Origin of the sequence: Pseudomonas sp. NFACC41-3 (genome assembly GCF_900109505.1) — a bacterium.
GTDB classification, from domain to species: domain Bacteria; phylum Pseudomonadota; class Gammaproteobacteria; order Pseudomonadales; family Pseudomonadaceae; genus Aquipseudomonas; species Aquipseudomonas chlororaphis.
On sequence record NZ_FOAE01000001.1, the window covers coordinates 739,646 to 785,643 of the forward strand.

A 45,998-nucleotide genomic window follows, 5' to 3' on the forward strand; every position below is an offset into this window, starting at 1 on the left:
CACGGTACAACTATCGAGCCTGCCACCCCCCTCACAGCGTAATCTTGCGCTCCTCGAAATAGCGTTCCAGCACCTTCGGGTCCGCCGACTTTTCCGCCAGCGCCACGTAAGTGTCCGGCCGCAGCAGGTAGAAGCCGTTGCGCGCCAGGCCAGCGGCCTGGTGCGCCGGTTCCCAGTCGAACACCGTCAGCGGTATCTGCCGCTCGGCGCACCAGGCGCGCAAGGCGTCGCTGGTGACGCCGTACACATGCACCTGCCACCCCAGGTAGTCGAGGCTGGCGAAGTTGTCGGTGACCGCGCCGTGGGCCCAGGGCAGGCGATCGCCGCCGTGGACATGGCCGGCGCTGCCGCAGCTCAGGGGCATGTCGCGGTAGTTGAGGGTGATCTGCGACACCGTGCGAAACAGGAACTCGCGCGCCGCTTCCACCGCAGTCACCTTGGGGATCAGCAGTGGCGCCAGGCGGGTGCGCAGCAGGTTGGCGATCGGCCCGTCGGCGGTGACGAAACTGAACACCCGGTCGGTGGTGGCCACCAGGCGCCGGGCGAATTCGATGCGTTCGAACTCGTAGGTTGCCAGCAGGTGTTCCTCGGCCTTGCCGTTGAGCACCGTGGCGAGTTTCCAGGCCAGGTTGATGGCGTCGCCGATCCCGGTGTTCATGCCCTGGCCGCCGGCCGGGCTGTGCACGTGGGCGGCATCGCCGAGGAGGAAGGCCCGGCCCCTGAAGAAACGCTCGGCCACCCGGTGATGCACGCGGTAGGTGGAGAACCAGTTGACCTTGTCGACCTGGACCTTGAGGTTGTCCATGGCGCGCCGGCTGACGTCCTCGAACCTGAGGGTTTGCGCCTGTTCGGCACGTTCGTCGCGCACTGTGCCGATCAGCCGTGCCCGGCCTTCGCCGGCCAGCGGAAAGACCGCGAGGAAGTCCGCCTCGTCGAGGTCCGCGTGCAACTCGCCATTGAGCGCCGGCCCGCGGGCGTCGACATCGGCCACATAAAACACCTGCTGATAGGTGCCGCCGGGAAAGTCGATGCCCAGGGTCTTGCGCACTGTCGAATGGGCGCCGTCGCAGCCGGCCAGGTAGAAGGCCTGGCAGGTTTCCTCCTGGCCGTCGGGGCCGCGCAGCTGGGCGCTGACCAGGTGGCCGTGGTCGATGAAGCCCAGCAGTTCGGTCTGGCGCTCGACCGTCACGCCGAAACGCTGCAGACGCTCGATCAGCAGTTGTTCGTGCTGGTCCTGCGGGTAGATTTCCAGGAAGGGGTAGGGCGTCAGGTCGGCGCCGATGCTGCTCAGGGGCAGATGGGCGGCCTGTTCGCCCTTGACCCAGAGGTTGGCGGCCGGCACCCGGTGGCCCTGGTCGAGGATGGCCTGGGTCAGGTCCAACTGGCGGTACAGCTCAAGGGTCCGCGCCTGCACCGCCAGGGCCCGGGAAGTGGTGCCCGGGCCGGCGGTCTGGTCGAGGATGCGCACCTTGACCCCTTGCCGGCTCAGCCACAGCGCCAGAACCAGGCCGGTGGGGCCGGCGCCAATGATCAGTACGTCGCTGCGGTTCATGTCCTTGCCCTCGTCGAGAGATCAATGTCATGCCGGTTTCGTGTACCAGGTTTCAGCGCTGGGCGAACGCCAGGTTCAGGCCCAGGGCGGCGAAGCTGGCGGCAAAGCTGCGGCGCAGCCAGTTCTGCACCTGGGGCGACTCGATCACCGCCTTGCGGAACAGGTTGGCCAGCAGGCCGTAGACCACGAATACAGCGAAGGTCATCACCATGAACACGCCGCTCAGGCCGAGCATCTGCATGGCCGGCGACGGGCCGTCGTGGCTGATGAACTGCGGCAGGAAGGCCAGGAAGAAAATCGTCAGCTTGGGGTTGAGGATGTTCAGCAGGCACGCCTTGAGCACCAGACCGCCGGCGCTGGTGGCGGGTAAGCGGGTGTCCACGGCGAAGGCCGAGCGGTCGCGCCAGGTGGCGTAGGCCAGGTACAGCAGGTAGGCGACCCCGGCGAACTTCAAACCCTGGAAGGCCAGCGCGCTGGTGTGCAGGATGGCCGACAGGCCCAGCACCGAGGCCAGCAGGTGCGGGACTATCCCGGCGGTACAGCCGATGGCGGTGAACAGGCTGGCGCGCTTGCCGGCCACCAGCGCCGTGGAAATGGTCAGGATCACGCCGCTGCCGGGGATCAGCACGACGATCAGCGAGGTAATGAGAAAATCCAGTGAGAGCATGGCGCAGGGGACTCCAGGGCAGGTAAAGGACGCTCAGGTCTGGCTGAACACTTCCAGCAGGTGGCCGTCGGGGTCATCAAAATACACCCGGCGTCCGCCTTCGTGGCGGTTGATTTCATTGGCTCGCTGCTTGCCCGGGTCGGCCCAGAACGCCAGGCCGCGCTGGCGAATGCGCTGCAGTATTGGTTCGAAGTCGTCGGCGGCGACCAGAAAGGCGTAGTGCTGGGAAGCGATGGGCGGGTCGTTGTCGTAGTAATCCAGGGACACGCCGTTATCCAGCTGCACCACCAGCATCGGGCCGAAGGGCACAGGTGGCGGCAGGCCGAGCAGTTGCACGAGAAAATCCGCCGACCGTTGCTTGTCGTGGCACCAGACGATGGTGTGGTTGAGTTGCACGCTCATGATGGGCCCCGCCTGTTGTTTTTCTGTGGGCGATGAGCTTTCAGATTAGGTGAAATTCGCCGTCGGTCACGGGGAATGCTCAAATGGCCTGACGCTGGCACGGAACAGCGCGGCGCCTTGAGGGTCGATATCCGCGGCGACGCATGCACCTCAAGCGCGGGCCACCTTCGGAATTACTGGGAAGCCATGTCTATAAAACCTCTGCATTCACTTCGCTGGGCCGCTGTCGCAGCCTCACTGGCCCTGGCCGGCTGTGCCGGCCAGTTCGGTTCAAAGGCGCCGGCGCCCAGCCCGGCGCAGGTCCAGGCCCAGGTGGCGCGTCTGTTGCCGGCCAAGGTCGCCGATCGTCAGGGCTGGGCCCGGGATATCCAGGTGGCCTTTACCGCCCAGGGCATCGAGCCGAGCAAGAGCAACCTCTGCGCGGTATTGGCGGTGGCCGAGCAGGAGTCCACCTATCAGGTCGACCCGCCGGTGCCGGGGCTGGGCAAGATCGCCCGCGGCGAAATCGACCGCCGCGCGGCCAAGGTGCATGTGCCGTCGATGCTGGTCAGCGCGGCCTTACAGGTGCGTTCGCCGAACGGCAAGTCCTACAGCGAGCGCCTGGCCGGGGCGCGCACGGAGAAGGAACTGAGCACGATCTTCGACGACTTCATCGGCAGCGTGCCCATGGGCAAGACCCTGTTCGGTGGCTTCAACCCGGTGCACACCGGCGGGCCGATGCAGGTCAGCATCGACTTCGCCGAGCAGCAGGCGCGCAATTACCCCTACAGCGTGGACGGCTCGATCCGCCGCGAGGTGTTCAGCCGGCGTGGCGGCATGTATTTCGGCATCGCCCACTTGCTCGGTTACCCGGTGAATTACCCGCAGCCGCTGTACCGCTTCGCCGATTTCAACGCCGGCTGGTACGCCAGCCGCAATGCCGCGTTCCAGAACGCCCTGAGCGTGGCTTCGGGGATTTCCCTGGCGCTGGACGGCGACCTGATCCGCTACGACTCGATCATGCCCGGCAGCACCGAGCTGGCGGCGCGCGCCCTGGGCAAATCCCTGGACATGCGCAACCCGACCATTCGCAACCAGCTGGAGAAGGGCAACAGCCTCGAGTTCGAGGACACCACGCTGTACAAGCGGGTATTCGCCTTGGCCGATCAGGCCCAGGGCAAGCCTTTGCCGCGGCAGATCCTGCCGGGCATCCAGCTGAAGAGCCCGAAGATCACCCGCAAACTGACCACCGCCTGGTTCGCCAAGCGGGTGGATGAGCGGTATCAGCGCTGCATGGCGAGGTTGTAGCCGCTGCCGCAGGCTGCGATCGGCTGCGCAGCAGACGCCTGTGGGGGTAGGAGTATGACGTTGCATTGTTGCGGCCGCTGCGTCGGAATGCCGCCCAGACCGATCGCAGGCTTCGCCAGCGGCTACAGGGGAATGGTGATCGATAGAGACTGACAGTGCCCTGAAATGAAAAAAGCCCGGCTGATAAGGCCGGGCTTTTTTTCGAGTACTGCGGACCACGCAATCATACGGCGCGACGTTCGATCAGACGATCGGAGCCACCTTCGGCAACACGTCGTTCGATCAGACGATCGGAGCCACCTTCGGCAACACGACGTTCGATCAGACGATCGGAACCACCTTCGGCTACACGGCGTTCGATCAGACGATCGGAGCCACCTTCAGCAACGCGGCGTTCGATCAGACGATCAGCGCCACCTTCAGCAACACGACGTTCGATCAGACGATCGGAACCACCTTCGGCTACACGGCGTTCGATCAGACGATCGGAGCCACCTTCAGCAACGCGACGTTCGATCAGACGATCGGAGCCACCTTCGGCAACACGACGTTCGATCAGACGATCGGAACCACCTTCGGCAACGCGACGCTCGATCAGACGATCAGCACCACCTTCAGCGACGCGACGTTCGATCAGACGGTCGGAGCCACCTTCGGCAACACGACGTTCGATCAGACGGTCGGAACCACCTTCGGCAACGCGACGTTCGATCAAGCGATCGGCGCCACCTTCGGCGACACGTTTTTCAATCAGGCGATCCGAGCCGCCTTCGGCGACCACCGGGTAGGCCGAGGACGCGGCAAAAGCGTTTGCTGCAAGAACCGAGAAAGCGATGCTGAGAAGAATTTGGCGTTTCATGGTGGTGTGCTCCGGGGTGTTGTTTGGTTGGTATGGAGCAGATGTTACGTGGCGGATTTTTTTTGAGAATTTCATTGGGTCGATGGTGACCATCGACGCCAATGATAGCTGCGCCAACCCCCGGAACAGAGCCTCAGGCCGGTTCTTCGCAGGCCTGCGGCGGGCTCCATTGCAGCCCCGAAGCCTGCAACAGCTCTCGGGTATAGGGGTGTTGCGGCGCGCTGAAGATCGCCCGCGACGGCCCTTGTTCCACCACCTTGCCGTCCTTGATCACGATCAGGTCGTGGGCCAGGGCGTGGACCACCGCCAGGTCGTGGCTGATAAACAGGTAGGTCAGGCCGTGGCGTACCTGCAACTCCCGCAGCAGCTGGACCACCTGTTTCTGTACGGTGCGGTCGAGGGCCGAGGTGGGTTCGTCCAGCAGGATCAGCGCCGGCTCCAGCACCAGGGCGCGGGCGATGGCGATGCGCTGGCGCTGGCCGCCGGAAAATTCGTGGGGGTAGCGGTGGCGGCTCCGCGGGTCGAGGCCGACTTCCTCGAGCACGCGGATCACCGCCGCCTCGCGTTCCTCGGCGGTGCCGATACCGTGGGTCAGCAGGCCTTCGGCGATGATCTGTTGCACCGACATGCGCGGGCTGAGGCTGCCGAACGGATCCTGGAACACCACCTGCAACTGCCGGCGCAAGGGGCGCATCAGGCGCTGGTTGAGGATGCTCAGTTCCTTGTTGCCGAAGCGGATGCCACCTTCGGACTCCACCAGCCGCAGGATCGCCTGGCCGAGGGTGGATTTGCCCGAGCCGGACTCGCCGACGATGCCCAGGGTCTTGCCCCGGTGCAGGCTCAGGCTGACGCCGTCCACCGCCTTGATGTAGTCGCGCTGGCGGCTGAACAGGCCCTTGGGCAGGGGAAACCAGACCTTGAGCTCGTCCACCTCCAGCAGATTGTGCGAATAGGCGCTGGGCACCGGGGCGCCGCTGGGCTCGGCTTCGATCAGCAAGCGGCTGTAGGGATGCCGCGGGGCGCGAAACAGTGCTTCGCACTCGGCCTGCTCGACGATCTCGCCCTGGCGCATCACGCACACCCGCTGGGCGATGCGCCGCACCAGGTTGAGGTCGTGGCTGATCAGCAGCAGCGACATGCCCAGGCGTTGCTGCAACGCGATCAGCAGTTCGAGGATCTTGCGCTGCACCGTCACATCCAGCGCCGTGGTCGGCTCGTCGGCGATCAACAGCTCCGGCTCGTTGGCCAGGGCCATGGCGATCATCACCCGCTGGCGCTGGCCGCCGGACAACTGGTGCGGGTAGGCCTTGAGGCGTTTGTGCGGCTCGCGGATGCCCACCAGCTCCAGCAGTTCCAGGGTCCGCGCCCGGGCCGCGCGACCGCGCAGGCCCTTGTGCACGTCCAGCACTTCGCTGATCTGTTTCTCCACCGTGTGCAGTGGGTTCAGCGAGGTCATGGGTTCCTGGAAGATCATCGCGATGCGGTTGCCGCGCAGGGTGCGCAACTGGGCGTCGCTGGCCTGCACCAGGTCCAGGCCGGCGTAGCGGATGCTGCCCTGGGTCTGCACCTTCTGCGCCGGCAGCAGGCGCAGGATCGAGTGGGCGGTCACCGACTTGCCCGAGCCGGACTCGCCCACCAGGGCCAGGCATTCGCCACGGCGGATATCCAGGTCCAGGCCATGGACCACTTCGGTGCCGGCGAAGGCCACCTTGAGGTTGCGGATTTCAATCAGGTTGTCGTGCATGTCAGCTCCGGGGATCGAAGGCGTCGCGGCAGGCTTCGCCGATAAACACCAGCAACGAGAGAATCAGCGCCAGGGCGAAAAACGCCGTCAGCCCCAGCCAGGGCGCTTGCAGATTGCGCTTGGCCTGGCCGATCAGTTCGCCCAGCGAGGCGGTGCCGGCGGGCATGCCGAAGCCGAGAAAATCCAGGGCGGTGAGGGTGGCGATGGCGCCGGTGAGAATGAACGGCAGGTAGGTCAGGGTGGAGGTCATGGCGTTGGGCAGGATGTGCCGGCGCATCAGCTCGCCGTCGCTCAGGCCCAGGGCCCGCGCGGCCTTGACGTACTCCAGGTTGCGCCCGCGCAGGAACTCGGCGCGCACCACGTCCACCAGGGCCAGCCAGGAGAACAGCGCCATGATCCCCAGCAGCCACCAGAAGCTCGGCGAGACGAACCCCGAGAGAATGATCAGCAGGTACAGCACCGGCAGCCCCGACCAGATTTCCAGCAGGCGCTGCCCGAACAGGTCGACCCAGCCGCCGTAATAACCCTGCAACGCACCGGCGGTGATGCCGATCAGCGCACTGATGACGGTCAGCGCCAGGGCGAACAGGATCGACACCCGCGTGCCGAAGATCACCCGCGCCAGCACGTCCCGGGCCTGGTCGTCGGTGCCCAGCCAGTTCTGCGCCGAGGGCGGGCTGGGGGCCGGCAGGCTGAGGTCGTAGTTGACCGTGTCGTAGCTGAAGGGGATCGGCGGGAACAGCATCCAGCCGCCCTGGCCCTCGATCAGTTCGTGCACGTAGCTGCTGGAATAGTCGGGCTGGAACGGCAGTTCGCCGCCGAACTCGGTTTCGTCGTAGTCGCTGAGGATCGGGAAATACCAGGCGCCGTGATAGCGGATGACCAAGGGCTTGTCGTTGGCGATCAGCTCGCCACCCAGGCAGACCAGGCACAGGCCGATAAACAGCCACAGCGACCAGCGACCCCGGCGGTTGGCCTTGAAGTGTTCGATACGGCGACGGCCCAGGGGAGAGAGTGTGAACATCAGGCAGTCCTCGCCGAGAAGTCGATGCGCGGATCGACCAGGCTGTAGCACAGGTCGCCGATCAGCTTGATCAGCAGGCCGAACAGAGTGAACAGGAACAGCGCGCCGAACACCACCGGGTAGTCCCGCGACACCGCGGCCTCGTAGCTCATGCGCCCGAGGCCGTCGAGGTTGAAGAGGGTCTCGATCAGCAGCGAGCCGGCGAAGAACACCTCGATCAGCGCCGTGGGAATGCCGGCGATCACCAGCAGCATGGCGTTGCGAAACACATGGCCGTAGAGCACCCGACGCTCGCTCAGGCCCTTGGCCCGGGCGGTGACCACGTACTGGCGGCTGATCTCGTTGAGGAAGCTGTTCTTGGTCAGCAGGGTCAGGGTGGCGAAGCCGCCGATCACCAGCGCCGACACCGGCAGCACCAGGTGCCACAGGTAGTCGCCGACCTTGGCCAGGGGGCCGAGGCTGGCGAAGTTGTCCGAGACCAGGCCCTGCACCGGGAACCAGTCCAGGTAGCTGCCGCCGGCGAACACCACGATCAGCAGGATGGCGAACAGGAACGCCGGCATGGCGTAGCCGAGGACGATGGCGCTGCTGGTCCAGGCATCGAAGGCGCTGCCATTGCGGATCGCCTTGCGCACTCCCAGGGGAATCGACACCAGGTAGGTGATCAGGGTCGCCCACAGGCCGAGGGACAGCGAGGTCGGCAGTTTCTGCAGGATCAGGTCGGTGACCTTGGCCCCGCGGAAGAAGCTGTTGCCGAAGTCCAGTTGCGCGTAGTTCTTCAGCATCAGCCACAGGCGCTGGTGCATCGGCTTGTCGAAGCCGTAGTGGTGCTTGATCTCCTCGATCAGCGCCGGGTCCAGGCCACGGCTGCTGCGTCCGCCGCCACCCACCGCGGCGACCTCGGCGCCACCGCCCATGGCATGCCCGCCGAAGCCTTGCAGGCGGGCGATGGCCTGTTCCACCGGGCCGCCGGGCGCGGCCTGGACGATCAGGAAGTTGACCACCAGGATGCACAGCAGGGTGGGGATGATCAGCAGCAGGCGACGACTCAGGTAACGGCCCATGTCAGTGCGCCTCCACGGTGCCGCGCAGGGCGCTCATCTGGCGGGTGGTCAGGGCCTTGGGGCTGACCTCCCACCAGGTGTTCAGGCCCTCGTCGTAGATCGGCGCGATGGCCGGCCGACCGAAGCGGTTCTGGAACACCGTGGGCGTGCCCTTGGAGTAGTAGTTGGGAATCATGTATTGGCCCCATTGCAGCACCCGGTCCAGGGCCCGGGCGTAATGCACCATCTCGTCGCGGCTATTGGCCTGGACCAGGCCATCGATCAGGCGGTCCACGGCCGGGTTGGCCAGCACCATGGAGTTGGAGCTACCGACCTGGGTCGCGCTTTGCGAGCCGTACAGGCTGTACAGCTCGCGACCCGGGGAGACGATGGGGTCGCCGCTGCGGGGGAAACTGGTGACGATCATGTCGTAGTCCCGGGCGTTGAGCAGGTTGATGTACTGCGCTGAATCGATGCGCCGCAGGTTGAGGGTGATGCCGATCTGCGCCAGGGTGCGTTTGTACGGCAGCAGCATGCGGTCGAAGCCGCCCTGGCCATCGAGGAAGGTGAACTCCAGCGGCTCGCCGGCGGCGTTCACCAGTCGGTTGTTCCGGGGTGTCCAGCCGGCCTCGGCCAGCAGGCGCAGGGCCTGCAGCTGCTTGTCGCGGATGCGGCCGCTGCCGTCGGTCTGCGGGGCCCGGTAGACCTGGGTGAAGACTTCGTCGGGGATCTGTCCGCGCAGGGGTTCGAGGATCTCCCGTTCGCGGGCGTCCGGCAGGGCGGTGGCGGCCATTTCGCTTTTCGGCCAGTAGCTCTGCTGGCGTACGTAGAAGCCGCGCATCATCTGCTTGTTGGTCCACTCGAAATCCCACAGCAGGGTCAGCGCCTGGCGCACCCGGCGGTCGTGGAAGACCGGCTGCTGCAGGTTGAACACAAAGCCCTGGGCGGCGGTGGGCTTGTCGGGGGCGAGGATCGCCTGTTGCAGGCGGCCGTCGCGCAGGGCCGGACTGTCGTAGCCGACCACGTAACCGGACGAGGAAAACTCGCGGTTGTAGTCGAAGGCGCCGGCCTGCAGCAACTGGCGGGCGACGTCGGTGTCGCCGTAGAAATTCACCGTCAGGCGGTCGAAGTTGTACAGGCCGCGGCTGACCGGCAGGTCCCTGGCCCACCAGTTCGGGTCGCGCTCGAAGCTGATGCTGCGCCCGGCGTCGACCTTGCCGACCTTGTATGGCCCGCTGCCCAGGGGCGGCTCGAAACCGCCGCCGTTGGCGAAGTCGCGGGTCCTCCACCAGTGTTCGGGCAGCACGCGCAGGGTCGCCAGGTCCAGGGCCAGGGTGCGGTTGAGGTTGTTCTTGAAGTCAAAGCGCACCTGCCCGGGGCCTTCGATCACCACGTCCCGCACGTCGCCGTACAGCTGGCGATAGCTCAGGCTGCCCTTGCTCAGCAGCAGGTCGAAGGTGTAGCGCACGTCTTGCGCGGTGATCGGCGTGCCATCGGCGAAGCGTGCCCTGGGGTCGAGGTAGAAGCGCACCCACAGGCCGTCGGGGTCGCGCTCCATGCGTTCGGCCACCAGCCCGTAGACGGTGTAGGGCTCGTCCAGGGAACGAAAGGCCAGGGGCGAATACACCCAGTCGTTGACCTGGGCCACCGCGATGCCCTGGTCGGCATAGGGGGTGATGTAGTTGAACTGGCCGATCTCCATCGAGGCGCGGCTCAGGGAGCCGCCCTTGGGCGCATCGGGGTTGACGTAGTCGAAGTGCTGGAAGCCCGGCGGGTACTTCGGCGGTTCGCCATAGACCGTCATGGCATAGCTGCCATGGGCGGCGGCCAGGGCCCCGCCGGCGGCGCCAAGCAGCGCGGCAGCCAGCGTCAGCCCAGCCAGGGTGCGGGTCAGTGCAGACATGATCGAAAGGTTCCTCGTGATGCCGGAAAGCCTGGGTCGGCAGGGCGAAAAGACCCACGGCGGCGGGCCGCCATGGGGCGCGAATTCGCAATGCGGCCGGGGCCGGCCGGAGTCTTGCGCGGCCCCGGCGGTGCCTCAGAAGTGGTACGTCATGCGCGCGAACAGGGTGCGGCCCAGCGGGTCGGTGTAACGAGGGTCGTAGCCGCTCTGGAAGTTGTAGGCCTGGTTGGAGAACGGTGGGTCGCGGTCGAAGACGTTCTTCACCCCGGCGTCGACGTCCAGCACCTTGTCGAAGGTGTAGCCGGCCGACAGGTCCCACACCGAGTACGAGGCCACCCGGGCATTGGTGGTGCGGTCGTAGTCGTTGTAGCCGGTGGTGAAGCGGTTGCTCAGCGAGGCCCGCGCGGCGCCCAGGGTCCAGGTGCCGGTGAGGTTGTGTTTCCAGCGGGCGATCACGCCATCGCCCTCGAAGTCGCCGACCTTGTCGGTGAACGGCCCCTTGATGGTGCTCTGGAAGTCGTAGCTCTTGACGTAGGTGCCTTGCAGCCCGAGGCCGAACTGGCCGTAGGGGGTATTGGGGAAACGATAGTCCAGGGACACGTCGACACCGTTGGTTTCGACTATGCCCAGGTTGGCGTTGCCGGTGACGATGTAGTTCAACGAACCGTCGGCGTTGCGCACGAAGCGGTCGGCATAGGCGCCGGACTGGTCGAATACCGTGGATTCGGGGAACGGCTGGATCTGGTTGGAGATGTGAATCCACCAGAAGTCCAGGCCCACCGACAGGTCACGGATTGGCTGATAGACGAAGCCCAGGGTCACGTTGCGGGCCTTTTCCGGGGCCAGGTCGGTGTTGCCGCCGATCTGGTTGAGGAACTGCTGGCCGCAGTCACGCCCGCCGTTGCCGCCGGGCTGCACCACGCCGCCGGTACAGAGCACCGGGTCGTTGTAGTAGCCCTGGGTGTAGGTGATGCTGCGCGGCGCATACAGCTCGTACAGCGACGGCGCGCGGAAACCTTCACTGTAGGCGCCGCGCACCACCAGCTCCTTGAGCGGCTGGTAGCGGAACGAGTATTTCGGGTTGGTGGTGCTGCCGAAGTCGCTGTATTTGTCGTGGCGGATGGCGACGGACAGTTCCAGGCTGTCGAGCACCGGCACGTTCAGTTCGGCGTAGGCCGCCCTGACACTGCGATTGCCCTCGACGCTACCGGACGGGTCGATGCCCAGGCTCTGGATGTCACCGGCGAACTCTTCGTAGTCCTGGTGGAATTTCTCCTTGCGGTACTCGCCGCCCAGGGCCAGGCCGGAGGGACCGGCACCAAACCAGTCGCCGATCTCGCGGCTGACGCGCCCATCGAAACCGACGACCCGGCCGACAGCCGTGGAGTAGGCGCCGTGGTAGGCCGCCTGCTCGATGTAGTCCTGGCCGGCCTGGGTCTGCGGGCCGAACGGGTTGAGCAGGCCGCTGGCCAGGCCGGCGATCATCGCGCGGTCGCTGACGTAGCCGTTGGTGACGCTGGAGACCACCTTGTTCTGGTTGTAGGAGGCACCGAGGTTGTAGTCCCAGCCGGCCACCAGGCCGTCGAAACTCAGGACGAAGCGCTGGCTGGTGTTCTGGTCCTTGGATTCCCGCGCACCGGCGGCGGTTTCACGCCAGTTCACGCCGATCGGCTGGCTCGGGTCGAGGCTGAAGTCGGTCGGCGCCGGAGTGATGCCGTTGCCCGGGTAGTAGGGCGAGGAAGAGTCCAGGCTCAGGCCGGTGAGGGGCGCCGGGCCGACCGCCGTGGCGTTGTTGTTGCGCGACCAGAAGTACTCCAGGTTGACGTTGTGGTCGTCGGCCAGCTTGGCGGTGCTCTTGCCGAAGAACGAGGTCTTTTCGGTCTCCGGCACCAGATCGATGTACTCGCGGGTACTGAAGCGGCACAGGCCCTGGCGGGCAATCAGGTTCGGCCCGTTGCAGTTGCTGCCGGCCAGCGGGTTGGTGGCGTTGTCGCCCTGGGTGTAGTTGCCCGGAAAGGCCGTGCCCGAGGTCTGGTCGAGGCCGCGGCCGGGGCGGTAGTCGGTGGCGAAGGAGCGGTCGTTGGCATCGAGGTTCTGCTGCTTGTTGTAGTTGAACACCCCGAGCACGTTGAAGCGGTCTTCTTCCAGGTCGCCGAAGCCCCAGCTGGCGCTCATGTCCTTGCTCGCACCGCCGCCGCTGTGGGTCGGGGTTTCGCCGCCCAGGGTCAGTTGGCCGTCGGTCAGGGATTTCTTGGTGATGAAGTTGATCACGCCGCCGATGGCGTCGGTGCCGTAAAGGGCCGAAGCGCCGTCGCGCAGCACTTCGACCCGGTCGATGGCGGCGAACGGGATCATGTTCAGGTCCACCGCGCCGCCGGCCGAGTTGGTGCCCGACAACGCGTTGTTGGCCAGGCGCCGGCCGTTGAGCAGCACCAGGGTCTTGTTGGCGCCGATGCCGCGCATGTCGGCGAAAGAGGCGCCGCCGGTGGCGGCTCCCACCGAGCCGGCGCTGTTGTTGATCGACTGGCTGCCGGTGATGCGCTGCACCAGTTCGGCGGTGGTGCTCACCCCCTGTTTGCGCAGCTCTTCGGCGCGCAGGATGGTGATCGGCACGGCGGTTTCGGCATCGACCCGGCGGATCGCCGAACCTGTCACTTCGACCCGTTGCAGCTGGGTGGTGGGCGCCACGGCCGCGGCACTGGCGGCCGGGACGGCGGCGCTGCTGTCGGCGTCCTCTTCCGCGGCTTGCGTGGTGCCGGCGCCCAGGCCCATGGCCATCAGGTACAGCGGGACAAAACGGTGCCGTTGCAGCGTGGTCACCAGTGGCTTGAGCGTGAAACGTGGAATGTTCATCAGCATGATTACTTCCGACTTTTAGACGTTTATCGAAATGGCCTTGTGAGCCCTCATTGCTCCGGCTGGGTTGTACCGACCCCGGAAAACCACTTTCTTCAAGCAAGCCGATCCCCTCCGCAGGCGCGTGGCGCCTTGCGGTCGGCCGATTGCGACGGGATTTTTCGAGGCAGTGCCTGGCGCGTCCCTCAGGGGGCGCCAGGCACTGCCTTCATCGGGTGGTCATCACGGATATCCTGGTGATTCCCGAACGTTCGATGGAGGCCATGGCCTTGGCCACCTGGCCGTAGTTGACGGCGGCGTCGGCCTGCAATTGCACGCGCACCTCGCTGTCCTTGGCCTTGACCTCCTTGAGGCTGCTTTCCAGCAGCTCGGGGGCCACTTCGGACTTGGCCAGGTAGAACTTGCCGTCCTGGTCGACGCTGACCACCACCGGGTCTTTTTTCTCGGCGGGGGCCACGGCGTCGGTCTTCGGCAGGTTGACCTTGATCGCGTTGGTCATCAGCGGGGCGGTGACGATGAACACCACCAGCAGCACCAGCATCACGTCCACCAGTGGCGTGACGTTCATTTCACTGAGCACTTCGTCGCTGTCTTGAGTAGAGAAGGACATCAGCTGGCCTCCCGTACGGCGTGGGCGGTCTTGCTGGCGATGGCCTGGCGGCTGATGGCGAAGGCGCTGCGCTGGGCCAGGGCGTCGAAGTCATGGGCGAAGTCGTCCATGCTGGCCGAGGCCAGCTTCAGGCGGCGCAGGAAGAAGTTGTAGATCAGCACCGCCGGCACGGCGACGGCGATGCCCACGCCGGTGGCGATCAACGCATGGCCGATCGGCCCGGCCACGGTTTCCAGGCTGGCCGAACCGCTGGCGCCGATGCTCTGCAGGGCCTCCATGATCCCCCAGACTGTACCGAACAGGCCGATGAAGGGCGCGGTGCTGCCGATACTGGCGAGCACCGCCTGGCCGCTTTCCAGGGCCCGGCGCTCCTTCTGGATCTGCTGGCGCAGGTTGCGCTCCAGGCGGTCGGCGCGGTTGATGGTGTGGGCCAGCTGCTGGGTGGTGCGCGGCGACTCTTCAACCAGCAGAGCTTCGAAACCGCTGCTGGCGATGCGCGCCAGGGAGCCGGGGTACTGGCTGGCGTGCTCGGCGGCGGTGAGCAGGTCCGGGGCGCTCCAGAAGGCCTTGCTGAACTGCCGGTTCTGGGTCTTCTGCCGCAGGTACTGCGCCGACTTGACCAGCAGCAGTGCCCAGCTGACCACGGAAAACAGCACCAGGGCCCAGAGCACGCCGGGGACAATCAGGGATGTCAGGGAATCGTTCATGGCTACACCTCGCATGCGTAAACAGGTTGTGAGTTCAGGTCAGGCCGCGGTCATTGCGGCAATTTGAAATCGATGGTCTGGGTGGCGAAGCCTTCGATCGGCGTGTCGCCGCGCTTGGCCGGGATGAATTTCCAGTTCTTCACCGCGGCCACGGCGGCCTCGTCCAGTTGCGGCTTGCCGCTGGAACGGGTGACTTCCACGCTGCCGGCGCGGCCGTTGGGCAGCACCTTGATGCGCAGCACCACGGTGCCTTCCCAGTTGCGGCGCAGGGCCAGGGACGGGTATTCCGGCGGTGGGTTGCCGAGGCTGGCCAGGCCGGAAACCGCCGCCGATTCCTTGACCGGCCCGGGGGCCGCGGCAGGCGCCGCAGCGGCGGCCGGCTGGCTGGGCGCCGCGGGCGCGGCCGGTGGCGCGGGGGCGGGTGGAGCCGGCGTTTTCGGCGGCTCGGGCTTTTTCACCGGCTTGGGCTTTTCGACCGGCTTGGGTTTTTCGATGGGCTTGGGCTTCTCCACCGGCTTGGGCGGCGGCTTGAGCGCGTCTTCGTCTTCCACCGGTTGCTCGGGTTCGGGCGGCGGTGGAGGCGGCGGAGGTTCAGGGGTAGGCGGCGCGGGCGGGGTCGGGCTGCTCAGCTCGACGGTCATTTCCGGGATTTCCGGGGGCGTTTCCAGTGGCGCGGCGCGGGTCTGCTGGAAGAACCACCAGGCGCCACCATGGAGCAGGGCCGAGACCGTCACCAGCAACAGCACCTGGCGCTTGCTCAGGCCTCCGGGTTTCGATGCATTGCCCTTATAAGGACGGCCCCGCGCAACCTGGACGGCGGCTTCATCGTCCAAGGGCCTCGGCAGGGTTCTGTTCTTTACCGCATCGTTCATTAAAGCTCCCTCGGTCGGATGAAGGGCAATAAGGCACCGTTCGAACATTGGCTGGAATGTTCGAAAGTCGGGTTTAACTTTTTCAAGGGTGAGCAAAAGCCGATAGTTGAACTATCCGGTTGAACGGCCCTGTGCAAACGAGTGGCTTAACGCCTTCGGCTTAGATTGTTCATTACCACTCCCTGGAACATTGTTGTGGGATGAGTTGGTGTTTGTAATGCACCTGTCTCGTACTCGTTACATATAGCAACCGCTATGCCAGATTGTGTCGGTCTTTATGCAATTGGCGACGGCTCGTAGCGCATGTCGCATTTATATAAATTTGCGAGAAAAACTGGCGCAGCAATATATATTCAGCGCCTCGAAAAGTTGACCTTAAATGCTTTTTGCGGGCGAGCCTGCCTGCCCTGGGTTATCCGCTTTTCAGCCGGAAACAGGGGCGATCAGTACCATGGCCAATGCACTAAAAAGTGTCTGGCGAATTGATTTGGTGCAAATAAACAGTGACTAGCCGGTCATTGCCTGGAGGTCCTTGATCTTGTTGTTTTCAGGGCTCTGCGTAGGGCTTCTGTAGTCTTTTACGGCCCGTTCGGGGAGCATTCTTGAGTATCCATGGCGCGCTCGCCTGCCCGCCATTGAGCAGGGCGATGACGGAGCTCTTATTAACCTGCTGGGGGTGCGGATAATTAACCGATGCGTACATTGAATGTATGTAAACAGTGATCTGCTTATGACCCAGTGGTCGATGCATTGATATTGAATTGCCTTATTGTCGGACAACGCTCTGATCATCCACTTTTAACGCGCTTTGGCACGTTTGTTTGTTGTCGAATACGCAACGATAGAAATACGGCTTTCGCTCGGTGAAATGTCACCGAGTGCAAAATGAAGTTGGCTGCTTAGTGGTTCAAAAACAGTCGACGATCGGTCTTGTCGAGGCTTCTTCCGTCGACGCTACTTGGACAGTGGCGAGACCGGCCTGGGGGCGAATGTTTGTGTCGGGATACGCTAGGCAGTACCTGGGAAGACTGGCTTGGATATCGGTACCGGGAGAGGGTGGGCCTTATAACAGCCGCTACCGCCAGCCTGAAAGTTACCCCAGCGACTGGAGCAGGGGGCATCGCCAGAGGCTGGCACAGGCAGCGCCGCGTAGCGTGCGCAAGGTCGATCGTTGATGACGCACAGGGCGCGAGGGCCGGTCCGGGCAGGGCTGCCGGACGAGGCGGAACCAGGGGCGAAACGGTGGAGCCAATAGCGGAAAACGCCGGTGAACATGACTGCACATCGCACATGAGACTTCCTTATCGCCAGTCTCAGCTCAACGAGCTTTTGGCTCGCCGTCTGCACTTTATGGGGACGCGGATAGCGTCCGATGATTGCTATTGGTGCGGGTAGGCACCGTCGATGCGGCTCTTGCGGTGGGTCGATTCGCAAGCTGCAGGTGCATGGGAAAAACGTGCCAGTTCCAGGTACGTTCGTGCAGTTTTCTTCGCCTATGCCCGCCAGGCCTTGTTTGGCGGGACCTGGCGGTGGGCAGCCGATGTTGGCGGGGCAGGGGGCGGCCCGGCTCGCGATAAAAATCCTCGGGACGACACGCTCGCCCGTGCCCATAAAAAAGCCCGGCGCATCAGGCCGGGCTTCTTGGGCTTTGCAGAGTGCTGCGACTCAACGACGGCGCACGAACCGGCGCCACAGCCAGACCCAGATCATCACCAGCGGGAAGGCCAGGATCAGGAACGGCAGCACATAGCTGCCTTTCTCCAGGGCTTCGGCGGTGCCGTAGGCGAGGTTGTCCAGCAGGTTGTCGAACGCGCGTTGCAGTTTCGAGCCGCGCTGGCTGCTGTCGGTGGGCACGAAGTTCAGGGTCAGGCGGTTGGTGTCGAGCCGCCGCTGCTGCCCGGCGGCGACCTGGGCCAGGGCCTGCAGGTCGTTCTCGATGCTCGCCTGTTCCTTGCTCAGGGCGATCAGGTCGCTGACGGTGATGTCCTTGCGCGCCGCCAGCTGGTCGAGGCGTTGCTGCTGGGCCTTGAGCCGTTCCTGCTGGCGCTGCACGTCGGCCACGGCGTCGGCCAGGTCTTCGGCGCTGGTGATGCGTTCGCCGATTTCGGCGCCCTGGGCGGCCAGCGCGACTATCGGTTCGACGCCGTCGGGCACGATGCGCAGGATCACCTGGGCGCGGTACTGGCCTTGTTGCAGGCGCAGGATATTGCAGGCGCCGAATTTGGCGTTTTCGCAGGCTTCGCGGGTGGCGGCCAGGCGCGGCGCGATCTGCGCCGAGGGCAGCGACAGGCTCAGCTCATGTTCGTAGGCCAGTTGCGCGCCGGCCTTGCCCTGGGCGCCGCCGACCGCCACCGAGGACGAACGATCGCTGGGGGAACAGGCGGCCAGCAGCGTGCTGAGCAGCACCACGGCGAGGCTGCGCAGCGGGGTGGGGGTGTCGTCCTGAGGGTGCATGGTCGCTCCTTGAAATAAATGATCGTGCCCGGGGCTGGCGGGACGGCTGCGTATCTTATCGTCGATTGTGCGGGGAGGGGCGGATGTCGTGTCGCCGCGACTTATCGCCAGGGATTTGCCGGATGGATACGGCTGGGCGCGGGCACCGCTTGGGCGTACACCTCAGGGACCGATGACCTGTGCCTCGGTCATCGCCATCGGCAACGGAGACCCGTCATGAGCTCGCTCGAGTTACCCGAAGGTTATGCCCCCTTGTCCCGCAGCAGTCCGCTGCTGGAGCTGATCGGCCCGGTGTATTGCCGTGGCAGCGGCCTGCAACTGGAGATCGGCCTGCGCGCCGACCACCGTCACGCCAACGGGCGTGGCACCGTGCACGGCGGCATCCTCGCCACCCTGGCCGATATCGGCATGGGCTACGCCATGGCCTTCGCCAGCGATCCGCCGCTGCCATTGATCACCGCCAGCATGCACCTGGACTATCTCGGCGCGGTGCAGGTCGGCGAATGGATCGACGTGCGCCTGGAACATTCCAAGCGCGGCCGGCAGATGGCCTTCGCCACCGTCACCCTGCAGGTCGGCGAGCGGGTGGTGGCCAGGGCCAACGCGGTGTTCGCGGTGCCGGGCGGTTGAGAGTGGACGTATCGCCGGCGACAGGTGGTGCAAATGTCCTTTACCACCGTGACCTTGCAGGTGGGTGAGCGGGTGATCGCCAGAGCTGATGCGGTGCCTGCTGGGTGAAGGTGGGCGTATTGCTGGCGACAGCTTTGTGTAGCCGCTGCCGCAGGCTGCGATCGGTCGCGCAGCGGCCGTAACGATGCAGCGCGGTATTGCTGGAAAACCTCGTCGCCGGATTTGGCGGCTGCTACGCAGCCGATCGCAGGCTGCGCCAGCGGCTACAGTGGCGGGGCTGCCGCAGGCAGTTCTCCTTAATCCGCTGGTGCAACTATCTGCTTCCACTCCAGGCCGAAGCGCGCCAGGTACTTGCGCAGGCGGTCGGCGTCATTGGGCTGGGCCTTGGTCTGGCGGGACACGCCAAACAGCTTGCGTCCGGCATCGGACAGGCTGTCGGCCTGGCGGCAGACCTCGATCACCGCCTGCAGTTGCAGGCGGTCGAACAGGTCGAGTTCGACCCTGTCGCCCAGCAAAGTGGCCAGCGGATCCTGCTCCTGGCTCAAGCCCCAGGCATACCGTAGCCGCTCGATTTCTTCTTCGGCCTGGGCTTCGTCGATGCGCCCGCTGTCGGCCAGGGTGGCCATGCGGGTAATGGACGCTGACAGCTCGCGGAAATTGCCCAGCCACGCCGCCTCGCTGGAGCTGGCAAACGCCAGGTAGCGCCGCCGCGCCTCGAGGTTGAAACGCACCAGGCGCCCTTGTTCGCGGGCATGGCGTTCCAGTTCGAAGTCGATGTTCGGCTCGATGTCCTCGCGCCGCCCGGCCAGCCCCGGCAGGTTGAAGGTCCAGAGGTTGATCCGCGCATACAGGTCCTCGCGGAACAGGCCCTGGGCGACCCGACCGCGCAGGTCGCGGTGGGTGCCGGCGATGATCAGGAAGTCGCTGTCCACTTCCTTGTCCGAGCCCATGGGGAAGAAGCGTTTCTCCTCGATGGCCTTGAGCAGCATCGCCTGTTCGTCGAGCCCCAGTTCGCCGATCTCGTCGAGAAACAGCATGCCGCCGTCCGCTGCCCGCAACAGGCCGTCGCGGGCGTTCTGGGCGCCGGTGAAGGCGCCCTTGATATGCCCGAACAGCGCCGACATGGCGCCGTCGCCGCGCAGGGTGGCGCAGTTGACCTCGACAAAACGCCCCTGAACCTGATGCCGGCCGCGCTTGAGTTCATAGATGCGCCGGGCCAGGAACGACTTGCCGGCCCCGGTGGGGCCGATCAGCAGCATCGGTGCCTTGGAGCGTACGGCCACCCGCTCGATCTGTTCGATGGAGCGGTTGAACGCGGCGTTGCGGGTGGCGATCCCGGACTTGAGGAAGGCCAGGCCTTCCAGGCGCTTGCCGGCGAAGCGCGAGGCGATGCGGTCGTAGCGCGACAGGTCGAGGTCGATCAGGGCGTGGGTGCCGGTGGCGTGCTCCTGCGGGTCGCGGCGCCGCGCCGGGGAGGTCTGGATCAGCCGCGCCGGCAGGTAGCGCGCCTCGGTCAGCAGGAACCAGCAGATCTGCGCCACGTGGGTCCCGGTGGTGATGTGCACCAGGTAGTCCTCACGCTCGGTGTCGAAGGGGTAGGCGCTGGTGAAGTCATGCAGGGCGCCGTACACCTCTTCGAAATCCCAGGGGTTCTTCAGGCCCATGGGGTGCAGGCGCACCTCGGTCTGCGGCGATACCTGGCGAATGTCGCTGGCCACCCGCTCGGCCAGGCTGACGTCCCGGGCATCGACGCCGTGGATCAGCTCCAGGCGGTGGATCAACACGTCCTGCTGCTGGCACAGGCCGACACTGGGGCGCCAATGGTTCCAGCGGTTGGCGCCCTTGCCGACGCGATCGAGGGTGGAACCGACAAAACCTATGGCGACCGTGGGCTTGCCTGACATGTTTATACCTTAAGATAAAAAACGATAAACAAAGATATAAAATTATCAGCAGCTTTGTCTCGAAGACTCGCCAAGGAAAAATCATTTAAAAATAAAATCGTTATAAATCAATAATTTAAAAAATAATTCGCACAGAAAAATAAAACTGGCACAGCGGCTGCAATCTCTCTGGCAACGAACAAGACAACAGAGCGAGACGCCAAGATGGCCAACTTCCAGCTGTTCAACACCCAACAGGCCAAAGCGCCAGCGAGCAACACCCTGAACGCCGCCCAGGCCCCGGCCTATGCCTACAACGCCAAGCACCGCCTGGCCCAGCTGGCGGTGACCGGTTGCCTGAACTCGACCTTCTACACCTCGCCCGAAGGCCAGCTGGAAGCGGTGCTGCAACTGGTGAACGAAGTCGACAGCCGTTTCGTCGCCCAGGCCGCGCGTTACGCTCGGCAACAGGGTCATATGAAAGACATGCCGGCCTTGCTGCTGGCGGCGCTGACCGCGCAACGCTCGGCCCTGGTGCCGGAGCTGTTTGCCCAGGTGGTGGACAACGGCAAGATGCTGCGCAACTTCGTGCAGATCCTGCGCAGCGGGGCGACCGGGCGTAAATCCCTGGGGTCGCAGCCCAAGCGCCTGGTGCAGAACTGGTTGAACAGCGCCACCGAACGCCAGCTGTTGCAGGCTGCGGTGGGTAACCAGCCGTCGCTGGCGGACGTGGTCAAGATGGTGCACCCCAAGCCAAGCGAGGCCTGGCGCGCAGCTTTCTTCGCCTGGTTGATCGGCAAACCGGTGGATGTGCAGGCGCTGCCTGAGCTGACCCGCGCCTTGCTGGCCTTTCGCAGCGGTGCGACCACGGTGGTGCCGCAGGTGCCGTTCCAGTTGCTCGGCAACGAAACCCTGAGCCGCGAGCAATGGGCCGAACAGGCGCACAATATGGGTTGGCAGGGGCTGCGCATGAACCTCAACACCCTGGCTCGTCATGGCGCGTTCCAGGTGCCGGGTTGCACCGAGTATGTGGCGGCGCGGCTGGCGGATGCCGCCGAGGTGGACAAGGCCCGGGTCTACCCGTACCAGTTGCTGGCGGCCTACCGCATGGCCGGGGACGAGGTGCCGCAGCCGGTGCGCGAGGCGTTGCAGGATGCCCTGGAGCTGTCCCTGGCCAACGTGCCGGCGCTGCAAGGCGCGGTAGTGGTGTGCCCGGATGTCTCGGGGTCGATGCACAGCCCGGTCACCGGTTATCGCCAGGGCGCCACCACGGCGGTGCGTTGCATCGATGTGGCGGCCCTGGTGGCGGCAGCGGTGTTGCGCAAGCAGCCGGCGGCGCGGGTCATGCCGTTCGAGGTCGGGGTGGTGGATATCCGCCTCAACCCGCGGGACAGCGTGATGAGCAATGCGCAGAAACTGGCGGCCATCGGCGGTGGCGGGACCAACTGCTCGGCGCCCCTGGCGCAACTGGCCAACGCCAAGTGCAAGGTGGACACCCTGATCCTGGTCTCGGACAACGAGTCGTGGATCGATGCGCGGCGCCATGGGGCGACCGAGACCCTGCGCCAGTGGGAGCGGATCAAGGCCATCAACCCGCAGGCGCGGCTGGTGTGCATCGATATGCAACCCGGGGCCACCACCCAGGCGCCGGACCGCGAGGACATCCTCAACGTCGGTGGCTTCAGTGACGCGGTGTTCGATGTGATCCAGCAGTTCACCGCAGGCAACTACGGTGCGCAGCACTGGGTCGAGGCGATCGAGGCGATGGCGCCCTGATCGGCAAGGCATGAGATAAACCGTGCGCCGCTCACCCGGCGCACGCCGAAGAATTTTTGTTCATAGGCCCCGAATGCCGCTGTGACTACATCCAAAGACGTCCCAGCACATGTTGTCAGGGCCTGTGAAGGCACGAATGCCAGTGGCTGTACATCATGGTTATGCCGGTTCGATTCCGGCTATCAGTCACTTCTTTTGTCGTGCCACCTTTTTTGCGATTTCAGCGACGAATGCTGATGGAACTACATCCCAGATTCGTGATGCGGGTTCGAGTCCCGCCGGTGCCTGAAAAGGCGCCGTAGTTCAAAGGTCAGAACACGAGTGCACTGTTTCATCGACCCTTGTCGTCGCAGTTTTTTCTCCCGCCCGAGCGGGATGGCAGCGAATGCCACAGGTACTACATCGTGTCGCGGGTTCGAACCCCGCCAGCCGCAAGGCTGTAGCTCAGTCGGTAGAGCAAATGTGCCTGTTTTCTTGTCGCTGCCCGCAGGCCCTGCCTGCACCGATTGACCTGGCGAATGCCGGTGGAACTACAGGACAGCGTGGTCGCGGGTTCGATTCCCGCCAACCGCAAGGGAGTAGCTCAGTGGCAGAGCGCGCTGCATGTTCCGCCTTCACTGGTCGCCGTTTTATGCCGGACCACCGGCCACCGAACAAGGCTGGATTTTCAGCCACAGAAAAAAAGAGTCAGGAACATGGAACACAAGACCTACCAACTGCTGGAAGTCGCCAACGGCAAGCCGATCAAGATGTGGACCGAGGGCGTGCCCGTGGAAAACGAAGCCCGCCAGCAATTGATGAACACCGCGAAGATGCCGTTCATCTTCAAGCACCTGGCGGTGATGCCGGATGTGCACCTGGGCAAGGGCTCGACCATCGGCAGCGTGATCCCCACCCTGGGCGCGATCATCCCGGCGGCAGTCGGGGTGGATATCGGTTGCGGCATGATCGCCGCCCGCACTTCGCTGACCGCAGCCGACCTGCCGGATAACCTGCACGGTTTGCGCAGCGCCATCGAACAGGCGGTGCCCCATGGCCGCACCTCGCCGCGTAGCGGTCGCGACAAGGGCGCCTGGGGCGACGTGCCGCGCCAGGCCGACCAGGCCTGGGCGGCCTTGCAGCCACGCTTCAAGGCGATCACCGACAAGTACCCGGCGCTGGCCAACAGCAACAACCGCCAGCACCTGGGCACCCTCGGCGGCGGCAACCACTTCATCGAGGTCTGCCTGGATGAGGCCAACCGGGTGTGGTTCATGCTTCACAGCGGTTCCCGTGGCGTAGGTAACGCCATCGGCAACCTGTTCATCCACCTGGCCCAGGCGGACATGCGCCAGCACATCGCCAACCTGCCGGACCGCGACCTGGCCTACTTCGAGGAAGGCAGCCGGCACTTCGACGATTACGTCGAGGCCGTGGCCTGGGCCCAGGATTTTGCCCGGCACAACCGTGAACTGATGATGCAGTTGGTGATCCAGGCCACCCGCCAGGTGATCCGCAAGCCCTTCGACGTGGCGCTGGAGGCCGTGAACTGCCACCACAACTACGTGCAGAAGGAACGCCACTTCGGTGAAGAGGTGCTGGTAACCCGCAAGGGCGCGGTGTCGGCGAAGAAGGGCGAGCTGGGGATCATCCCGGGATCGATGGGTGCCAAGAGCTTCATCGTTCGTGGGCTGGGCAACGAGGAGGCGTTCTGCTCCTGCAGCCACGGTGCCGGGCGCACCATGAGCCGCACCAAGGCCAAGAACACCTTCACCCTGGCCGACCAGATCCGCGCCACCGCCCATGTGGAGTGCCGCAAGGACACCGCGGTGATCGATGAAATCCCGATGGCCTACAAGGACATCGACCAAGTCATGCACGCCCAGCGCGAGCTGGTGGAAGTGCTGCACACCCTGCGTCAGGTGGTGTGCGTCAAGGGGTAGAACAATGCACGACATGGACGCAGTGATAGCGGCCCCGCCCGGCTGGCATGACCAGCTGAGCGACTACGAAGCCCGCCGCGTGCGGGAAGTGATGGACACCCTGGACAGGCACAGCGCCTGGCTGGAACTGAGCCGCTTCGGCAACGGATTCGTGCGGCAGGCCGCGGTGCGTGGATTGTCCGCGCAGCCATCGGCCAAGGCTTTGGCGGCGCTGCTGGAACGTCTCAACGATTGGGTGCCCCAGGTTCGCCAGGAAGCGGCCGTGGCGCTTGAGTTTTACCTGGTGCCAGAGCGTGCCGGTTTGCTGTTGCAGGCCCTGGCGCCGTTGCTGGCCCTGGCCGACAAACAGCGGGCGGATCATGGCGTCACCCTGGAGCGGGCGCGTTCGGTGTTGCTGCTGGCCCAGGTACGGCCCGAGGTGGAAAGCGCCTTTGGCAGCTGTCGGGGCAAAGCCGCGCGCTTTGTCTTCGAGCTGTTGCTGGAAGGCGTGGAGGACCGCGTGGCGCTGCTGGCGATTGCCTTGCGCCACAGCGAAGTCAGCGTGCGGCAGAGGGCGGTAGATGCCTGCGCCGAACTGCCCGACGAGCAGGCGGTGCCTTTGCTGGAAGCGGTGATGCGCAGCTGTGGCGCCAGTGTGCGGGTCAAGGCGTTGCGGCTGCTGTTGTCACGCTTGGCCGATTGTCGCGGGTACCTGGCGCAGGCCCTGCTCGACCCTTCGGGGGCCTTGCGTTGCCTGGCCCATTGGGCCGCGCCACGCCATGGGCTGGACCCACGGCAAGTGCTGCTGGACCGGTTGCAGCAGCCGGCTCCGGGCAACAAGCGCCAGTGGCTGGGCCTGCTGGGGCTGGTCAGGGAGCTGCGGGAGCCACAGGCCGACGCCATGCTGCACCAAGCCCTGGCCTCCAAGGCGCTGACGGTGCGCCTGCTGGCCCTGCAGACCCTCGGCGAACGTGGCGTGGCCCAGCAGCTGGCGGCCCTGGACGATCCGTCGGACAAGGTCTTCAACTGCGCCCTCGACCTGCTGCGCGAGCAGCCCTGGGCGGCGTTCGAAGAGGCCCTGGAACAGCGGCTGGACCAGCACTGGCATGCGCTGCCGAAGGCGCGTCGCTGGGCCTTGCTGGGGCTCAAGCCGGGCTGGCGCCAGTTGCAATACCTGCTGTGTCGCCTGGATCGGGTGGGCAGCGAAGCCGCTTATTGGCGCGAGGCCCTGGCCCGTTGGTGCGATGCCCGCTACGCGATGTTCGACCCGGTGACCCCCAAGCCACTGCGAGAAGCACTGGCGCAGCGGTTGCAAGCGATGGAGGAGGCCGGTGAAGTGCCTCGCGGATCGCTCAAGCGCCTGTTGTGAATACCGATGTACAAGGCGATCAGGCCAGCGCTGAGGTGCTGGCGATCGTCGATTGAACAGGACAAGGAATCATGGAATTCAATGAACGCTACCCGCTGAGCAGCGCCATGCGCGAGCGGGTACTGGGTGAGCTGGCGCGGATCGAGCGCGAGCGTAACGTGCAGGTGTTGTATGCCTGCGAATCGGGCAGCCGGGCCTGGGGCTTTGCCTCCACCGACAGTGATTACGATGTGCGGTTCGTCTATGTGGAGAAGCCCGAGTGGTTCATCCAGGTGGACACCGGGCGGGACGTGATCGAGCGGCCGTTGGACGACGAGCTGGACATCAGCGGCTGGGAGTTGCGCAAGACCCTCGGGTTGCTGCGCAAGTCCAACCCGACCCTGCTGGAGTGGCTGGATTCGCCCCTGGTGTATCGCAGCGAGCCGGCGGCAACCGCGCGCCTGCGAGAGCTGGCGGAGGCCTTCTACAGTCCGCCGGCGGCACGCAATCACTACCTGTCGATGGCCAGGAAGAACTTTCGCGGCTACCTGCAAGGCGACAGCGTGCGGTTCAAGAAGTACTTCTACGTGCTCCGGCCGTTGCTGGCGGTGCGCTGGATCGATCAGGGGCGCGGCCGCCCGCCGATGACCTTCGCCGAGCTGCTGGATACCGTCGACCATCGGCTACTGCTGGACGAAGTGGATGAGTTGCTGGCCTTGAAACGCAGCGCCAGCGAGGCCGCTTACGGGCCGCGGCGCCCGGCGCTGCACGCCTTTATCGCCGCCGAACTGGAACGCCCGGTGCCTAAGCTTGTGCGTACCCATCAAGACAACGCTGTGCTGGACGCCTACTTGCGAGACAGCGTCCGGCGCTACGCCTGAGGAATGTGATGAAACAGGATGTCATCGAACTGGACGGCGCCATTGGCGGCGGCCAGGTCCTGCGCAGTGCCCTGAGCCTGTCGATGCTCACCGGCAAGACCCTGCGCATCCACAACATACGGGCCCGGCGCAGTCGCCCGGGGTTGCTGCGCCAGCACCTGACCGCGGTGCTGGCGGCGGCGCAGGTCTGCGCGGCCAGGGTCTCGGGCGCCGAGCTGGGTTCCCGGGCGCTGACCTTCGAGCCGGGGCCGATTCGCGGCGGCGACTACCGTTTCGCCATCGGCACCGCCGGCAGTTGCACCCTGGTGTTACAGACCCTGCTGCCGGCCCTGTTGCAAGCCCCGGAGCCCAGCCGCGTGAGCATCAGCGGCGGCACCCACAACCCGCTGGCGCCACCGGTGGATTTCCTCCAGCAGGCCTGGCTGCCGCAACTGCGGCGCATGGGCGGGCAGGTGGAGTTGCAGCTGTTGCGTCATGGTTTCGTTCCTGCCGGCGGCGGCGAGCTGGAGGCTTTTATCCAGCCTTCGACCCTGCAACCCCTGCACCTGGAACAGCGTGGCGAACTGCTCGGGCGTCGGGCCTGGGCCTTGAGCGCCGGCCTGCCGGAGCATGTGGCGGAGCGCGAATTGCGCCGCGTCGGCACTCGTCTGGAGCTGCCTCGGGAGCACCTGAGCCCGGTGCGCCTGGATGAGCAATGCGGCCCGGGCAACGTGTTGTTGCTGGAGTTTGTCTTCGAGCACCTGACCGAGCTGTTCAGCGGTTTTGGCCAGAGCAGCCTGCGGGCCGAAAGCGTGGCCGATCGGGCCATCGACCAGGCCCGCGAGTGGCTGGATTCCGGCGCGGCGCTGGCCGAGCACCTGGCGGACCAACTGCTGCTGCCCATGGCCCTGGCCGGCGGCGGGAGCTTCACCACCCCGCGCATGAGCGAGCACCTGCAGAGCAATATCCGGGTGATCGAGGCGTTTTTGCCGGTGCGTATCGACTGTTCGACGGACGCTCACGGGGTGCTGCGCATCGAGGTTCTAGCCCAGCGTCATTGAGCTTGTCCATCACCAGACCCGGTTCTCTGCTTGCGGCAAGTTCTTGCAGGTCAAGGCCGGGATGCGGCTGGAGATCGAACGCTTTGGGATGCTCAATCGCTTGATCCATTTCCTGGTGCGGCGCATGCGGGCTCCCGAGCCGCTGAGCCTTTACCTTTTGAGCTACCGTGGAAGCGTTCTACGTGTGCCGGCCGAGGCTATCCGTCAGCATCCGACCTATCGCCTCGCGGACTTCCGGCACTGGAGTGAACAACCCGCGTAAGCCACCCGTCAGATGTAAGGCCCAGTCAAGCGAGGGGATGGTCATGTATCAACTTTATGGGACACAAGGCTCCGGCTCGGCCATCGTCGAGATCGCCCTGGAGTGTTGCCAGGTGCCGTACCGTATCGTCGAAGCCTCGTCCTGGGCGCCGTCGCCCGGGGCCGACGAGCTGGCGCGGCTCAATCCGCTGAAACAGGTCCCGACCCTGCAACTGCCGGACGGCAGTGTCCTCACCGAGAGCGCGGCGATCCTGATCGAGCTGGGCTTGCGTTATCCGCGCTCGGCGCTGCTGCCCGAGGATGAGAGCGCCCGGGCGCAGGCCATTCGCGGGCTGGTGTTTATCGCCGCCAATTGCTACTCGGCGATCAGCGTGATCGATTACCCGGAGCGCTGGCTGCAGGGCGCCGATGAAGCGCTGAGGGCGCGGGTACGGGACGCGGCCCATGAGCGCCTGCACCGCAACTGGGAGGTGTTCGCCGATCAGTTCGCCACGCAGCTGTACGCCAGCGGTTCACCCCTGGCGGCCCTGGATTTCCAGGCGGCGGTGGTGTCGCGCTGGTGCGGCACGCGCGAGCATCTGCGGCGCGAACGCCCCGAGTGTTGTGATCTGCTGGAGCGCATCGACCGCCACCCGCAGGTGGCACAGGTGCTGGAGCGGCATTGGCCGGACTGAATACGGCAGAGCGCGAGGCAGCAAAAGCCGTCGATGGTTGGGCGCGAGGCTTTTATACTCGCCGGCTTTCTTCAGGCTCATGTTTCATCGCCTATCGCTCATCTGCCCACTTTCAAGAGGAATGCCCCTTGGCCAACGAAACGGATCAGGATTTCTACAACCGCGCCGATGCCATCATCGAACTGGCAAACACCCATATCGGCGACAGCAGCCGCGGCAAGGCCAGTGCCTCGCTGATGTACGCCAACTCGCGTTTCGCCGCCTGGGTCAGCGCCTGCGGTTGCCGCAACGCCGAAGAACTGGCGGCGGCCAAGCAGCAGGCGGTGGATTATTTCGTCGAGGAATTCCGCCTGATGATGGAAGAGAACCTCACCGACTACATCGAGAATTTCTCGCGGTACATGAACCCCCGGCAAGACTGAATCCTTCCCCCTCGACAGGCTTCACAGCCCAGCTGTGAAGCTGTCCCCGCACTCGACTCCTGGCTCTTCGGAGCCTTGGCGCTCCGCGGTTTTTTATAGCCTTGCGGCGTCTGCATCTGGCCGTGCATAGCGCTTTGATCTGAGGGCGGCGGGGCCGCGGCAACCGCTGGTCCAGTTGTCTCCCGGGCGTCCCGGGAGCCGGCAATCGCTCGACTACACTGCGCCTGCGGCAGGCAATCCAGGGGTGTTGAATATCCCTCCGGGATGAGCACGGTCATGAGTTGCCAAGGCATTGCTGCGCCTGTGGTTACACCAGGGAACCTACCCAATCAGCAAGGAGTGCCAAACATGATCGTTCTTCCTCAACGTGTGATTGAAAACGGTACTGTCATCTCGCTACGCGGCGACTCGGGCAACTACATGTCGCGGATGGGCGCGACAGGGCTCGAACTGTCCAAGGGCGCCATCGACCAGTACTGCAAGTTCAGGGTCACCCTGATCCAGATCGGCAACGACAAGAAGCTGGCATTGCAGGGCGACACCAACAAGTTCATGTCGCGGATGGGGGCGACCGGGCTTGAACTGTCCAAGGACAGCATCGATCAGTACTGCCAGTTCTCCTATGCCATCGACACCGCCAGCGGGCAGATTTCCCTGCGTGGCGACAACGGCAAATGGATGTCGCGCATGGGCGAGACCGGGCTTGAACTGTCCAAGGACGGCATCGATCGCTACAGCCAGTTCCTGGTGGTGGTCGAGGGCTAGCGCCAGGCGGTACCCGGCGTCGGGGCAGGTTTTTTGATTGGCGTGGCCAGCACTCCAGCGGCTGGCCACGAAGTCCCGGCGTCGATCAAGGGGGGATACCTGGAAGGGGGGACAGGCAGATCGTCCCCCCGCTTACCTGTGATGTTGCGTCTCAGGCCCTTACAGCCCCATCTCCAGTTCCAGCAGGTCCGCCAGCGGCTGGCGCCGGCGGATCAGTTTCACCTGGCCATCCTCGAACAGCACTTCCGGCAGCAGTGGCCGGCTGTTGTAGTTGGAGGACATGCTGGCGCCATAGGCGCCGGTGTCGTGGATCACCAGCAGGTCGCCGACCCGGGCCTGGGGCAGCAGCTGCGGGGTCAGGCTTTCGTCGTCCTGGGTGAAGATATCGCCGGACTCGCACAGCGGGCCGCCGACCACGGTGGGCCGCAACTCGCGCTGCACCGCCTGGCCGTTGGCGTCGATCAGGCTCATGGCGTGATAGGCGCCGTACATGGCCGGGCGCATCAGGTCGTTGAAGCCGGTGTCGGCCAGTACGAAGTGATGGTTGCCGGCGTCTTTCACCACCCGCACTTCGCTGACCAGGCAGCCGGCCTCGGCCACCAGGAAACGCCCGGGTTCGATTTCCATGCGCACGCCGTGGCCGAGCCAGGCTTCGATTTCTTCGCGGGCCTGGCGCCAGGCATTGGCGTAGCGCCGCACGTCCACCGGCTCGTCGCCCGCGCGGTAAGGGGTGGACAGGCCGCCGCCGATGGAGAAGGCCTCGATGTCGTGGTCCAGGGACTTGACCGCCGCCACCATGGCCGCGCCGACCTGCTCCAGGTGCCCGTAGTCCACGCCGGAACCGATGTGCATGTGCAGGCCCACCAGCTTCAGGCCGTACTGGCGGATCACCGCGAGGGCTTCGCCGACCTGCTCGTGCCAGATGCCGTGCTTGCTGTTCTCGCCACCGGTGTTGGTCTTGCGGCTATGGCCGTGGCCGAAGCCCGGGTTGATCCGCAGCCACACGCGGTGGCCCGGGGATTTCTCGCCAAGCTGGCGCAGCATGTCGATGGAACCGGCGTTGACCTCGATGTTCAGCTCCACCACCCGTTGCAGGGTGGCGGTGTCGAACAGGTCGCAGGTGAAGACGATGCCGGCCGGATCGCCCTCCGGGCTGAACCCGGCCAGCAACGCCCGCTCGATTTCCCCCAGGGACACCGCGTCCACCCGCACCCCGGCCTCACGGATCAGGCGCAGCACCTGCAGGTTGGAGCAGGCTTTCTGCGCGTAACGCACCACGTCGAAGGCCTTCAGTTGCTGGATGCGCACCTTGATGGTCCGCGCGTCGTAGCACCACAACGGGGTGCCGTACTGGCGGGCGGCGGCGGTCAGTTGCTCGGGAGAAAAGGGAATGGCCATGGCAATCGTCTGTGGCGAGGAAAGAGGCCTGCATGATGCCGAGGGCGACGTATTCAATAAAATATCTATTCTTTGTATCTCGATTCAGTTCTGATATGGCTTGTGTGAATCAACGTCTCAAACCGAGGAGCAAGCCGTGGACATTTCCCTGCGCCATATCGAGGTGTTCCGCGCCATCATGCAGGCCGGCAGCGTCACCGGCGCCGCGCGCCTGCTGTTCACCTCGCAACCCACGGTCAGCCGCGAGCTGGCGCGGCTGGAGAGCCTGTCCGGGCTGAGCCTGTTCGACCGCGAGGGCGGCCGCCTGCTGCCGACCGCCCAGGCGATGCTGTTGCTGGAAGAAGTGGAGCGGGCCTATGTCGGCCTGGAGCGGATCAACAGTGTGGCGCAGTCGATCCGCCGCTTCGAGCACGGCCAGTTGAGCCTGACCTGCCTGCCGCTGTTCTCCCAGACCTTGCTGCCGCGGGTGTGCAAGCACTTCCAGGAGCAACACGCCGGCATCGGCCTGAGCATCACCGCCCAGGAATCGCCCTTGCTCGAAGAGTCCCTCAGCGCCCAGCGCCACGACCTGGGCCTGACCGAAAGCGAACACCTGCCACGGGGCACCCAGGGCGAACTGCTGTTCTGCGCCGACATGGTGTGCATCCTGCCGGAAGGGCACCCATTGCTGGCCAAGCCGCTGCTGCACAGCGAAGACTTTCGCGGGGTGGATTTCATCAACCTGTCAGGCCTGGACATTTATCGTCAGACCCTCGACGAGCATTTTCGCCAGGCCGGCGTCGACCGCCGGGTGGTGATCGAAACCACTAATGCCGCCTCGGTCTGCGCCATGGTGCGCCAGCAGCTGGGGGTGGCGATCATCAACCCGCTGAGTGCCATGGAGGAGGCGGGCCGGGGCCTGGCGATCCGCCCGCTGCAGTTGTCGGTGCCGTACCGGGTGATGCTGATCCGCCCGGATTTCCGGCCGTCGTCGATTTTCGTCGAGGCCTTCTGCGCCTCCTTGAAACAGGAGGCGTCGGCCCTGGCCGCGGCCCTCGAGCGTCGATTGCAACGGGAGCCATGACAGGCATTGCCGTCGTTGTCGGCCTAGGCTTGGAGCAACCGGATCCTTTGTAAACCCTGGGGGATGTCTGTCATGGCGGGACCTGCAATGAGCGACACCGGAAAGCCCCTGAGCCGCGGCATTCCGCGCACGGTCTGGGCGCTGGGATTCGTCAGCCTGTTCATGGACGTGTCGTCCGAGCTGGTGCACAGCCTGTTGCCGCTGTACATGGTCGGCACCCTGGGCATCAGCATGCTGGCGGTCGGCATCATCGAAGGGGTGGCGGAAGCCACGGCGCTGATCGTGAAAGTCTTTTCCGGCGCCCTCAGCGACTTCATCGGCCGGCGCAAGGAACTGCTGCTACTGGGTTACGGCCTGGCGGCGCTGACCAAGCCGCTGTTCCCCCTGGCGAGTTCGGCGGAACTGGTGTTCAGCGCGCGCCTGCTGGACCGTATCGGCAAGGGCATTCGCGGCGCGCCACGGGATGCCCTGGTGGCGGATGTCGCCCCGGCGGAAATTCGCGGCGCCTGTTTTGGCCTGCGCCAGTCGCTGGACACCGTGGGGGCGTTCCTCGGCCCGATCCTGGCCATCGGCCTGATGCTGTGGCTGGCCAACGATATCGCCCAGGTCCTGTGGCTGGCGGTGATCCCCGCGGCGCTGGCCGTGGCGCTGTTGGTCTTCGCCATCCGCGAACCCGAGCATGCCCCCGGCAGCCGGCACTTCCAGTCGCCATTGCGGCTGGCCTCGCTGCGTCGGTTTTCCCGGCATTACTGGTGGGTGGTGGCCATCGGCGCGGCCTTCACCCTGGCCCGTTTCAGTGAGGCGTTCCTGGTGCTGCGGGCCCAGCAACTGGGCTTCTCCGCCGCCTGGGTACCACTGGTGATGGTGGTCATGGCCGGGTTCTACATGGTCTCGGCCTATCCGGTCGGCAAATGGTCGGACCGCATCAACCGCAGCGCCTTGCTCAGCGTCGGCCTGCTGTTGCTGATCCTCGCCGACCTGGTGCTGGCCTATGCCGAGTCGGTGCCGCTGGTGCTGCTCGGCGTCGCCCTGTGGGGCCTGCACATGGGCTTCAGCCAGGGCATCCTCGCCACCCTGGTGGCCGACACCACGCCCGCCGACCTCAAGGGCACGGCCTTCGGTGTGTTCAACCTGTTGAGCGGAATGGCCCTGCTGCTGGCCAGCGTGATCGCCGGCTGGCTGTGGCAGGCCCATGGCGCGGCGCTGACGTTCTACGCCGGGGCCGGGTTTGCCGGCTTGTCGTTGCTGTTGCTGATGGGCAAGCCGAAGTCGCCGTGACAGCCTCTGGGGGGCAAGGCGCTAACGGCTCTCGCCAGGCTGGTCGGCCGCCAGGCTCCAGACAATCGAGCTGAGGATGCCCAGGTCGAGCAACAGGGCCTGCGAGCGCAGAACCTTGCGCAAGGGGGTGTAGTCGGCCTTGGTCGCCTTGAAGCTGGACCTTTCCAGCACATGGATATGTCGGGTCACCACAGTGACGGCGAGGTTGGCCAGCTGCTTCTCGGTGTCGGGCACCGCGATATCCAGCTCTTGCAAGCGCTTCTGGAAGGCGCTGATGGCGTCTTTTTCACTGTCATCCCGGGGCTGGTAGAGGATCTTCTGCTCGGGGGCGCTTGCAGTGACTTTCTTGTACAGGGCGACCGACTCGTTGAAGTGCTCCAGGGCCGCTGCCTTGGCCTCGGTGGCATGCAGGGTGTCCCGCAGTTCGAGGTACATCAGCATTTCGTGGGATTTCTGCAAGCCTCGGTGCAGCTCGGCGCCGGCGTTGGTCGAGAGCTTCTCGAGTCCTTTTCTGTCCGCGTCGAAGGAGGGGCCAGCACTGGCCTGGAGGCTGACCAGCCCCGCCAGCACTATGCAAAAGCCGGCGTAGAGCAGGCATCTGATCGGGCGCATGTTCCGCTCCTCGTTATCGGGTCGATGAAGCAGGCGAAGGGCTGGGTGGCATGCCGGGCTCTGCCCATGGGGGCTTGAGCGCTGTGATCCGGCTTCGACGGATAAGGCTCCACGCATCGGCCTGGACTGTTTCAGCCGTGAGTCAGTGGGCAGGAAGGCGTGGAAAACGAGTCTCGCCAGCCGCATGAGTTGAATGTAGCTGACGGATGGGTGGCTGCCAGCGGCCTCTGTCCGGCGTCTGCCGGGCCGCAAAATGAACCCGGCGCACCATGGGGTGCGCCGGGCGTATTGCCGGCCAGCCGCCGGATGTCGTGGGTCCGAGGGCCGGCCGTGGTGCGCGGTAAGCGTTAGCGTTCGATGGCCAATGCCACGCCCTGGCCGCCACCGATGCACAGGGTGGCCAGGCCTTTCTTGGCATCGCGCTTGAGCATTTCGTGCAGCAGGGTCACCAGCACCCGGCAGCCCGAAGCGCCGATCGGGTGGCCGAGGGCGATGGCGCCGCCGTTGACGTTGACCTTGCTCGCGTCCCAGCCCAGTTCCTTGCCCACCGACAACGCCTGGGCGGCGAAGGCTTCGTTGGCTTCGATCAGGTCCAGCTGCTCCAGGGACCAGCCGGCCTTGTCCAGGCAGCGGCGGGTGGCCGACACCGGACCGATGCCCATGATCGCCGGGTCGACGCCAGCGTTGGCGTAGGCGGCGATCTTCGCCAGCACCGGCAGGCCCAGGGCCCGGGCCTTGGCCGCGCTCATCAGGATCACCGCGGCGGCGCCGTCGTTCAGCGACGAGGCGTTGCCGGCGGTGACCGTGCCGTCTTTCTTGAAGGCCGGCTTGAGCTTGCCCAGGGATTCGGCGGTGGTGCCGGCGCGCGGCTGCTCGTCGGTGGCGAAGGCCACGGGTTCGCCCTTGCGCTGGGGAATCAGGATCGGGGTGATTTCATCGACGAAACGCCCACCTTCGATGGCGGCCACGGCCTTCTGCTGCGAGGCGGCGGCGAAGGCGTCCTGGGCTTCGCGGCTGATGGCGTATTTGTCCACCAGGTTCTCGGCGGTGATGCCCATGTGGTAGTCGTTGAAGGCGTCCCACAGGCCGTCGCTGATCATGCTGTCGACGATCTGGCTGTGGCCCATGCGCAGGCCGGTGCGGGCACCGGGCAGCACGTAGTTGGCCAGGCTCATGTTCTCCTGGCCGCCGGCGATGATCACCTCGGCGTCGCCGCAGCGGATCGCCTGGGCGCCCAGGTGCAGGGCCTTGAGGCCGGAGCCGCAGACCTTGTTCAGGGTCAGCGCCGGCACGGCGTGGGGCAGGCCGGCCTTGATCGCGGCCTGGCGCGCCGGGTTCTGCCCGGCGCCGGCGGTGAGCACCTGGCCCATGATCACTTCATCGACCTGGGCGCCGTCCAGGCCGGTCTGGGCCAGCAGCTGGCGGATCACCGCGGCGCCGAGATCGACCGCAGGAATGTTCGCCAGCGAACCCTGGAAACTGCCGACCGCGGTGCGGGTGGCGGCAACGATTACGACGTCTTGCATGGTCTGGTTGCTCCTCAGGCGAACTGCATTTCAGGCACGTGGGCCGGCACGATCAGCTTGCCGGCGGTCTTGCCGACGATTTCCTCGACGCTCACGCCCGGGGCGCGCTCCTTGAGGATGAACGCGCCGTTCTCGATCTCCAGGTAAGCCAGGTCGGTCAGCACGCGCTTGATGCAGTTGGCGCCGGTCAGCGGCAGGCTGCAGCGCGACAGCAGTTTCGACTCGCCGTCTTTCGAGGCGTGGGTCATGGTGACGATGATGTTGTCCGCGCCGGCCACCAGGTCCATGGCGCCGCCCATGCCCTTGACCAGCTTGCCGGGGATCATCCACGAGGCGATGTTGCCCTGCACGTCGACCTCGAAGGCGCCGAGCACGGTGAGGTCGATATGGCCGCCACGGATCATCGCGAAGGATTCGGCGGAAGAGAAAATCGACGCGCCGATGCGCGCGGTGACGGTCTGCTTGCCGGCGTTGATCATGTCGGCATCGACTTCGTCGTCGGTGGGGAAGGCGCCCATGCCGAGCAGGCCGTTTTCCGATTGCAGCATCACTTCCATGCCGTCGGGGATGTAGTTGGCCACCAGGGTCGGGATGCCGATGCCGAGGTTAACGTAGAAACCGTCCTGCAGTTCGCGGGCGACGCGTTGAGCCATTTGTTCGCGGGTAAGAGCCATTTTTTATTCTCCGTCAGTCGTTGGGCGGGCGATTACTTGCGCACGGTGCGCTGTTCGATGCGTTTTTCGAACGTGCCGCAAATGATCCGGTCGACGTAGATGCCGGGGGTGTGGATCTGCGTCGGGTCCAGCTCGCCCGGCTCGACGATCTCTTCGACCTCGACCACGGTGATCTTGCCGGCGGTGGCGGCCAGCGGGTTGAAGTTCTGCGCGGTGTGGCGGTAGACCACGTTGCCGAAGTGGTCGGCTTTCCAGCCTTTGACGATGGCGAAGTCGCCGGTGATGGATTCTTCCATCAGGTAGGCGCGGCCGTTGAATTCACGGGTTTCCTTGCCGTCGGCGACCGGGGTGCCGACGCCGGTGGCGGTGAAGAAGGCCGGGATGCCGGCGCCGCCGGCGCGCATCTTCTCGGCGAGGGTGCCTTGCGGGGTCAGCACCACTTCGATTTCGCCGCTCAGCAGTTGCTTCTCGAACAGGGCGTTTTCACCGACGTAGGAGGCCACTACCTTGCTGATCTGCCGGTCTTCCAGGAGCACGCCGAGGCCGAAGCCGTCGACGCCGCAGTTGTTGGAGACCACGGTCAGGTCGCGGGTGCCGCGACGCTTGATCTCGGCGATCAGGTTTTCCGGAATGCCGCACAGGCCGAAGCCGCCGGAGATCACGGTCATGCCGTCCTTGAGACCTTCGAGGGCTTCCTCATAGGACGCCACGCGCTTGTCGAAACCTGCCATCTGCACATCCTCTTGTTATTGGTATTTGCGTTGCCAGCCGGCTGGCTGGCCGTATGAAGAGAGTGAGCCGCAGTGTTGCGCCAGGGGATTGATTTGTTAAGTTGATTTTTAAGGTTGATTGATAGATAAAACTCAACAGTCGATCCCGAGGGCAGAGCATGACCGTCAAACAGATCCGCGCCTTTCTGGCGGTGGCCCAGAGCCTGAGTTTCGCCGTGGCCTGCGAACGCCTGCACCTGTCGCAGTCGGCCCTGAGCCTGACCATCAAGGCCCTGGAGGACGGCCTCGGCGGACGCCTGTTCAGCCGCAACACACGCAATGTCGCCCTGACCCCGGAAGGCGAGGCGCTGGTACCCCTGGCGCGGCGCCTGATCGCCGACTGGGACAACGCCGAGGACGAACTGCGCCAACGTTTCACCCTGCAGCGCGGGCGGGTGACCCTGGCGGCCATGCCGTCCTTTGCCGGCAACCTGCTGCCGCCGATCCTCAAGACCTTTCGCGCGCGTTACCCGCAGGTCAACGTCACGGTCAACGACGTGATCAACGAGCAAGTGCTGGAGATGGTCCGCGACCGCCAGGTGGAATTGGGGGTGGCCTTCGAGCCGCAGCAAAGCGCATCGCTGCAATTCACCCCGCTGTACATCGACCGCTTCGTCGCCGTGGTGCCCAGCGATTCGCCCCTGGCCGAGCTGAAGGACATCGACTGGCAATCGCTGCTGAAACAGCCCTTCATTACCCTGCAACGGCCGTCCACGGTGCGGGTGATGCTTGAAGAGCACTTGCTGGCGCGGGGCATGAAATTGCCGGTGGAATTCGAAAGCCATCAACTGGCGACAGTGGGGCGAATGGTCGCCAGCGGTCTCGGTGTGAGCGCGGTGCCGGCCCTGTGCGCCGGACAGATGCGCGAGCTGGGCGCGCGCTGCATCACCCTGCGCGACCCGGTGGTGGAACGCGCCATCGGAGTGCTGACCAACCCCGGGCATGAACTGTCGAGCGCGGCCCAGGCGCTGTTCGACATTCTGCGCGGAGCCGGTCTGGCTGAGCGCCTGTCGGGGGTTGCCTAGGAGCTCAGGCGCTCGGCCAGCAGCGGCAACAGCTGTTCGCAGGAGGCGGCGATCTTCAGGTCCAGCAGCTCGTCGGCGCGGGTCTTGCCGAAGTTGATGGCGATCAGCGGCTTGCCCTGGTCGGCCATGACCTTGCACAGGCGAAAGGCCGAATAGGCCATCAGCGACGAACCCACCACCAGCAGGCCGGCGGCCTGCTCGATGCTGTGCAGGGCCTTGGCCGCGGTGGCCTGGGCCACGTTTTCGCCGAAGAACACCACATCCGGTTTCAGCCGCTCGCCAGCGCAATGAGGGCAGCGGGGCACCTGGAAACGTTCCTCGAACACCGGGTCGAGCAGGGTGTCGCCGTCGGGCGCCTGCACCGCGTCGACGCCGGCCAGGTAGGGGTTGTGCAGTTCCAGCAATTGCTGGATCGCCTGCCGATCGCTGCGTTGGCGGCAATCCAGGCAGACCACCCGGTGCAGGTTGCCGTGCAGTTCGATCACATCGCGGCTGCCGGCCTGGTCGTGCAGGGTGTCGACGTTTTGGGTGATCAAGCCGGCGATTTTCTGCCGCGCCTGTAAATGCGCCAACGCCTCGTGGGCCGCGTTCGGCCGGGCCTGGCGGATCCGCGGCCAGCCGAGCATGGCCCGTGCCCAGTAGCGGCGCCGGGCCTTGGGCTCGGCCAGGAACTCCTGGTACATCATTGGTTGCTGGCCGCGCCGCACGCCGTCGTTGTCGCGGTAGTCGGGAATCCCCGAAGGGGTGCTGATGCCTGCGCCCGTGAGGACCATGAAGGGGCGCTCGGCCATTAGTCGCTGCAACTGCTCCAGAGGGGTGTCCAGGGTGTCGGTCATGTGCGTCCTCGTACTCCGGCGGTGGCGCTGCGGACCGCAGCGAGGCCATACCTTGTGCCTGACGAGGAGTTTAGACAAGGGCGCGGGAGCTGGACGGTCGTGCTGCCGACCAGCTCCCGGGGAGGCGATTCAGGAGGCGTGCGGATTGTCGTCCTGGGGTTCTTCGCTGTCTTGCTCTTGCCCCGGCAGTTCGGTGATCACGCTGAAGTCACTGACTTCCACCGCGCCCAGGCCGTAGCCCAGCAGGTGGAAGGAGAAGGCTTTGCGCGATTCCGGGTTGGCGAAGCTGAAGTCCATTTCCAGCGGCTGGTCGGGGGTGACCAGCATCTCTTCCGGCAGGCCCAGGGGCACGTCTTGCTCGCGCTCCTTGCCCTTGAGCAGGATGTAGGCGTTCTGCTGCGGGTCGGCCGAACGCACGGTGAAGCGCACGCGGGTCAGCGAGCCCTTGGGCATTTCCAGGTACTGCGCGCCGATCAGGTTGTCGGCCCAGTCATCCTTGATCTGCGCCTGCAGCGGGATGATCGCCGGGCTGCCGAACTGGTAGTGCAGGTTCAGCGGCGATTGCAGCAGGGTGCGGTCCAAACCTTCGGCCCGGGCGCTGATCTGGCGCGCCCGCAGGCCGCCATACTGGCCCTTGAAGGTGGCGCTGTCGGCGATGAAACCGGTGCTTGCGTAGTAGCGGCAACGCTGCTGGAAATCGCACTCGGTCAGGGTGCCCTGGCCATCGTGATAACGCAGCTTGCCGTTGGTGTAGGACATGATCTCCCGGCCCAGGGCGTAGTCGCGAAATAGCGAGCGGCCGCTGAGGCTGTCCGGTACCTGGAAGCCGAAGTAGTCGAGCACCGAGGCGCTCAGGTCGACATGGCCGTAGGTCCCGGACTTGAGTCTGGGTAACTGCGCCTGCTCCGGGGCGAGCATCAGGTTGAAGCCCCAGGACGAGGCCAGGCGCACGCCATCGATGCCGTGGGACTCGTCCGAGGTGATCACCACCAGGGTATCCTTGAGCACGCCCTGGCGCTCCAGCTGGTCCATGAATTCACCGATGGCATCGTCCAGGTAGGCCACCGCGGCCTGCTTGGGTGTGTCGAAGCGGTTGAGGTATTCCTCCGGCGCGGAGTAGGGCTGGTGGGTGCCGACGGTCAGCAGGGTGAGCATCCAAGGCTGCTTCTGCTTTTTCAGCTGGCCGACATAGTCCAGCGCGCCTTCGAAGAAGGCCTTGTCGTCCTTGCCCCAGGGGAAGTCCAGGTAGTTGGCGTTGCTGAACCACTCCAGGCCGTGGGTCGAGTCGAAGCCGATGTGCGGCATGATCTTGTCTTTGGCCATGAAGCGCAGGCCGGCGCCTTGCAGGTAATGGGTATTGAAACCCTGCTTGCGCAGCTGGGCCGGCAGGCAGGCCTGGTTGCGCTGGCTTTGGGTCAGCAGCTCGATGCCCTTGGGCGTACCGTTGTCGAGCTTGTCGTAGTCGCCGCAGAGCATGGCGTACAGGCCGCGGATGGTCTGGTGGCTGTGCAGTACGTAGTCCGGGGTGTTCATGCCGCGTTCGGCCCAGGCGCTGAGCTTGGGCATCAGGTTGTCCTGGTAGCGGCTGTGCAGGGCCTCGCGGTTGGTCTTGATATAGGCCCCGGGAATGCCTTCCAGGGCGATCACCAGCACGTTGCGCGCCTGGCCCGGGGCGGCCAGCAACGGCTCGCCGTCGAGGTCGAGCTGGGTCAGGCCGGCCATCTGCACCGGCAGTTCGGGCACATCGCCTTCCAGCCATTGTTCCAGCTGTACCTGGCCCTGGCCGGCGGCGGCCGCGAGCAACTGGTGCGGCAGGTTGAACAGGCGCCATTGATCGGCTTCGCTGGGGTTCAGGTATTGCACGCCGCCGTGGGCCAGCCACAGCAGCGCCGGGGCGGTCCAGGCATGGCGTGGCAAGCGCGGGGCGCGGGTGCCGCGGGCCGCCCATTGCACGCCCAGCCACAACGCCAGCCCGGACAGCAGCGCCGCCGCCAGCCAGGGATGGGCCAGGCCGCCGCCGGTGGAGTTGCCGACGAACTGTGGGTCGAACAGGTAATGCAAGTCGGAGGCATTGGGCAGGCGGCCCACGGCGCTGACCAGCTCGGCGCTGGCGATGCTCAGCAGGCTCCACACCAGCAGCACCGGCAGGGCCAGCCACCAGGGCCGGCGGTACAGCAGCAGGGTCAACAGGCCCGCGGTGCCCAGGTCGGAGAGATAGCCCAGGGGGTCGGACCAGCCGAGCAGCGCGCGCGCCACCAGGGGCACGAGCAGCACCAGGCTCAGCAGTGCGCCGAGGGGGGCCAGGGGATGATGGAAAACACGCCGGATGAAATTCACGAAAAACCTGCCAGTCATTAAATCTTCACGCAAATGTGCGCCATGGTAACAACAGCCGGCGGCAAGACGTTTCTTATTCGCGAGGGAAATAAGCTTCAGGGCCGCTGCTGAAACGGCCCGGGGCGCTGCAGGGCGGCGGCTTGAAGCCTGTATTCAGGCGCCTGGCGGCGGGGGCTGGGAAGGAGGGATGGCACTTGGATTTACTATTTCAGAGTGTTTAAAGACGCGCGGCCCCAGGGTTCAGCGCGCCCACTTGATGATCAGCCGGGCGAAAAAAGCGCCGCTGACGATCACCGCGAACAGCCGCAGGGTCTGCATGGCCAGCACCAGGCCGACGTCGGAGTGGGTGTCCACCGCGATGATCGTCATGGCGTCCAGGCCGCCGGGGCTGGTGGCGAGGTAGACCGAGAGGAAATCCTTGTCCAGCCAGTGCGCCAGCAGCCAGGCTGACAGTGCGCAGAGGGCGATCAGCAGCACCGCGCCGAAGATCATCGCCGGCAGGCGGGTCCAGACGTAGCGCACGGTCGGCCGGTCGAAGCGCAGGCCGATGTAGCAGCCGATGGCGCCATAGGCCAGGGCCAGCAGCCAGCCGGGCAGGGTGATGTGCAGCAGTCCGGAGACCTGCAGCGCGCCGCCGATCAGCAGCGGCACCAGCAGGGCCCCGGCCGGCACCCGTGAGCCGAGCAGCACGCCGAGCACGATGATGCCCAGGGTCAGGCCGAGGTTGAGCAGGGTGAAGGTCTGCAGCACCACCTCGGTGCTGTGGGCCTGGCTGCCGCCGGCAGGGACGCCGATCCAGTGGCCGGCCAGGGCGCCGATCATCACCACGCAGACCACTCGCACGTACTGCATGGTGGCCACCACCCGCGAGTCGGCGCCGAAGTCGTCGGCCATCGCGACCATGGCCGAGGCCGCCCCCGGCGCGGTGCCCCAGGCCGCAGTGCTGGGTGGCAGGCCGCCGAGGCGCACCAGCGCCAGGCCGACCAGGGCACTGAGGCAGACGGTGAGCAAGGTGGCGAACAGCATCACGTGCCAGGACTGGGCCATCGAGGCCAGCACGGCCATGGTCATGGAGTGGGCGGCCAGGACCCCGACCGAGCCCTGGCCGAGGCGAAAGGCCTGGCGCGGCACGCGGATGCTGGCGCCGCTGACGCCGAAACCGATGGCTACCAGCATCGGCCCGAGAAACTGCCCGGCGGGCACCTCGAAGTGGTTCAACAGTTGCCCGGCGCTGCCGGCGAGGATCAGCAGCGCCAGCCATTGCAGGGCAAGGGGCCAGGCGGACAGGGACAAAGGCGAGGGACGAGGCAAGGGCATTCTCCAGCGCGCTGGCCGTTCCTGTTGCGGGACCGTTGCTACCAGCGCTTCGGAGCAAATTATTGATAGCGCAATTGATCAAGTCTAGTTTCTAATTGTGATCAACTAATAACTCTGGTTTATCGATCATGGACCTGCGCGACCTGACCTATTTCGAAACCATCGCCGAGCTCGGCCACCTCGGGCGCGCGGCGCAGAAGCTCAATCGCAGCCAGCCGGCGCTGACCAAGAGCATCCAGCGCCTGGAAGAGTCCTTCGGCACCAAGCTGTTCGAGCGTGACGGGCGGCGAATCAAGCTGACGGCGGTGGGCCAGTTGCTGCAACAGCGCGCGCGGCAGTTGCAGCAGAACATCGCCGAGACCCATCGCGAGGTGCGCGATTTTGCCAGCGGCGTGCTCGGAAATATCCGCCTGGGCTGTGCCGCCAGCATGGCCGAGCACTTGCTGCCGCAGATGACCGCGACCCTGCTGGAGCGCGCCCCGGACATCACCCTGAACCTGGTGATCGGCCAGGACGACGTGCTCCGCGAGTCCCTGCGTTCGGGGCGCCTGGACATGGTGATTTGCCCGCTGTCCGAGGGTGACCCGCACCTGAGCCATCACACCCTGTTCGAAGACCAGGCCGTGGTGGTGGCCAGCCGCGACCACCCGGTGTTCGACACGCCGATGCGCCTGCAAGACCTGTGTGACTACCGTTGGGTACTGCCGGGAACCGGAGTCTCGGCCCGCCGCTGGATCGACAATGTGTTCCAGAGCCACCAACTGCCATTGCCGTCGGTGCAGATCGAGACCAACACCATTTCCCTGCTGCCGCGGCTAATCGCCAAGACCGGGCTGCTGAGCTTCCTGGCCCGGGAAACCCTGGACGACTTCAAGGGCATCGCCCACCTGCGGGAAGTGCCGCTGGCACAAACCCGCATGCATCGCAGCATCGTGGTACTGGTGCGGACCGAAGGTTACCTGTCGCCGGCGGCCCAGCTGCTTTTGGATTTGCTCAAGCGCGATGGGCGGCAGTTCTTCACCGCGGGTTAAACGGCGCCTGGTAAGGGGCTACACACTGTGTGCTTCGCTCCTACAGAAGATAGGTGTGCGGGGGAATGTAGCCGCCCAAAGGCGGCTACCAGGGAGGAGGCTTACTCGCCGCGAATGTACTGTTCCAGCTGGCGGATCAGGTTGGCCTGTTCGGCGATGGCTTCCTTGACCAGGTCGCCGATCGACAGCAGGCCCAGCAACTGGCCGTCTTCCACCACCGGCAGGTGCCGCAGGTGGCTGTCGGTCATGATGCCCATGCAGGTTTCCACGCTCTGGTGCGAGTCCACGGTGATCACCGGCGAACTCATGATCGCGCTGACCGGCGTGCCCACCGAGGAGCGGCCGTGCAGCACCAGTTTGCGCGCGTAGTCGCGTTCGCTGATGACCCCGACCACTTCGCCGTTCTGCATCACGGGCAGGGCGCCGACGTTCTTCTCGGCCATCAGCATCAGTGCTTCAAGCACCATCTGGTGGGGCGCGATGGTGTGCACTTGCTGGTTGTGCTTGGCCTTCAACTTCAGTACTTCAGCGACGCTCTTCATGGGGCGCTCCTGTTGTTTTGCCCTGGGCGGTCTGGCGCCGCCCCGCGGGGGTCTCTACAGAATCGTAGAGACTGAACGAAGGGGCAAGGTTGAAAGCGGCACCCACAGAAGGAAAAACGTCACTGAATCGTTTCTTCCCGGAAAACGCCCCGTCACAGGGCATCCAGGCACCCCTCAATGGCCGAAGCGCGCCAGGGAAAATGCACTCAAATCGATCTCGCTGCGTCCGTCCACCAGCCGCTGGGCCAGGGCTTCGCCAATCGCCGCCGAGTGCTTGAAGCCGTGGCCGGAACAGGCGCTGACTACCGTGACGTTGGCCAGGCGCGGGTGTTCGTCGATGATGAAGTGCGAGTCCGGGGTCACGGTGTAGGCGCAGACCGCGGACTTCACCAGTCGCGGCGTGACCCCGGCGATAGTGGCCAGCACCAGGTCGCGGTACATCGCCTCGCTCTGCGCCGCGCTGACCTGGCGGTCCAGGTTGTCCGGCGTCGAAGTCTCGCGGTACTGCTCGGTGGCGATCTTCATGCTGCCTTCGCCGGGGATCGGCGGAAAGCCGTAGCAGGTCTGCTCGTCGCTGGCGCCGTGGACGATAAAACTCGGCGAGTGTTCGGGGAAGATCAGCGGTTCCGCCAACTGGTACCAGTACAAGGTCTGCCGGCACACCCGCAGCAACTTATCGAACGGCGCGCCGAGCAATGGGCTGGACCACATGCCGGCACAGACCACCACCTGGGCCGCGCTGATACGCCGGTTCTGGCAGGTGACCTGCACCCGGCCCGGGGTGCTGTCGATATCCAGCACCGTCTCGCCGGTGATCAGGGTCGCGCCCAACTGGCGGGCCAGGGTCAGCTGCGCGTCGATGCAACGCTCCGGCCGCACATAACCGCCGCCGGGCTCGAAGTAACCCAGGGCGCTGTCGTGGATCGGCGCGAACTGCGGGAAGCGCTGGCGGATCTGCGTGGCGTCCAGCACTTCATGCTCGATGCCGAATTGGCGGGCCAGGGCCAGGGTGTTTTCGGTGAAGTCCGGCGCGCCGTCCTGGCCGCCCGGGGTGGCGCTGGAGGTCATCACCAGTACCCCGCATTGCTCGAACAACGGCGCATCCTGCTGCGCTTCCAGCTCGCGCCAGATCTGCTGCGCACGGATCGCCAGCGGCACATAGGCGGCGCCTTCGCCCACGGCCTGGCGGGTGATGCGGGTGTCGCCATGACTCGAACCCTGGTCGTGGGGTGGGGCAAAACGGTCGATGCCGGCCACCTTCACGCCACGCTTGGCCAACTGGTACAGGGTCGCTGCGCCCATGGCGCCCAGGCCTACTACTACAACGTCGAACTCGGGTGTCTGCATGGCAGTGTCCTTGAATGTGGCGGCTCAGCGGCGATTGATGTTGGCCAGGGTCATGGGCGCGATGAGCCGATGGAACGGTGCCACCGGCAGCATGTACAGGCGCCCCAGCAGGTTGCGTGGGTGGACCACGGTGGACAGCACCACCGGGCGTTGGCCTTCGGCGGTCAGCGGCAGGCGATTGAGGGACAGGTACACGTCCAGGTGCTGGTCGCGGTCCACCAACAGTACCTCGTCGGGGGCCTGGGCAACCAGGGTGAAGATGCCGACCCGGTCGTCCGGCCGGTAATCCTCGTCCGCCCTGGTCAGGTCGATCTGCGTCAGGCGCCCCAGGTCCTTGAGGCCGAACAACTGCACCACGCGGTTGCGCAGGCCCATCATCCGGTCGATCCAGGCCGGGGTCTGGCTCATCAGGTTGAGCAGGTGGCGCATGGCCGTGCGCTCGGGGTCGTTGGCCAGGACCTGACGGCAATCGATGAAGCTCGCCCCGACGGCCAGGTTGGCAATGCTGGAGTGGCTGGGCAATGGACAAGGCTGGACGGCGGTCTGCATCGATACGTTCCCTGTAGAAGTGGCGGCGCCTGGTTGCGCCGCGAGCGGCAAAAAATAGCATTGTTTGTGGTTGGGGGACTCACCGGATGATGCAGCGACCCTGTAGCCGCTGCCGAGCCCGCGAGGCTGCGA

39 protein-coding genes, 1 tRNA gene and 1 pseudogene are annotated in these 45,998 nt (G+C 65.3%); 16 read left to right on the plus strand and 25 right to left on the minus strand.

From position 1 onward, the window contains the following. Window positions 1-31: 31 nt before the first annotated feature. The 3 genes from BMY68_RS03425 to BMY68_RS03435 are packed head-to-tail and all read right to left on the minus strand — an operon-like array spanning window position 32 to window position 2,621. A complete protein-coding gene (locus BMY68_RS03425; RefSeq protein WP_085530416.1) occupies window positions 32-1,552 on the minus strand; it encodes an FAD-dependent oxidoreductase in 1,521 nt (506 codons plus the stop codon). Window positions 1,553-1,604: 52 nt separating this feature from the next. Next, entirely contained in the window at window positions 1,605-2,219 is a 615-nt protein-coding gene (locus BMY68_RS03430) for a LysE family translocator (RefSeq protein ID WP_085530417.1), read from the minus strand. A 33-nt stretch (window positions 2,220-2,252) separates the two neighbouring features. After that, window positions 2,253-2,621: a VOC family protein gene (locus tag BMY68_RS03435; protein WP_085530418.1), complete on the minus strand. Its 369-nt coding sequence runs from the start codon at window positions 2,619-2,621 to the stop codon at window positions 2,253-2,255. Between the two features lie 186 nt (window positions 2,622-2,807). On the opposite strand from BMY68_RS03435, the gene BMY68_RS03440 reads away from it, so the two are divergent. Further along, window positions 2,808-3,908: a DUF1615 domain-containing protein gene (locus BMY68_RS03440; protein ID WP_085530419.1), complete on the plus strand. Its 1,101-nt coding sequence runs from the start codon at window positions 2,808-2,810 to the stop codon at window positions 3,906-3,908. Window positions 3,909-4,290: 382 nt separating this feature from the next. Here BMY68_RS03440 and BMY68_RS03445 read toward each other — a convergent pair. From BMY68_RS03445 to BMY68_RS03490, 10 genes and pseudogenes are all read right to left on the minus strand, one after another. Beyond that, window positions 4,291-4,767, minus strand: a pseudogene (locus BMY68_RS03445) (phage infection protein); the annotation flags it as partial. Between the two features lie 133 nt (window positions 4,768-4,900). Then, a complete protein-coding gene (locus tag BMY68_RS03450; protein WP_085530421.1) occupies window positions 4,901-6,511 on the minus strand; it encodes an ABC transporter ATP-binding protein in 1,611 nt (536 codons plus the stop codon). A 1-nt stretch (window position 6,512) separates the two neighbouring features. Next, the gene (locus BMY68_RS03455; RefSeq protein WP_009043168.1) at window positions 6,513-7,535 is read right to left on the minus strand and encodes an ABC transporter permease; all 1,023 of its coding nucleotides are present in this window, start codon (window positions 7,533-7,535) and stop codon (window positions 6,513-6,515) included. Beyond that, complete coding sequence (gene yejB / locus BMY68_RS03460) at window positions 7,535-8,599, minus strand: microcin C ABC transporter permease YejB (protein WP_009043169.1); 1,065 nt, start codon at window positions 8,597-8,599, stop codon at window positions 7,535-7,537. Before yejB ends, BMY68_RS03455 begins: the two co-directional genes overlap by 1 nt. A 1-nt stretch (window position 8,600) precedes the next feature. Next, a complete protein-coding gene (locus BMY68_RS03465; protein WP_085530422.1) occupies window positions 8,601-10,481 on the minus strand; it encodes an extracellular solute-binding protein in 1,881 nt (626 codons plus the stop codon). 135 nt (window positions 10,482-10,616) lie between these two features. Then, a complete protein-coding gene (locus tag BMY68_RS03470) occupies window positions 10,617-13,340 on the minus strand; it encodes a TonB-dependent receptor (protein WP_085530423.1) in 2,724 nt (907 codons plus the stop codon). Between the two features lie 205 nt (window positions 13,341-13,545). After that, complete coding sequence (locus tag BMY68_RS03475; RefSeq protein WP_009043172.1) at window positions 13,546-13,947, minus strand: ExbD/TolR family protein; 402 nt, start codon at window positions 13,945-13,947, stop codon at window positions 13,546-13,548. Beyond that, the gene (locus tag BMY68_RS03480) at window positions 13,947-14,654 is read right to left on the minus strand and encodes a MotA/TolQ/ExbB proton channel family protein (protein WP_009048248.1); all 708 of its coding nucleotides are present in this window, start codon (window positions 14,652-14,654) and stop codon (window positions 13,947-13,949) included. The genes BMY68_RS03475 and BMY68_RS03480 overlap by 1 nt, the downstream gene beginning before the upstream one ends. Window positions 14,655-14,704: 50 nt before the next feature. Beyond that, window positions 14,705-15,526 (minus strand): energy transducer TonB, encoded by an 822-nt coding sequence (locus BMY68_RS03485; protein WP_085530424.1) that lies wholly within the window; start codon window positions 15,524-15,526, stop codon window positions 14,705-14,707. Between the two features lie 1,665 nt (window positions 15,527-17,191). Then, the gene (locus BMY68_RS03490) at window positions 17,192-17,980 is read right to left on the minus strand and encodes a DUF4349 domain-containing protein (protein ID WP_062822860.1); all 789 of its coding nucleotides are present in this window, start codon (window positions 17,978-17,980) and stop codon (window positions 17,192-17,194) included. A gap of 216 nt (window positions 17,981-18,196) precedes the next feature. Here BMY68_RS03490 and BMY68_RS03495 point away from each other — a divergent pair, with 216 nt between their 5' ends. Further along, window positions 18,197-18,610, plus strand: a complete 414-nt coding sequence (locus BMY68_RS03495; protein ID WP_009043176.1) for a PaaI family thioesterase — start codon at window positions 18,197-18,199, stop codon at window positions 18,608-18,610. 296 nt (window positions 18,611-18,906) lie between these two features. On the opposite strand, the gene rtcR is transcribed toward BMY68_RS03495, so the two are convergent. Next, window positions 18,907-20,514 (minus strand): RNA repair transcriptional activator RtcR, encoded by a 1,608-nt coding sequence (rtcR, locus tag BMY68_RS03500; RefSeq protein WP_085530425.1) that lies wholly within the window; start codon window positions 20,512-20,514, stop codon window positions 18,907-18,909. 204 nt (window positions 20,515-20,718) lie between these two features. Between rtcR and BMY68_RS03505 the strand changes: the two genes are divergently transcribed. From BMY68_RS03505 to BMY68_RS03545, 10 genes are all read left to right on the plus strand, one after another. Continuing rightward, complete coding sequence (locus BMY68_RS03505) at window positions 20,719-22,269, plus strand: vWA domain-containing protein (protein ID WP_085530426.1); 1,551 nt, start codon at window positions 20,719-20,721, stop codon at window positions 22,267-22,269. Window positions 22,270-22,702: 433 nt separating this feature from the next. Further along, window positions 22,703-22,839, plus strand: a tRNA-OTHER gene (locus BMY68_RS29800). 125 nt (window positions 22,840-22,964) lie between these two features. Beyond that, window positions 22,965-24,191 (plus strand): RtcB family protein, encoded by a 1,227-nt coding sequence (locus tag BMY68_RS03510; RefSeq protein ID WP_085530427.1) that lies wholly within the window; start codon window positions 22,965-22,967, stop codon window positions 24,189-24,191. Between the two features lie 4 nt (window positions 24,192-24,195). After that, the gene (locus BMY68_RS03515) at window positions 24,196-25,539 is read left to right on the plus strand and encodes a PBS lyase (RefSeq protein ID WP_085530428.1); all 1,344 of its coding nucleotides are present in this window, start codon (window positions 24,196-24,198) and stop codon (window positions 25,537-25,539) included. A 71-nt stretch (window positions 25,540-25,610) separates the two neighbouring features. Continuing rightward, window positions 25,611-26,399: a nucleotidyltransferase domain-containing protein gene (locus BMY68_RS03520; protein ID WP_085530429.1), complete on the plus strand. Its 789-nt coding sequence runs from the start codon at window positions 25,611-25,613 to the stop codon at window positions 26,397-26,399. Window positions 26,400-26,407: 8 nt separating this feature from the next. Continuing rightward, entirely contained in the window at window positions 26,408-27,439 is a 1,032-nt protein-coding gene (rtcA, locus tag BMY68_RS03525; protein WP_085530430.1) for an RNA 3'-terminal phosphate cyclase, read from the plus strand. A 43-nt stretch (window positions 27,440-27,482) separates the two neighbouring features. Next, window positions 27,483-27,701: a hypothetical protein gene (locus BMY68_RS03530; RefSeq protein ID WP_239694063.1), complete on the plus strand. Its 219-nt coding sequence runs from the start codon at window positions 27,483-27,485 to the stop codon at window positions 27,699-27,701. Window positions 27,702-27,744: 43 nt separating this feature from the next. Next, window positions 27,745-28,374 (plus strand): glutathione S-transferase family protein, encoded by a 630-nt coding sequence (locus tag BMY68_RS03535; protein WP_053260614.1) that lies wholly within the window; start codon window positions 27,745-27,747, stop codon window positions 28,372-28,374. 128 nt (window positions 28,375-28,502) lie between these two features. Continuing rightward, the gene (locus BMY68_RS03540) at window positions 28,503-28,796 is read left to right on the plus strand and encodes a DUF3144 domain-containing protein (RefSeq protein WP_009043185.1); all 294 of its coding nucleotides are present in this window, start codon (window positions 28,503-28,505) and stop codon (window positions 28,794-28,796) included. A gap of 348 nt (window positions 28,797-29,144) precedes the next feature. Then, window positions 29,145-29,561 carry a fascin domain-containing protein gene (locus tag BMY68_RS03545; RefSeq protein WP_007932660.1) on the plus strand — a complete coding sequence of 139 codons (417 nt, stop codon included), beginning with the start codon at window positions 29,145-29,147 and terminating at the stop codon, window positions 29,559-29,561. 159 nt (window positions 29,562-29,720) lie between these two features. Here BMY68_RS03545 and lysA read toward each other — a convergent pair whose 3' ends face one another. Continuing rightward, a complete protein-coding gene (lysA, locus tag BMY68_RS03550) occupies window positions 29,721-30,959 on the minus strand; it encodes a diaminopimelate decarboxylase (protein ID WP_009043186.1) in 1,239 nt (412 codons plus the stop codon). A 136-nt stretch (window positions 30,960-31,095) separates the two neighbouring features. Between lysA and BMY68_RS03555 the strand changes: the two genes are divergently transcribed. Together BMY68_RS03555 and BMY68_RS03560 are read left to right on the plus strand one after the other, a co-directional pair. Beyond that, a complete protein-coding gene (locus tag BMY68_RS03555; RefSeq protein WP_085530431.1) occupies window positions 31,096-32,022 on the plus strand; it encodes a LysR family transcriptional regulator in 927 nt (308 codons plus the stop codon). A 72-nt stretch (window positions 32,023-32,094) separates the two neighbouring features. After that, complete coding sequence (locus tag BMY68_RS03560) at window positions 32,095-33,300, plus strand: MFS transporter (protein ID WP_085530432.1); 1,206 nt, start codon at window positions 32,095-32,097, stop codon at window positions 33,298-33,300. Between the two features lie 21 nt (window positions 33,301-33,321). Here BMY68_RS03560 and BMY68_RS03565 read toward each other — a convergent pair whose 3' ends face one another. From BMY68_RS03565 to BMY68_RS03580, 4 genes are all read right to left on the minus strand, one after another. Then, window positions 33,322-33,912, minus strand: coding sequence for a hypothetical protein (locus tag BMY68_RS03565; RefSeq protein ID WP_085530433.1), 591 nt, complete (start codon window positions 33,910-33,912; stop codon window positions 33,322-33,324). Window positions 33,913-34,259: 347 nt separating this feature from the next. After that, window positions 34,260-35,438: an acetyl-CoA C-acetyltransferase gene (locus tag BMY68_RS03570; protein ID WP_007924669.1), complete on the minus strand. Its 1,179-nt coding sequence runs from the start codon at window positions 35,436-35,438 to the stop codon at window positions 34,260-34,262. Between the two features lie 14 nt (window positions 35,439-35,452). Further along, the gene (locus tag BMY68_RS03575; protein WP_009043191.1) at window positions 35,453-36,112 is read right to left on the minus strand and encodes a CoA transferase subunit B; all 660 of its coding nucleotides are present in this window, start codon (window positions 36,110-36,112) and stop codon (window positions 35,453-35,455) included. Between the two features lie 32 nt (window positions 36,113-36,144). Then, a complete protein-coding gene (locus tag BMY68_RS03580) occupies window positions 36,145-36,843 on the minus strand; it encodes a CoA transferase subunit A (RefSeq protein WP_007920583.1) in 699 nt (232 codons plus the stop codon). A gap of 158 nt (window positions 36,844-37,001) precedes the next feature. Here BMY68_RS03580 and BMY68_RS03585 point away from each other — a divergent pair, with 158 nt between their 5' ends. Next, complete coding sequence (locus BMY68_RS03585) at window positions 37,002-37,907, plus strand: LysR family transcriptional regulator (protein ID WP_085530434.1); 906 nt, start codon at window positions 37,002-37,004, stop codon at window positions 37,905-37,907. Here BMY68_RS03585 and BMY68_RS03590 read toward each other — a convergent pair. From BMY68_RS03590 to BMY68_RS03600, 3 genes are all read right to left on the minus strand, one after another. Continuing rightward, window positions 37,904-38,743: an NAD-dependent protein deacetylase gene (locus tag BMY68_RS03590; RefSeq protein ID WP_085530435.1), complete on the minus strand. Its 840-nt coding sequence runs from the start codon at window positions 38,741-38,743 to the stop codon at window positions 37,904-37,906. The genes BMY68_RS03585 and BMY68_RS03590 overlap by 4 nt on opposite strands. 129 nt (window positions 38,744-38,872) lie before the next feature. Next, the gene (locus BMY68_RS03595) at window positions 38,873-41,098 is read right to left on the minus strand and encodes an LTA synthase family protein (protein WP_085530436.1); all 2,226 of its coding nucleotides are present in this window, start codon (window positions 41,096-41,098) and stop codon (window positions 38,873-38,875) included. 222 nt (window positions 41,099-41,320) lie between these two features. Further along, window positions 41,321-42,397 carry an AbrB family transcriptional regulator gene (locus tag BMY68_RS03600; RefSeq protein WP_085530437.1) on the minus strand — a complete coding sequence of 359 codons (1,077 nt, stop codon included), beginning with the start codon at window positions 42,395-42,397 and terminating at the stop codon, window positions 41,321-41,323. Window positions 42,398-42,525: 128 nt separating this feature from the next. On the opposite strand from BMY68_RS03600, the gene BMY68_RS03605 reads away from it, so the two are divergent. Further along, a complete protein-coding gene (locus BMY68_RS03605) occupies window positions 42,526-43,428 on the plus strand; it encodes a LysR family transcriptional regulator (RefSeq protein ID WP_007930891.1) in 903 nt (300 codons plus the stop codon). 101 nt (window positions 43,429-43,529) lie between these two features. Here the strand turns inward: BMY68_RS03605 and BMY68_RS03610 are convergent, their stop codons facing one another. From BMY68_RS03610 to BMY68_RS03620, 3 genes are all read right to left on the minus strand, one after another. Further along, window positions 43,530-43,970: a CBS domain-containing protein gene (locus BMY68_RS03610; RefSeq protein WP_009043197.1), complete on the minus strand. Its 441-nt coding sequence runs from the start codon at window positions 43,968-43,970 to the stop codon at window positions 43,530-43,532. A gap of 174 nt (window positions 43,971-44,144) precedes the next feature. Beyond that, window positions 44,145-45,317: an N-methyl-L-tryptophan oxidase gene (gene solA / locus BMY68_RS03615; protein WP_085530438.1), complete on the minus strand. Its 1,173-nt coding sequence runs from the start codon at window positions 45,315-45,317 to the stop codon at window positions 44,145-44,147. Window positions 45,318-45,341: 24 nt separating this feature from the next. Further along, the gene (locus BMY68_RS03620) at window positions 45,342-45,866 is read right to left on the minus strand and encodes a DUF2867 domain-containing protein (RefSeq protein WP_085530439.1); all 525 of its coding nucleotides are present in this window, start codon (window positions 45,864-45,866) and stop codon (window positions 45,342-45,344) included. Window positions 45,867-45,998: the final 132 nt, after the last annotated feature.

Excerpts from the sequence above, each read along its gene's own strand:
- BMY68_RS03425 (WP_085530416.1), bottom strand. The coding sequence starts at position 1,552 with ATGAACCGCAGCGACGTACTGATCATTGGCGCCGGCCCCACCGGCCTG.
- BMY68_RS03430 (WP_085530417.1), bottom strand. The coding sequence starts at position 2,219 with ATGCTCTCACTGGATTTTCTCATTACCTCGCTGATCGTCGTGCTGATC.
- BMY68_RS03435 (WP_085530418.1), bottom strand. The coding sequence starts at position 2,621 with ATGAGCGTGCAACTCAACCACACCATCGTCTGGTGCCACGACAAGCAA.
- BMY68_RS03440 (WP_085530419.1), top strand. The coding sequence starts at position 2,808 with ATGTCTATAAAACCTCTGCATTCACTTCGCTGGGCCGCTGTCGCAGCC.
- BMY68_RS03450 (WP_085530421.1), bottom strand. The coding sequence starts at position 6,511 with ATGCACGACAACCTGATTGAAATCCGCAACCTCAAGGTGGCCTTCGCC.
- BMY68_RS03455 (WP_009043168.1), bottom strand. The coding sequence starts at position 7,535 with ATGTTCACACTCTCTCCCCTGGGCCGTCGCCGTATCGAACACTTCAAG.
- yejB (WP_009043169.1), bottom strand. The coding sequence starts at position 8,599 with ATGGGCCGTTACCTGAGTCGTCGCCTGCTGCTGATCATCCCCACCCTG.
- BMY68_RS03465 (WP_085530422.1), bottom strand. The coding sequence starts at position 10,481 with ATGTCTGCACTGACCCGCACCCTGGCTGGGCTGACGCTGGCTGCCGCG.
- BMY68_RS03470 (WP_085530423.1), bottom strand. The coding sequence starts at position 13,340 with ATGCTGATGAACATTCCACGTTTCACGCTCAAGCCACTGGTGACCACG.
- BMY68_RS03475 (WP_009043172.1), bottom strand. The coding sequence starts at position 13,947 with ATGTCCTTCTCTACTCAAGACAGCGACGAAGTGCTCAGTGAAATGAAC.
- BMY68_RS03480 (WP_009048248.1), bottom strand. The coding sequence starts at position 14,654 with ATGAACGATTCCCTGACATCCCTGATTGTCCCCGGCGTGCTCTGGGCC.
- BMY68_RS03485 (WP_085530424.1), bottom strand. The coding sequence starts at position 15,526 with ATGAACGATGCGGTAAAGAACAGAACCCTGCCGAGGCCCTTGGACGAT.
- BMY68_RS03490 (WP_062822860.1), bottom strand. The coding sequence starts at position 17,980 with ATGCACCCTCAGGACGACACCCCCACCCCGCTGCGCAGCCTCGCCGTG.
- BMY68_RS03495 (WP_009043176.1), top strand. The coding sequence starts at position 18,197 with ATGAGCTCGCTCGAGTTACCCGAAGGTTATGCCCCCTTGTCCCGCAGC.
- rtcR (WP_085530425.1), bottom strand. The coding sequence starts at position 20,514 with ATGTCAGGCAAGCCCACGGTCGCCATAGGTTTTGTCGGTTCCACCCTC.
- BMY68_RS03505 (WP_085530426.1), top strand. The coding sequence starts at position 20,719 with ATGGCCAACTTCCAGCTGTTCAACACCCAACAGGCCAAAGCGCCAGCG.
- BMY68_RS03510 (WP_085530427.1), top strand. The coding sequence starts at position 22,965 with ATGGAACACAAGACCTACCAACTGCTGGAAGTCGCCAACGGCAAGCCG.
- BMY68_RS03515 (WP_085530428.1), top strand. The coding sequence starts at position 24,196 with ATGCACGACATGGACGCAGTGATAGCGGCCCCGCCCGGCTGGCATGAC.
- BMY68_RS03520 (WP_085530429.1), top strand. The coding sequence starts at position 25,611 with ATGGAATTCAATGAACGCTACCCGCTGAGCAGCGCCATGCGCGAGCGG.
- rtcA (WP_085530430.1), top strand. The coding sequence starts at position 26,408 with ATGAAACAGGATGTCATCGAACTGGACGGCGCCATTGGCGGCGGCCAG.
- BMY68_RS03535 (WP_053260614.1), top strand. The coding sequence starts at position 27,745 with ATGTATCAACTTTATGGGACACAAGGCTCCGGCTCGGCCATCGTCGAG.
- BMY68_RS03545 (WP_007932660.1), top strand. The coding sequence starts at position 29,145 with ATGATCGTTCTTCCTCAACGTGTGATTGAAAACGGTACTGTCATCTCG.
- lysA (WP_009043186.1), bottom strand. The coding sequence starts at position 30,959 with ATGGCCATTCCCTTTTCTCCCGAGCAACTGACCGCCGCCGCCCGCCAG.
- BMY68_RS03560 (WP_085530432.1), top strand. The coding sequence starts at position 32,095 with ATGGCGGGACCTGCAATGAGCGACACCGGAAAGCCCCTGAGCCGCGGC.
- BMY68_RS03565 (WP_085530433.1), bottom strand. The coding sequence starts at position 33,912 with ATGCGCCCGATCAGATGCCTGCTCTACGCCGGCTTTTGCATAGTGCTG.
- BMY68_RS03570 (WP_007924669.1), bottom strand. The coding sequence starts at position 35,438 with ATGCAAGACGTCGTAATCGTTGCCGCCACCCGCACCGCGGTCGGCAGT.
- BMY68_RS03575 (WP_009043191.1), bottom strand. The coding sequence starts at position 36,112 with ATGGCTCTTACCCGCGAACAAATGGCTCAACGCGTCGCCCGCGAACTG.
- BMY68_RS03580 (WP_007920583.1), bottom strand. The coding sequence starts at position 36,843 with ATGGCAGGTTTCGACAAGCGCGTGGCGTCCTATGAGGAAGCCCTCGAA.
- BMY68_RS03585 (WP_085530434.1), top strand. The coding sequence starts at position 37,002 with ATGACCGTCAAACAGATCCGCGCCTTTCTGGCGGTGGCCCAGAGCCTG.
- BMY68_RS03590 (WP_085530435.1), bottom strand. The coding sequence starts at position 38,743 with ATGACCGACACCCTGGACACCCCTCTGGAGCAGTTGCAGCGACTAATG.
- BMY68_RS03595 (WP_085530436.1), bottom strand. The coding sequence starts at position 41,098 with ATGACTGGCAGGTTTTTCGTGAATTTCATCCGGCGTGTTTTCCATCAT.
- BMY68_RS03600 (WP_085530437.1), bottom strand. The coding sequence starts at position 42,397 with ATGCCCTTGCCTCGTCCCTCGCCTTTGTCCCTGTCCGCCTGGCCCCTT.
- BMY68_RS03605 (WP_007930891.1), top strand. The coding sequence starts at position 42,526 with ATGGACCTGCGCGACCTGACCTATTTCGAAACCATCGCCGAGCTCGGC.
- BMY68_RS03610 (WP_009043197.1), bottom strand. The coding sequence starts at position 43,970 with ATGAAGAGCGTCGCTGAAGTACTGAAGTTGAAGGCCAAGCACAACCAG.
- solA (WP_085530438.1), bottom strand. The coding sequence starts at position 45,317 with ATGCAGACACCCGAGTTCGACGTTGTAGTAGTAGGCCTGGGCGCCATG.
- BMY68_RS03620 (WP_085530439.1), bottom strand. The coding sequence starts at position 45,866 with ATGCAGACCGCCGTCCAGCCTTGTCCATTGCCCAGCCACTCCAGCATT.